Raw genomic sequence first — 56,897 nt, 5'->3', positions numbered from 1 at the left:
CGTTTTTAAAAGCACAGATATAATCGGAATAGAAAGAGGCATAATTAATTTCATGAAGCACCAAAATCACGGTTTTTCCCAGTTCATCACTTAATTTTCGCACCATTTTCATCATGTTGGTAGCATGATAAATATCCAGATTGTTGGTGGGCTCATCTAAAAGCACATACTGGGTATCCTGGGCAATAACCATGGCAATATAGGCTCTCTGCCGCTGTCCGCCGGAAAGTTCGTCCAGAAAACGGTCTTCAAATTCTTTTAATTCCATATAATCGATAGCCTGGTCGATGATTTCCCTGTCCTTCGGGGTAAGTCTTCCGCCTGTATGAGGAAAGCGTCCGAAGGCAACCAGCTCTTTCACCGTCAGTTTCATCTGGATATGGTTGCTCTGTGTGAGAATCGCAAGATGTTTGGACAGTTCCCTGCTTTTCCAGTTCTCCAGACTTTTTTCCTCTAATTCTATCAGCCCTTCATCCTTTGCAATCAGCCGGGAAATCATACTCATAACCGTAGACTTTCCTGCCCCATTAGGTCCAATCAGGGCTGTCACCTTTCCCTTATGAATCTCAAAGGATACGGAATCCACCACGGTTTTCCCGTCATATTCTTTCTTCAGTTCCTGAATTTTCACTGTCTGACACCTCCTCTTCTCAGCAGAAGATACAGGAAATAAATTCCTCCTCCTACTGTAATAAATACGCTGACCGGAACTGCGTATACAAATACCTGTTCCACAATCATCTGCCCGCCTACCAGTACAATCATGCCAAAGAGGGCAGACCCCAGAATCAGCTGGGAATGTCGGTAAGTCCGCATAAGCTGCCGGGATAAATTGGCAATAATCAGTCCCAGGAAGGAAATCGGTCCTACCATAGCTGTGGCTACGGCAATACAAAGGGCTACTCCCAGCAGAAGTTTGCGGATGGCACGGTCATAGTCCACTCCCAGATTAATGGCCTGGTCCCGCCCCAGTGTCAGCACATCCAGAAGCGCCAGTTCCCTGCGAAGCCAGAATATAATCATTCCCAGAAGCACCAGAGAGAACAGAATAATCTCCGAATTTACATTACTGAAGCTGACCACCAACGTTGCCAGAAGGCTGTCGTATTCATTGGGATCCATCACCCGGATAAGCGTGCTCTGAATACTTCCGAAAAAGGATGTCAGCACGGTTCCGATAAGCAGAACATACAGAATGTTGTTCTTGGTTTTCTTAAAAAGATAACTGTAAATCACCGTAGCCGCTATGCCCATCAGTGTCAAATCTACGGCAAAGGAAACATTGGCGTTTACCACCAGAAAGCTTCCTGAGCCTGCCACAAAGACCACAGCCGTATGAATCAGCGTATACAGGGAATTCATACCCAAAAGGCAGGGTGTTACAATGGTATTGTTGATAATGGACTGAAAGACAATAGACGCGCCCCCGATTGCAAAGGCTGTAATCAGCATGACAATCAGCTTGGGAATCCGGATTTTCATGGCGTAGCGAAACAGCCTTTCATTGGAAAAAGAAACATCCACAGTCAGATAGGCTGCTGCCGCCACTGCAACCAACAGCAGCATAAGGAACAGCTTTCTTTTATTTGCTTTATGCACCGCACTGCCCATGTCCAGTCCCTCCTTTTCCCAGCCGAATAGCTTTTCTTCCGTTTTTCAGACGGTATAACAGCAGTAAAATAAACAATATGCTGCCCAGACTTCCCACAATCAGTTCTATAGGAAGTTCGTAAGGCATAATCACCACTCTTCCGATGATGTCGCACACCAGAACAAACAAAGCTCCGAAAAGCGCAGTATCGATTAAAGTCCCCCGAATCTTGTCCCCCTTAAACATGGCTACAATGTTTGGAACAATCAGACCGATATAGGAAATCGAACCTACCACAACCACCACAGACGCCGTAATCATAGCCGCAATGGTAATTCCCATAAAGAGCACAAGATTATAGGGAATTCCCAGGTTTTTAGAAAAATCTCTTCCCAGCCCCACAATGTTAAAATGATTGGCAAAGACAAAAGCCAGAATCACCAGAGGCACGGTCATGTACACAATTTCATACCGTCCTCTGAGCACCATGGAAAAATGCCCTACCAGCCAGGTAGATAACGCCTGGGTCATTTCATACTTGTATGCCAGAAAATTCGTAAGTCCTCCAATGACGTTTCCGAACATAATTCCCACAAGCGGAACCAGAACCACATCTTTAAATTGTATTCGCTGGATAAACCAGACAAAAATCCAGGTTCCCAGAATTGCTGCTGTAAAGGCAAAAAACGCTCTTCCCCACAATGTGGAATTGGGAAGAAACACCAGGGCCAGCAAAATTCCAAACTGCGCAGAGGAAATCGTAGCCCCCGTAGATGGGGATACAAATTTATTCATACACAGCTGCTGCATAATCAACCCTGCGGTGCTCATACCGATTCCGGTACACAAAATCGCCAAAAGCCGCGGTATTCTGGAAATCAGAAATACTTTCCATACTTCCGGTTCTCCTGTAAGCAGAGAGGATAAATCTGTATCAATGACACCGATGAACAAAGATACCACAGCCAGCACTGCCAGAACCGAAAATAAGAGAATCGTTGATAAATGTTTTCTTATCATGACACCTCCCGTTGTTTTCATCCGCGCTTTTGTTAGCTGAGGCTAACCCAGGCTCAAAAAAATTTTGCCCGGTTACGCGGTTCGTGGATAACTATACACAATCCGGCCCCTCCGTGCAATACCTTACTTTCTGGTAAGTATCTTCCTGTATCGGTTCTCCGTTTTTGTCGGCATGCCGTTTCGCCAGCTTACAGATGGCACATAAGATTTCTTTTATTTCCATATATTCTTCATTAAGATGATAAAACACAATGGCCGGCTTTTGCTCCTTCACCACCTCTTTATGCAAAATTCCCTCTTCCTCCAGTTCCCGGAGATTGGTATAAAGCACCTTTTCCGAAATTTCCGGTATACACTTTTTCAGAATTCCAAACCGGTTCTCTCCGTGAATAATATGCCACAGAATTCTCATTTTCCACTTCCCGCCTATGATACGGTTAGCAAAAATCAGAGGGCAGACAACTTCTGTTTTTCTATTTGACATGCATGTCTCCTTTCACATTTTTTGCAAAATCACTTCTGCATTTTATAGTATCACGGGAAATTTTGCAAGGAATTTCTCTTTCCATATATCCACCGGATTTTCCTCTGCTTTTCCCGATATCTGTTTTTTTGTTTGAACTCCCAAACAAAATATGCTATCCTGTTAATAGTATATTTTACGGAAGGAGCAACAACATGGAAATACATGAATCCGCCGAAAACTACCTGGAGACCATTCTGGTTATCGGAAAACGAAAACCTCAGGTGCGTTCCATAGATATTGCCAACGAGCTTTCTTTTTCTAAACCCAGCGTCAGCGTTGCTATGAAAAATCTCCGTGTAAACGGATACATCAACGTGGACCGGGAGGGCTTTATCACACTGACAGAAGCCGGACGCGCTATTGCGGAAAAAATATATGAGCGTCATGAGCTTTTAAGCGCCTGGCTGGTACATCTGGGCGTGGACCCCCAGGTTGCCGCCGAAGACGCCTGCCGTATTGAGCATGTTATCAGCACAGAAAGTTTTCAGGCTATTAAACGGCATACGGAATCCCAGAAAAAATAATACCTGGGAAATTTTAAACACCAAAATCCATGAAAGGCAGTCAGGTAAGGATGCGCACCTGACTGCCTTTCACAATTTTACTTTTTTCTATATCCCTTATTTTTCTGTTTTGAAACTCTTTATGCCAGGCCTTTCGCTTCCAGCCACTCATCCAGGGTATGCTTCTTCGCTCTGATTTTCTTTGTTCTTATCTGGAATTCCAAAATAGTCAGCGCTGTGAACACTACGAAAATCACTGCCAGGAACACTATGGCTCCCTGTATGCTCTCTCCGCCGGAAATCGTGCTTCGGAACGCTTCTACCGTATAGGTAAACGGTACCCAGTCATGGAGATACGGCACAAAGGAACCGGACAGTTCCAACGGATAGGTTCCCACCGAACCAGCCAGCTGAATGACCATAAATACCAACATCAGGAAGCTTCCCACCTTGCCAAAGGTGTTGGTAAAGAAATACATGACAGACATAAAGGCCAGGGATGCCACACATGCTACTGCAAGCGTTTTGCCCATTTCCACAGGCTCAAATCCATCACACACATGGAGCATAAAGACCATAACGATTGCCTGCAAAATGGCAATCAGATAAAGTACAGAGGCCTTGCTTGCCCACCAGGCAGTACCGGAGGTAAGTTTGCCTGAATATTTTGTCAGCGGATACATAAGGCTGAATGCGATGCAGCCAACCCACAAAGCCACAGACATCATATAAGGCGCCATAGCGTGACCGTTGTTTTCCACAGTGGTAATCTGTGTCTCGTGAATATCCACCGGAGCAGCAAACATGTCAACGGTGTCCTCTCCCATTTTGGTATCTTTCACTGTTTCAGCGCCATCTGCCAGGCTCTCTTCCAGAGTCTGACTGCCTTCTTCTATCTGTTTCATGCCATTTCCAAGAGTCTGACTGCCTTCATAAAGAAGATTTGCACCATCACTGATTTGCTTAGCACCGTCTCCCAACTGGCTGCTGCCGCTTAACAAAGTGCTGTTGTTCGCAGTCAGCTGGTCTGTGCCCTGTACCAGGGAAGCAGTGCCGTCCTTTAACTGAGAAGAACCGTCTGCAAGCTGGCTCACACCTCCGGTCAGTGTAGGAACGCTTCCTGCCAGGGTCTGTACGCCATAATCCAAATCCCGGCTTCCCTTCTGCAGCGCAGCCAATCCATCGTCTAAAGCTGCCGCACCGGACTTCAATGCCTCCGTTCCCTGAGTCTTCAACTGCTGTCCTCCTGCTGCCGCCGACTGAATACCTTCCGTCAGTTCACCCGAAGAAGCTGCCAGAGCAGAAGTCCCTGCCTTAACAGCCGAAGTACCCTGGTTTAAGCTTCCGGCTCCTGCTGTCAGCTTGGCAATACCCGGCTGAATCTGCTGGGTTACACCTTCTTTCAGCTGACCCAGACCATAGCTTACACCAGCATTCAACTGAGCCTCTGCTGCATTGGTGCCGTCAATAATCTGCTGCAGTCCTGCTGACATCTCCTGGAGCTGGCTCTGCAAAGCGCCTGTTCCTGCTGTATTGGTCTCCGCTGCCCTTCCCAGCGTTTCTCCTGCCTGCGTAAGCGCCGCGCTGCTGTTATTCAGCGCTTCGCCTGCTGCCGCAAGACGGTTTGACGCATCATCCGCTGCCTCTTTATTGCTCTGGGCTGCCGCGATGGCCTCGTTTGCAATAGCAGCCACCGCATCCATATCCTGGGCTTCTACCGCCTGATTCAGAGAATCATACAAATAAGAAACATCTGCAGCGCCTGCCCCGCCGGTATCTGCTGCTGCCTGAGCTGCTGCCGCCGCACCGGCATCTGCGCTGTCTTTTCCTCCTGCAATCTCATGCAGTTCATTCTGAATTCCGGACACATCCGCAGTCTGCACCGTACCTGTAGTCTGACCGCCGCCCATGGCTCCCAGAAATGCGTCCACCTTATCCTTCATGCTCTGTGCGCCTGCACGGATTTGAGCAAGCGCCTGTGTATTGCCTGCCTGAAGCTGGCTGCTGACTGTATCTGTACTCTGCGCCAGTTGTTCCACACCACTTTGCAGGTCCTGCAGTCCTGCCTGCAGGCTTTCCGTACCCGCCTGCACGCTTCCCACGCCCTCATCCAGCTGTGCTGTCTGCGCCGGCAGATTTGCAGTAGCAGCCTGGAGGGTAGAAAGTCCGGCATTTAAGGTTTGCAGATTGTCATCCACCTGCTCTGTACCGCTTTTCAAAGCAGCACTTCCCTGCTTTGCAGTTTCCGCTCCCTGGGCAAGCTGTGTCGTTCCGTCAGAAAGTGCGGCAACACCGCTTGTCAAAGTGGGAAGCTGGCCATTTAACTGGTCCAGGCCGTCTTTTAAGGAAGCGGCGCCGCTGTCCAGCTCTTTTGCCCCGCTGTTTACTGTGCTCACGCCATCTACATAGGTTTTCAGCCCTTCTGTCAGGGTTTTGCTGCCGTCCCGGAACGTCAGGGAACTGTCTGCCAGGGTTTTCAGATTGTCCGTAATGGTCTGATTGCCTTCTGCCAGTTCTATGGCACCATCCTTTAATTTTCCGGAACCATCGGCCGCCTCCTGCATACCGTCTCCCGCTTCCGAAATCTGGTCAAAAACTGCCTCCGTATATGTCTTTGTCACTTCTTCCCGAATACTGCTTTCGATTTTTTCCATGGCTGTTGCACTCATCTTGGAAGCAATATAGTTTGTACCCGGATTGGTGTCATAACTCAATTCCATTTTCTGCGGTTTGTCGTCTGTCAGCGTTGCCGCATTGGCAGAAAAATTCTCTGGAATGGTAATAACCATATAATAAGTACCGTCTTCCAGCCCTTCTCTGGCCGTATCTGCATCTGTAAAATGGAAATCCAGGGAACCGTCTTCCTTTAAATTGTCCACCATCTGTTTTCCTACGTCCAGAGTTTCTCCTTCATAAGTCACCGGCTGGTCTTCATTCACCACCGCCACCGGCAGCTTATCCACGTTACCGTAGGGGTCCCACATAGAGCCCAGAAAAAGCGTTGTGTAAATAGTAGGAATTGCAATAATGGCAAGGACGACTATGAGCATCATCTTATTGCTTAAAAGCTTTTTCCATTCTCGCCTGAGCATTGTTTTATCTCCTTTCTCATTATAGACTCAACATAGTTTAATAGATATTGTGTTGATTATTTTTTCAAGTTGCATTATACTAAAGGAGATAGGAAGTGGCAACCGTTAATAGCTCTATACTTTGTCTATTACTAGACACTTAGTATCTTTGTGTCTATATTTTATATTTTTTTAAGATTCTACAGAAGAAGGGGGATTTACCATGGCAGAGAAAACTGACCGCCGTGTAAGAAAAACAAAAAATCAGCTGAAACTGGGGCTGGCAAAGCTCATGCAGCAAAAAAGCATCAAAGAGATTACTGTAAAAGAACTGGTAAACGAAGTGGATATTAACCGCTCTACCTTTTATCTGCACTATACAGACATCTACGATTTGCTCCATTCCATTGAAGACGAACTGACCATAGAAATCCGGGACTCCATTCACGCCCACCCGGTAAGCCCTTTTACTGAAGACAGCCTGCCCTTTGTAGAAGATATCTTTCGGATTCTGGCTGAAAACAAGGACATCTGCAATGCTCTTTTCGGCACAAACGGAGATATTGCCTTTATCCACAGAATGGAAAATCTGATTTCCGTACACAGCCTTGATGTGCTGAAGACAACTTTCCCGGATAATATCCAAACCCTGAAATATTCCTACGCCTTCTGCCTTACCGGCTGTGTTGGTTTAATCAAAGCCTGGCTCAATTCCGATACTGGTGAATCCCCTCAGGAAATGGCCCGGATTGCTTTCCAACTCATTATGCATACAATCGAAGCCTTCACTTCCCAGACTCCGGCTGAGTAAAGGCTGCTTCAAACATCATGAAAAAACAGAACTGCCGCATGAAGGTCGCCTTTGCCTTTCATGCCACAGTTCTGCTTTTTTATTTTGCTTCTTCTTTTTCTCCGGTCATCTTCGCCGCCAGTTTTTTCTTAATACTGTTCATCCCCTGATAAGTATCTGCCAGACTTTGCTGCGTTTTATTGATTGCATTCACATACTCTGCAATCTTATACTGCACTTCGGAAACTGCATTGTGAACCGCTTCATAATCTGCCTGAGAACCAATCTGGCGCTCTGCTTCCTTCCATTTTTCCCGCAGGGTCTGATTTTCACCCCGCAGACGGAGAATTTCTCTTGCCAGTTTATCCTTTAATAGGCATTTCTCATTATCCGTGCGGACATATTCTTCGTAAGCGCTCTTCCACTTGGCTTCCATCTTGTCCAGGTCTTCCTGCAGCCTCTGATTCTCCCCTTCCAGTCTCTGCAGCTTCCGGCTCTGTTCCTCTGCCAACTGAGAACTGTTGGTCTCCTCCTGCCGTAAAAGCGCCTCCAGTTCCTGGATTCTCGCCTGATAACCTGCGGCCTCCTCTTCCCTCTCTTTTTTCATGCGGAAAATTTCCTCATTTGTATTTTCCACATATTCAATCACATCATCTTTTTTGTAGCCTCCTACAGAGCTACGAAAATTCACTTCCTGTTCCATGTCGTTCTCCCCTTTATCCTTCATTCTCTAAATTATAAATTCTCCCCCTGCATTCCCTGTCCATCACCCGGATTCTGCCTTTGCAGCCATGCATTTCGCAATACTGCATAAAGTTCTGCTTCCGTTGCATAGTAATACGGAATAGACCAGAAAATCCCCACAATTCCGCAAGTGAAAACCGCCAGCAATTCCCATCCGATAAAAGAAAGGTGCAGCACAAAAGCATCAAATTTCTGATTCATCATCAACTGTCTGGAAATCGCAAAGGCGTCTGCCTGGTCAATATCCGGCTGCTCTGCCAGAATGTAGGGAACCATCATATATTCATAGGTCTTGATAATTCCCGGAATGATAAACAGCAGCGTCCAGAGAACAATCTTCAGACCCATGAGAAACATCACCCATACCACATTTCCGTAATGGCCTCCCTGGAAACCAAACAAAACCTTTGACACCGGAGCGTTATAATCCCTGTTTTCTACAAAGAAACGGCAGCCGCCCACCATGAAAACATTCAACACCAGAATTTCCACCAGCAGGGCAATCAAACCGATACTGATTACTACACCCCATTCGATATAATATTGGTCTGTCTGCCTCTTCTGTACTATACTTACAGCCCCTGAAAGCAGCGACAAAATCACACCTGCAAGAACACATGAGCCATAATTTCTCCGAAAGACTTCTTTTGCGCTTGTTTTCAACTGCACCCTGCTCCAATTCGGTCCATATTCCATGCTCGCTCCTCCTTCTCCCATTTTCTCACCTTAAATGCACTTACAAATTTGCCTTAATGTCAGAAAATTTCTGCTTTCTACTTTTTTATTATTATAGTACTACAGATTCTATAAAATTTCCACAATATTTGCCTCGAAAAAAAATAAATATTTTTCGAAAAAAGTGTTGACATTTCATTATTCTTCCCTTATAATAATTTTTGTTGCTGAGGAAAACAGTTAACAAATGTGCGTTTAGCTCAGCTGGATAGAGCGTTTGGCTACGGACCAAAAGGTCGGGGGTTCGAATCCTCTAACGCACGTAAAACCTTATGTCTTAGGACATAAGGTTTTTTTGTTATACAGCAGAGTATTCTACCGCGAAAGGAGTTTTTATATGTTTACTTCGTCTCAGTTAAAGCAGCAGCTTTCGTCTATCAACCGAAAAAGCTATCCTGCTTACAAAACCCTGAAGGGTGTTTATGATTTCAGAGATTATCAGCTTTCCATTGACCATGTGCAGGGCGATCCATTCGCTTCCCCTTCCCACATCAGTATCCGCATTCCCCAAAGCCGCGCCGGATTTCCGGACTTCTGCTTTGCCTCTGCAGAAACCCGCACTGCTCTCCAGGATTATCTTCTCCGCAAGTTCGAGGAGCAAATTGCCGGCTATAGCTTTAAAGCCAAAGGCTCGGGAAAAAGCGGTCTGATTTCCACCACCCACTGCGGACAGGAAATCTTAGACCGCACAGCCTGCCAGATTTCCCAAAAAGAACTGGTTGTCCGCTTTACAGTAGGTTTTCCTGCCAATGGAAGAACCATCAACGCCTTTGAACTGGAAAAAATCTTCTTTGAGTTTCTTCCGGTATGTGTACAGAAATCCCTGTATTACAAAAATCTGAACAAAAAAGCCGTAGAAGAAGTAATTTTTCTGGCAGAGGACCAGAGTTTTATCCGCAAAGAACTGGCAAAACAGAATCTTGTGGCCTTTGTTGCCAATGGAGCCGTGCTCCCGAGACAAAGCGGCGTTTCTCAGAAACCCATGAAAAACAGCGTTCCCTTTGTCTCCCCCCTCTCTCTGCAGGTAGAAATGCACCTTCCCCATAAAGGAACTCTGGCAGGTATGGGGATTCCCAAAGGTATTACGCTCATTGCCGGAGGCGGATACCACGGGAAATCCACTTTGCTGGACGCCCTGGAAACAGGAGTCTACAATCACATTGCCGGAGATGGCAGAGAGTACGTTATCACTGATGACACAGCTCTGAAACTTCGTTCTGAAGACGGACGGTTTATCAAAGATGTGGACATTTCCCTTTTTATCAACGACCTGCCGAACAAAAAGGACACCCACTGCTTCTCCACCTTAGATGCCAGCGGCAGCACCTCCCAGGCGGCAGGTATTGTGGAAGGCATGGAAGCCGGTACAAAACTGCTGCTTCTGGATGAGGATACCTCTGCCACCAACTTTATGGTACGGGATACCTTTATGCAGCAGGTTATCAGCCGGGAAAAAGAGCCTATTACGCCGTTTCTGGAACGGGCCCGGGATTTATACGGAGAATGCGGTATCTCCACCATTCTGGTGGCCGGAAGTTCCGGGGCTTTCTTCCACATTGCGGATACCATTATCCAGATGGACAGCTACCAGGTTTTGGACATCACCAAAAAAGTCAAAGACCTGTGTGCAGACTATCCTCTTCCTCCTGCTTCCGTCCCGGTCTTTTCCATGCCGGATTTCAAAAGAGTAATGACTGCCCCTGCAGTCAAAAGAGATTCTTATAAAGAGTTGAAGCTGAAAACACATGGAAGGGATTCCTTTTCTATAGGAAAAGAAACGGTAGATTTGCGCTATATCGAGCAGCTTGCAGATTCTGAACAGACTGCTGCACTGGCACAACTGCTGAAATACGCCAGAGAACATCTCATTGACAACAAGAAAACCGTTTCCCAGGTTATCCGCCTTTTGGAGGACAAACTGGAGAAAGAAGGTCTGGCAGGAATTTGCAGCAGTTCCTATACCCCCTGCGGACTGGCCATGCCCAGACGGCAGGAAATCTTCTCCTGCTTTAACCGGTATCGGAGATAACCTTCCAATAGATGAAGCTCACAAAGAAAGCAGGCAAAAAGTGGTGGTTTCAGCACAACCTTTTGCCTGCTCAAAAAATATTTCTGACTCAATTTTCCCTCTTACATTTCTTTAAAATCCCCACGCCCAGCGGATACGGCCCCGTATGTACGCCAATGGTGGCTCCAATCTGTATTTCTTCCCAGGACTCCATTTTGCAGCCGTGTTCCCAAAGGGCTGATTTCAGTTCGTCCTTAAATATCTGGTATTCCTCAACAGCCAGCCCCTCCCCGGTTATCAGATTATAGTCCTCCAGGGAAATTTTGTTGCTTTCCACATAGGCAAGAAATTTTTCTATAATTTTATGCAGAGATTTTTTCCTCCCTCTGCAAAGCTCTGTAGAACCCAGTTCTGCATCACAGAAATGGAGAATAGGCTTAATATTCAGCATACTTCCCGCCAGACATGCCGCTTTTCCGATTCTGCCGCCATGCTCCAGATATTTCAGGTCTTTTGTCGTAAAAAAGATATGCCCTGTACTACGGATTTCCTTTAATTTCTCTAAGGCCTCGTCCAACTCCGCCTCTGCATTTCTAAGACCCACGGCCTCTTTTACCAAAAGTCCCTGAAGTCCAGTCACAAGCTGGGAATCCAATATCTCAATTCTGGCTTCCGGAAATTCCTCTTCCAACTCTGCTTTTGCATTGACTGCCGCCTGCATAGAACCGCTGAATGTCTGCGTCAGACAAATGCACAGCACAGGAAGTCCCTGCTCTGCAAACGGGCGGAAAACCTCCATATAATCTTGCACAGAAGGCATGGAGGTTTTAGGATAGCAGTCCGGATTATCGGCCATCTTCTGATAAAAATCTGTAATCTTTGCTTCTTTTCCTTCTTTCAAATAATGCTCCCCGTCAAAGGATACATAAAAAGGCACAATTGAGACCTTTTCTTCTTCTGTATAACGCTCCACCAAATCACAGGAGCTGTCGCTGACAATTCCAAATTTCATTTTCTCCAGCCTTTCTTGCTTTCTTCGCAAATTTTTGTTATTCTTTCTATAAGATAATGTTACGATTGTAACACTAAATCTCTTCTAAAACAACATGCAGCCTTTAAACTGTTACAAAAAGGAGTTTTTGTTCATGAAAACCACATCTGCCTCGAAGGAATTTACCAAAAACTGCATTATGGACGCACTGCTCCAGCTTATGCAGACCCAGGATTACAACTCTATCAGCATTACAGACCTGACCAGCCGCGCCGGGGTATCCCGCATGTCCTACTATCGCCATTACAAATGCAAGGACGACATCCTCATGGACTACATGTACCGTATTGTCAAAGAATATGCCGAGGAACTGCAGGGTCCTTCCTTTCTCTCTGATTTTCAAAGTTATGAACATATCCTATACAGCCTCAAATATCTGCAGAAATACAAGGACTATGTCCTCTGTCTGAAAAAAGCCAATCGAGCTGAGATTCTGCTGAAAGGACTGGATTTATACATGATTTCCGTTACCGCCGCCCAGCAAAGCACCTCTTTGGACAAATACCGGCTTTATTACTATTCCGGCGCACTCTATAACCTTTTTATGCATTGGATAGAAGACGGTATGGAAGAAAGGCCGGAAACCATTGCCTCCCTTGTTTATGACCAGGTGAAAAACCACCGCTTTCCTGACAAAAAATCTTAAAAAATACTTGCATTTTCATTGATGTGTGATATAATTTGAAATGGTCAAAGACAATATGACATGGGCGATTTCCCGAGTGGCCAAAGGGGACAGACTGTAAATCTGCTGGCAACGCCTTCGGTGGTTCGAATCCACCATCGCCCATTGTGTTTCAAAAAGACACAAAATGCCGCAGTGGCGGAACAGGCAGACGCACAGGACTTAAAATCCTGCGGGACTTATACTCCCGTACCAGTTCGATTCTGGTCTGCGGCACTTTGATGATGTGCTTCAAAATCTTGTACAAAGTTGTACATCCTGTCATGGAAACGTACTACTGCTTCCCATAAAAATCTTCGTACAATTCATTTCCTTTTTCAATGATTTCACTCATTTTTTCTTCTGAAACACCCAGTTCCTCTCCCAACTTCTTCGCATCCGCAAAATCACTTTCTGTAAATCCGGATGTGCTTCCTACTACTTTATTATCTTTTTTTGTAATGGCCGAAGCAGAAAACTCATGACTGTCTCTCCACATAATTTCCACATAAGTATCTTCAAGTTCCATATCGCAATACAAATTGCTCAGATGAAAGTTCAAAGTAAAATCCAACAGTCCTGGCATAGATTGATTGGGAACACTATACACCACTCCATCCGCATAATTCATAGAATAGTATCCGTCTCTGTTTTTATAGAAGTCATTTTCCTGTAACTGTTCCGCGAAATTCCCCTCCAATTTACTTTTTGTATGGAAATACACGCATGAATAAATCACAAAACTTCCAACCAGCAATGCAAAAGCACTCGCTATTATCGTCAGCGCCTTTGCATATTTTCTGGTACTCTTTACTTCGCTATCAAATGTTTTTACCATAACCAAATCCTCCTTCAATAAAATATCCAAGGAAATGTGAAAACTATCACTAATCTTTACTATGGTTTCCAAATCCGGATAACTTTTTGAATTCTCCTAATTCGAGATGGTCTGCCTTGAGACGTGAAGCATCTCTGCAAAACTTTCCTGGGACAGATGTGCCTCCTTTCTTATTTTTTGAATATTCTTTCCAAGTGTCATGATAGTTCGCCTCCCTTTACGGAAATTCTATTGAAGAAAATGAATCGTGTCTATCAAAGGCCTTTTACATTGCAAAAATTCCTGTGCAAATATTCTTTGCAGCCCCTGATTTCAAAGGTTTTTCGTCCTATTTTCCAATTTTCTACTCCAGCACACACTTCACCAGGATAGCCCCATGTGCCGGCACCTCGAGATGCAGCACACCGGCCCTGCACTCGTGAATTTTTTTCACCGAACTGTACCCAAAGTCTCCGGTTACCATAAGCTGTCGGAATTTCACCGTTCTGGTTCTCGGAATCCCCAACTCCCATACGGTCAGTTCCACCATTTTCGTCTCACTGGTGTTATTCAGCGTAACCACCATTTTTTCCTTTTCTGTAAATCTTCCGTAGCTTAACTGCTGATAATCATTTGCCAGAAACCGCAGGGATCCTGTAATCAATTCCCGGTTTTCCTTGTGAATCTTTATCATTTCTTTGTGATAAGCAATCAGTTCCTTATCCTCCCGGCCCCAGGGATACGTTCTCCTGTTATCCGGGTCTGTAAAGCCGCACAAGCCCGCCTCGTCGCCGTAATAAATGGTGGGTGCTCCCGGCCAGGTCATCTGGATGGCAACTGCTTCCCGGAAAACCGCTTTATTCACGCCTGTTTCCGCCGCCTCACTTCCCAGAGTTCCCACGCGTCCTACTTTAAAGTTGGTTCTGGTCAGAAATCTGGAATGGTCATGATTGGAAAGCTCATTCATAGCTGTCATGAGAGACGGCCCATAGAAGCTGGCCATATGATACTTCATTGCCCCGATAAAGCTGTCACTGTTTCCATACATGCCCTCATTGTATTCGTCGCTGTGCTTCTCCATTCCGGTGAGGAACCAGGTCACCGGCTCCATAAAGGCGTCATAATTCATGACGGTATCCCACTGGTCTCCTTCCAGCCAGGGCCTTGCATCTCCGTAATGCTCTGCCAGAATAATGGCATTGGGATTTGCTTCCTTTACATTTTTTCGGAAATCCCGCCAGAACTGATGATTGTACGCGTCACTGTGTCCCAAATCAGCCGCCACATCCAGACGCCAGCCATCTGCATTATAAGGCGGGGAAACCCATTTTCTTCCTATATGCATAATGTAATCATACAATTCCTTTGATTCCTCATAATTCAGCTTAGGCAGGGTAGCATGTCCCCACCACCCGTCGTAATCCTGATTATAAGGCCAGCCATTGGGATTGTTGAAGCGGAAAAAGGAGCGGTACGGGCTGTCCGCGGACACATAGGCCCCCTTTTCATACCCCTGCTGGTTTTCGTAAATCCGCTCTCTGTCCAGCCACTTATTAAAGGAACCACAGTGATTGAACACACCGTCTAAAATTACCTTCATTCCTCTTTTATGAATTTCTTCCACCACTTCTGCGAAGAAGGCATTGCTGGCTTCCAGATTATCCTTTCCGGTCACACGGCAGATATAACGGGAAGCATGGGAATTGTCCTTATCCCAGTCTGCCAGCACCTCACCTCCATCATGGACAATTTTCCCATAATGAGGGTCAATGTAGTCATAATCCTGAATGTCATATTTGTGATTGGAGGGGGATACAAACAGCGGGTTGAAATAAATAACCTCCACGCCCAAATCCTGGAGATAGTCCAGTTTATCCATGACCCCCTGCAAATCCCCTCCATAAAAGTCCCTGACGTCCATAGCCTGGGGCGGACGGTTCCAGTCTTCTATCTTCTGTACTTTTTCATTAATATAACAATACTCTCCGGTTACCACATCATTGGACGGATCGCCGTTACAGAACCGGTCTGTAAAAATCTGATACATGACGGCTCCCTTGGCCCAGTCCGGCGTTTGAAATCCCGGCACAATCCCGAAGGAATAATGCTCATCTATCTCCCTGGTAATCCCTGCCTGGTTATAATAGCAGTGGATTTTTCCGGAAATAATCTCAAAAAAATAACGGATTGATTCGTTCTGCAGTTCTACGTCTGTTCCGTAATAATCAAAACCGTCTTTTGTATTTATCAGCTTCATCTGCTGTTTTTTTTCTCCTGATACCAGATAAACGGCATCTACGTTCTTCTCCTTTGTCCGGATACGGATATTCACCGTATCTCCCGGTTCCGGTTCTGCCGGCGTCCGGTAATTTTCCGTTTCATCGCTGAACACGGCACGTTTATGAAAAGCCGAGCGCATATTTGCCACATATTCCTGAATCCTTTTTGTTTCTGCCAGATTATTGTAATCCATACTGAATCCTCTCTATTCTCGCGCAAAGCACAGAAATATTTCCTGATTTGCCGAATTTCTGTCATGCTTTTATTTTATCCCACCCAATCTGCATATACAACTACTTTTTCCCGAAAACATCATCTTTTCACAACTTTTCCGGATAAAGTAAAAACGCCAATCTTTCGACTGGCGTTTTTGGAGAAGGTATTTCTTCTTATGGGGTGTAGCAAAAACTATATAATGTATTGGGGGGTTTTTACAGTTATTATAATACCATGGAGGCCTGAAAAAGTCTGCACAATCTTCTATTTTTTTGAAAGTTTTTTTTGACCAATTTCAACATAACCGGTTCTTTTCATTTTTTATTTTTCCCAGTATCCTGCACAAAACCCGTCTAAAACAAGGCTTCAAACTCTTCCCTGCCGATTTTTTCCTTCTCGATTAAAAGTTCTGCACACTTATGCAATACATCTTCATGCTCCTGCAGAATCTTCTTTGCCTTTGCATAAGATTCGTCAATAATACGTTTCACTTCACTGTCAATGAGAGAAGCTGTTTCCTCCGCATAATTTCTGGTGTGTGCCAAATCTCTTCCAATGAAAACTTCATCTTCATCACTTCCATAGTGGATCATGCCCACTTTCTCGGACATCCCGTACTGTGTCACCATGGCTCTGGCCATCTGGCTGGCCTGCTTAATGTCCTGTGAAGCCCCGGTTGTGATGTCACCGAAAATCAACTCTTCTGCAATTCGTCCGCCCAGAGATACCACAATATTCTCCAGCATTTTATTTTTGCTGTTAAACATTTCATCTTTTCCCGGCAGCGGCATGGTATAACCGGCAGCTCCCATGCCTGTAGGAATAATGGAAATGGTATGCACCGGCTCCATTTCCGGCAGCACATGGAATAAAATGGCATGACCTGCCTCATGGTAAGCAGTAATCTTCTTTTCTTTCTCGGAAATAACCCGGCTCTTTTTCTCCGCACCGATTCCGGTCTTGATAAAAGCCTGGCGAATATCGTTCTGATTAATAAAATATCTGCCGTCCTTTGCCGTGAGAATCGCTGCCTCATTCATCAGGTTCTCCAAATCCGCACCTGTATAACCGGCTGTGGTTCTCGCCACTTCTTCCAGGTCTACGTCTTCCCCTAAAGGTTTCTTGGCAGCATGCACCTTGAGAATTTCTTCTCTTCCCTTGATATCCGGTCTGCCTACCCCTACCTTACGGTCAAAACGGCCCGGACGCAGAATCGCAGGGTCTAAAATATCCACACGGTTGGTCGCTGACATGACAATAATACCTTCATTGACTCCAAATCCATCCATTTCTACCAAAAGCTGGTTTAAAGTCTGTTCTCTCTCGTCATGTCCGCCTCCCATACCTGTACCTCTTCGTCTGGCCACAGCGTCAATTTCGTCAATAAAAATAATACAGGGAGCATTTTTCTTGGCTTCTTCAAATAAGTCCCGGACTCTGGAAGCGCCCACACCAACGAACATTTCCACAAAGTCAGAACCGGAAATTGAGAAAAACGGTACCCCGGCTTCTCCTGCCACGGCTTTTGCCAGAAGGGTTTTACCGGTTCCCGGAGGGCCCACCAGAAGTACGCCTTTGGGAATTCTGGCTCCTACCTTCACATATTTCTGGGGTTCTTTTAAGAAATCTACGATTTCTTCCAGCTCCTCTTTTTCTTCCTGCAGTCCTGCCACGTCTTTAAAGGTTACCTTCTTATCCTCATCCGTAGACATTCTGGCACGGCTTTTTCCGAAATTCATCATCTTGGCATTGCTTCCGCCTCCGGACATCTGCCGGTTCATCATGCCAAAGAGGAAGAACAGCATCACGCCTGTAAGTCCAAGGGACAAAATAGACGTCAGAAGGGTATTGTCTCCAGGTACATCTCCCACCTTCACAGAAATATCCTCCCCGGACTTTTCCACCATTTCCTGTATTTCTTTTACATCCAGCGCCGTAAATTCTTTTTCCTCTCCTGTTTTCAGGCGCACCAGTATTTTACCTGTGGGCACCTCTCTGTTGGGCCGTATATAAACCTCTGTCACCTGATTCTTTTCCATCGCCTGGTTTAATTCCTCCAGAGAATAATCATTTCTCTGGGTAAACCGGCTGATAAGGCCTCCGCCGATACACAGGAGCAGGGTCAAAAACACCACAGGCATTATCCAGCTTCTTGACTGTCTCTCCACCTTGTTGTTCTCCTTTCTGAAAGCTTACAGTTCTACCACTCCGATGTAAGGCAGGTTTCTGTATTTCTGTGCATAATCCAGTCCATATCCTACCACAAATTCATCCGGGATATTGAAGCACACATAATCCACCTTCACATCTTTTACTCTGCGTTCCGGCTTATCCAGAAGGGTACACAGACGCAGGCTCTTGGGATTTCTCTGTTTGAGAATTTCTATGAGATGGCTAAGCGTACGTCCGGAGTCAATAATGTCCTCCACAATCAGCACATCTTTTCCTTCAATGGTTTCATCCAAATCCTTTACAATGCGGACCACACCGCTGGAACTGGTATCGTCTCCATAGCTGGACACAGACATAAAATCCATGCTTACCGGCACTGTAATTCTCTTGGCCAGTTCACATGTAAAGAATACGCCTCCCTTTAACACACAAATCAGATGTACGCATTTTCCTTCGTAATCTTTGCTGATTTGCTCTCCGATTTCACGGATTTTACGGTCTACTTCCTCTTCGCTTAATAACTGACGAATTTTTTCACTCATCTTCGTTTACTCCTTTTACCTGTACTTTTAATACTTGTTTTGTCTGACTGGTAACTTTATAATATTCGCTTATGCGGTATCCCACAATCCACAGAATATGGGAACCGTCTGCCAGAAGAGTGAGTTCTTCTCTCTTCTCTCTTGGAATCTTACAGTCAATAAAATAGTCCTTCAGCTTTTTTCTTCCCCCCTGCGCATTTACAGTAAGAAAATCACCGGTTTTCCGGTGTCTGATTTCCAGACTACTCCTTATTCTATCATAATCAAACCATTTCGTATATGTTTTTTCCTCAATTTGCCCCTTTTCCCAGGGCAGTATCTGAAATTCCATTTCACAGAGCGTTTTTTCCCTCTCGTTCCCATAAATGATATGAACATCTCCGTAGACCTGACGGGCCAAAAGCCCGCCGGGCAGAGACAGGGAAGTACCGGTGCGCCCCTTGGCCAAATCCAGCACCTCCTGAATATGTGTGGACGTAAGATTCTTTCTTCCCCCCGCAGCCCGGGACAATACTTCCCTCACCACATAAGACTGCATCAATTCTTTTTCCCCGAAAAGTTCTTTGCGGATACCATATCCGTTCTTTTCCGGTTCTACATGGGCTTTATACAGTATGTGCGCCTGGCTTTGCAGATATTCTTCTATCTGCAGCATAGTCCCGGCTGTATGCCCGATATGCTGCACCGCTGCCGGATTCATGCTCTCCAGCACCGGAATCACCTGATGGCGAAGTTTATTTCGGGTATATTCCGTTTCCAAATTGGTACTGTCTGTCATCCAGGTAATCTGCTGTGCTCTTAAAAATTCTTCAATTTCATTTCTGGAAACCTCCAGAAGAGGTCGGATATACCACAGGCTCCCCTGCTCTGTATCCGTGTCCCATACGGGGCGGATTCCCCCAAGCCCCGCTGCACCTGTGCCGCGTATCAGATTGTGAAGCACGGTTTCCGCATTGTCATTTTCATGGTGTGCCAGAGCAATCTGTACCTTTTTTCCTCCGCTCCCCCCTTGCGGCTTCCCGTATTCCCCTGCCAATTTCTCAAATGCTGTTCTTCTGGCCTCTCTTCCCGCTTCTTCTAAGGACAGCTTCTTTTCGGCAGCCATACGGGGTACATCTGCAGCATATACCCGGAAAGGTACCTGGAGTTCTTCGCAGATTTTTTCTGAGAAGTTCTGGTCCCGCAGGGCTTCCCCTCCCCGAATTCCATGATTGACATGCAGGGCACAAAGGGAAAATTCCCGTCTTTTCTGATACTTCTTTAATAAAAACAACAGGCATACCGAATCCGCACCACCGGAAATTCCGACTATGACCTGGCTGCCCGTTTCTATCATGTTGTATTTCTCTATATAGGAAAACACCTTTTCTTCCATGTTCATTTTATTCTTACTTCCTCCATAGTCCTGCCGTAAGAACCGTCATATCGTCTGTAGCTCTGTATTCGCTGTATGTAAGCACCCGTTCCAGAATCCCTCTGCCCAGTTCCTGCGCTGCACTTGCACGAGTCTGGAGAATAATTTCTTTCATCAGTTCCTCCGGTTCTTCCGGCGGCAGCGCATCCAGCACTCCGTCTGTCACCATAATCAGAAAATCCCCCTCATACAGCTTCTTGGCCGAGGATTCAAAGTCTGCCTGCTGCACCAGCCCCAGAGCCAGACTGGTAGAGGAAATGGCTTCTACCCAGTGGTCCCGCTTAATAAATGTGGTTGCCGCTCCTGCTTTGAGAAAATGGCACACACCGGAATACAAATCCACCATGGAAATATCCACAGTAGAAAATCTGCCGTTGCGGCTTTTCAGATTCAGTACTGAATTTACCATTTTTGCCGCCGTCTCTCCGGAAAATCCCGCTTCTACCAACTGCTCCAGAGTATCCACAATACTCTCACTCTCCCGGCACGCCTCAATCCCGGAACCCATACCGTCAGAAAGACACATGAAAAACTGCCCGTTCTCCTCCGTGGCACAGGTATAATTGTCTCCGGAAATGGTTTCTTTTTCCTTGGTTATCTTCACAGCCCCGTAGAGCATTTTGAAATTGACTTCCTCTGCAAATCCCATAATGGCAAAGTCCCTGTTAATGAGGGTTTTCCCCTCCGCCCTGGCAACCATGCGGCTGCCGCACATGCCGGAGAGAACGGCCGCCGCCTCTCCTGATGAAATGCAGCCGCCTTTTGTCTTTAATTCCGCATAGTACCGAACTTTTCCGTCCGGCAGGTCCAGGCTCCACACGTTCCGCACCAGAATATGTTTCTTCTTCAGTCTTCTGGCAAATTCTTCCCGAAACTGCACGTCCACCTCTGCCACATCAAATAAATCTCTGGAAAGGCTCTTCATCAGCTGCGCCATCTCAGAAAGCTGCTCTGCCACAGCCACACGGTTCTCCAGAAGCTTGTTATTCCAGATAAGATTCTGCCTCTCCCGTTCTACCATTCTCTGCAGTTCCTGCACCAGTTTTCCCTGGCTGATACAGACCTCCATCAAATCCGCCTTGGCCTTTCGGAACTCTTCCTCGTCATTTTCTTCCAGGACGCGAATCAGATGATAAACGCTCTGATAGGACTGGACAGAATGTTGAATCCAGCAAGTCTGGTGCAGATGACACCTGCGGCACAGCCCTTCCTGTACCTCTGTCACCATGGCGTCGACCTCTGAACTGGAGAGATAATCTTTCCGGTAAGGCAGACCATAGAAGCTGTCCGCCAGCTTTTGAAAAGAATCTGCATAGCGCTGCATTTTTTCTTTTTGCGGGTGCTGGTCATAAGCCAGAGTTGCCGCACTTTTCTTCATCTCTGAAAAAATAGTTTTTGCCATGTCCCGTAATATAAGCAGTACGCTGATTACGAGCATGGCAATTATCCATTCCTGCATCTCGTTCCCTCCCTGCATAAGCAACCGCTATCCATGGAGTATTATAGATGCTTTTGTTTTCAAACTTTGTCAAAAACCGTCTTCCCGTCCGGAAAACTTTCAGACAAAATCCGTCTTTTGTTTTCTACTTTTCCTCTTCTTTAAATACAATTTCGTTGTCTTTCACAAGACCCAGCTTTTCTCTGGCTACCTCTGCCACATACTCATCCGTGTCCATACGCTCTTTTGTCTCATCAATTTCCTTTGTACGCTCGTTTTCCTCGTCAATCTGGCTCTGCACTTCTTTCATTTCTGTCTTACAGTCCGAAATCTGCTGCTGCAGATTCAGGCTCATGGTCATCATGGCAATAAACAGGACACCGACTACAAAAGTAATACTAAGCATCGCGATTCCGTTCTGGTTCATTCTTTTTTTTCTTTTTTTCATTTTTCCATTTCCTGATTTTCTGCATAACTTTTGCTTCATATAGAGAGATTTTAACTCTATCCCATAAAAATTTCAACCTTTTTCTCCACTTTCTCAAGGGGTTTATAAGAACTCCCAGAAAATGAAAAATCTTTCGGAGCACTTTTGGCAGCCAGGTCACCAGAACGCTTCCGGGACCTGCATGGAAGACAAAGCCGCCAAGGAACACGGCCAGAAGGGCATACGTCCGAATCACACCGTCATTTTCCCTGTAAATCATACCAAAAAGATAAATCCCGGCACAGCACCAGTACAAAATGTCCTCCGCACCGGTCAAAAAGGGGCTGTGGGACACCAGCCTGCGAAAAATACGAAGGAGGTCATAGCCTGCAGCCAGGCAGGCTCCGGCCCAGAAAGCCCGGCAGAAGAAAAGCAGTTCCTCATGCATATAGGCGCTCACGGTTTATCCCAGAAGCCTTTTCAGCATACCTTCTCCGCCCTTCATCTTTGCAGTGCCCTGGCTGTACAGCAGACTGTCCACCCGGCCTGCAAGGTCTACCTCCTGTTTTTCCAAATCCAGCCTGGTCACATGGAGGTCTTCACCTTTCACAGTAAGTACTCCTGCCTCGGTTACCAGACTGATTTCCTTTTCGTCAAAAGAATTTACATCCTTCACCCCTGTGACACTCCCTGTATTTCTGTCTGTAAGCTGGATTTTATGAACTGCTTTTCGCTGTTTTTCTTCCAAAACCGACTTCCCCCATACACTTCTTCCTGAACCATTATATGGGAAAAGCAAGACAGATATACCTGCCCTCTCTTAGAGATATTGAAACAACTCTGCAGCAGCCTCTTTCTTCACTGTTTCCTGTACGTCCAGCACTTCTACCCGGACGTTTTTGCTTCCAAAGCGGATTTCCAGAATATCTCCTGCCTTTACCTGAGCCGACGCCTTGGCAGGTTTGTCGTTAATCAGTACCCTTCCCGCGTCGCAGGCCTCGTTGGCTACGGTTCTGCGCTTAATCAGACGGGATACTTTCAAATATTTGTCAAGTCTCATACTCTCACTCCTTTACCAAGAGCCTTCTTTTCATTTCCTGTACGCAAATGAAAAGAAGCTGTCACATCCTGAAATGCAACAGCTTTCCTTGCCTAAAATAAATAAGTTGCTTATGCGTTTACTAAATCTTTTAAAGCTTTTCCTGCTTTGAACTTTGGAGATTTAGATGCTGCAATTGTCATTGTTTCACCTGTCTGAGGATTTCTTCCTTCTCTTGCTGCTCTTTCAGAAACTTCAAAAGTACCGAATCCAACTAACTGGATTTTTTCACCTTTCTGCATTTCTTCTGATACAACATCAATGAAAGCCTTTAAAGCTGATTCTGCATCTTTTTTAGATAACTGTGATTTTTCTGCCATAGCAGCAACTAATTCTGTTCTGTTCATGAGTATTTCCTCCTAAATAATTTAGCCTTGCAGAAAAAGCCTGCCGTGGCGGCCTATCCTGCTTCTGATAATCTCTTATAGTTACCGCCTATTCGCGCGGTCTACAGATATTTATACCTTGTTTCTACAGGTTTGTCAAGCATATTACCGTGTTCTTCACAGGACATTTACGGTATTTACATCATTTTGTCAATCAGTTCTTTCACTTCGTTTCCAAGTGCTGCGGATTTTGCATCTGCATCCTCTAAAGAAGTGCCTTTGATACCGTAATAAATCTTAATTTTCGGTTCCGTACCGGAAGGACGAACGCAAACCCAGGCATCATCATTTAAGTCATAATACAGCACATTGGAGTTTGGAAGACCGGTTGCCTTCACTTCCTTTGTTTCCATATCCACAATAGTGTCTGCCTTGTAATCTCTTGCGGAAAGCACCTTGTAATCACCAATCTCTGCCGGCGGGTTCTTTCTCAGGTTTTCCAGGATGGTCTGAATCTTTTCCAGTCCTTCGATGCCTTTTAAGGTAATGGACTGAATGTCGTCTTTATAGTAACCGTATTTTTCATACATTTCAATCATGGCGTCCCAAAGAGTCATGTTTTTGGTTTTATAGTAAGCGGCTGCTTCGCACAAAGCCATAGTAGCCACAATAGCGTCTTTATCTCTTGCATGGGTACCGATAAGGCAGCCGTAGCTTTCCTCAAAGCCAAACAGGTAAGTCCCCTCCCCTTTGGTCTCAAAGCCCAGAATCTGCTGTCCGATGTACTTAAATCCGGTCAGTACTTCGATAAATTTCACGCCGTAATGTTTTGCAATGGCAGCGGCCATATTGGTGGTAACAATGGTGGAAATCATTGCGCCGTCAGCCGGAAGTGTGCCGTTTACCGCTTTTCTCTGTCCGATTTCATAATCGGCCAGCAGACAGCCGGACATATTTCCGGTCAGGGTGTGGTATTCCCCTGTCTTGCTGTCTTTTACACGGACACCCAGACGGTCTGCGTCAGGATCGGTTGCCAGTACCAGGTCTGCGTCCACTTCTTTGGCCAGTTTCAGACCCAGGTCAAAGGCTTCGTCTGCTTCCGGGTTGGGATAGCTGACAGTAGGGAATTCTCCGTCAGGCAGTTCCTGCTCTTTTACCACATAGACATGTTCAAATCCCAGCTCTTTTAATACACGTCTTGCAGGAATATTTCCTGTGCCGTGCAGAGGGCTGTACACAATTTTCAGTTCTTTTGCCATGGCTTTGATAGCGTCCATATGAATCACCTGGCTCTTTAACTCTTCCATGTAAGCATCGTCAATTTCCTGTCCGATGACTACGAAAAGTCCTGCTGCCTTTGCAGCTTCTTCGTCCATGGTTTTCACGGTATTATAATCTGTTACTTTCTGCACTTCTCCCATAATACCGGAGTCATGAGGCGGTGTAATCTGTGCGCCGTCTTCCCAGTATACTTTATAGCCGTTGTATTCCGGCGGGTTATGGCTTGCAGTGATGTTAATACCTGCAATACATCCTAATTTGCGCACAGCAAAAGACAGTTCCGGTGTGGGTCTTAACGAATCAAAAATATAAGCTTTCACGCCATTGGCTGCCAGGCAGAGGGCTGCTTCTTTTGCAAACTCCGGTGACATACGGCGGGAATCATGGGCAATGGCAACGCCCTTGGCCTGTCCGCCCACGGCTGCAATATAATTTGCCAGTCCCTGTGTTGTCTTTCTCACCGTGTAAATATTCATACGGTTTGTACCTGCACCAATGACACCGCGCAAACCGGCTGTACCAAACTCCAGATCTTTATAAAAACGTTCTTTAATCTCATTTTCATCCTTTTCAATGGCTTTCAGTTCTGCTTTTGTATTTTCGTCAAAATACGGATTGGCAAGCCACTCTTCATAAAGTTTTTTGTAGTCCATCTCTATTACCTCCCTGTGCAGCTTTCTTTTGCCGCGCAATTCTTTTTGTGGTTATTATACACTATCATAGGTCAAAATTCAAATACTGCACAGGCATTTGTCACATTTACATCCCTGTTTTTTCTGAAAAATTTCGCCATTTGTCGTGTTGTGACGTGATTTTCTTTAATTTTTCCACATTTTTTTCCGAAATCCACGCCTTATTGTGCGTGTAATAATAATTAGCCAATTTCCAGTATTTCTCCGGATAGGAAAAACGAATGGACAGATATTCTCTCTCCTCTTTAGAAAGCGGGCGGATTTCTTCATACGTCTCCAGAAGCTTTTCCCCCAGTTTTCTGTCCCAGTCATATTTTTCCATAATTTTCCTCATAAACTGATATAAGTCTGCTACCTGTACATCGAAGCTCCATTTATCAAAATTCGTCACTGCCGCATGTTCATGGTCTTTTAAAATCCAGACGTTATGCTGATTATATTCCCCGTGGCAGACCGTACCCTCCCCCAAAGCATGCTCACGCAGTTTCTCATATCCGGAGGACTCCAGCCTGTCAAGGGCTGTCTCTCCATGCTGCAGAAAGCACTGGATACTGTCCAGAAACTGCAGTTCAAAATCATTCTTTTTTTTCTTGGCGGACACAAATTTTCTGATTTTGCGAAGTTCCGCATTGTGCCTTCTGTATTCCTGGGACAGGGATTCCCGGACATAATGCTCCTGCACCGGCATTTTCATTACTTTATGTAAACTTGCCAGAGCAGCCGCCCCGGTACAGATGTCCTCTTCACATCTGGTATCACACTCTCTCCCCTCATACCACCGCTTCACAATATACGGCACATTCTCCTTGTCCAAAGACATATAGCCGCCTTCCAGATTGGGCAGAATTTCGTCTGTCAGCACCTGGCTTTTCCCGGAAATATCGGACAAAAGAAGAGCCTGGCATTCCAATTTTCTGGGTGTACCGCCAAACTCTTTTATCAGCACTCTTCCCTGTCCTGTTTCACAGACAAGGGCTCCTCTTGTGCGGTACACGGCATTGGACTCCAGGCCGTATTGCTCTAAGACACTTAATCCACGGTCATACACTCGCTTCTCCCCCTTTTATTCTTGCTTCGCGCTCTTTTCATTCTATGCACGAAACCTGGGGGTTAGAAGCCGTGTTCACAAGGATTCTCTTACCTTTGAGAGCAGATATTCTTTTGTATTTTTCTCCGGGTCTTCCAGAACCAGTTCCAGAAAGGCATTTAAGGTATCTCCTATTTCTTTTCCCGGCTTCATGCCTGCGGCAATCAGGTCTTTTCCGGACACTGCCAACATCTTTACGGAAATGCACTCCTGCTTTCTCTGGATTTCTTCATAGAGCCTGCGGCTCTCTTCCAGTCTTTCCAGCTTTTCCTCTCTGCGGTATTCGCTCTGAGCCAGCACATCCGCCCTGCGGATTTTCAAAAGTACGGGAAACAGCTCTGCATCCATTTTGCTCAAAGCCCGTCTAAGAGACCTTGGCGTACACTCCCATGGACATTCATGCCAGGATACCAGCTCCGTCACCTTTCGAATGGTATCATTGTCGAACCGCAGCCTGCGCAGGATTTTTCTCGCCAGTTCTGCGCTTACTTTGGGATGTCCATGGAAATGGTCAAGACCCTGCTCGTCTGTGGTCCGCATGGCCGGTTTTCCCATATCGTGAAACAGTACAGCCAGCCGCTGCACCTTGTCCGCTTCTGTGTATTCCAGCGCCTTTAAGGTATGTTCCCCTACGCTGTAACAGTGGTGCGGTGTATTCTGAGGGGTTTCCATCATGGCATCAAACTCCGGCAGCACAATTTGGGTGATTCCCAGTTCCCACGCAGTTTTCAGATACTGGGGATGAGCGGAGACCAAAAGCTTCACCAGTTCTGTCTGTATCCGTTCCGCACTGATTTTCTCCAGGGTAGGTGCAAGCGCCTTTGCCCAATATGCAGTATCTTTTTCTATGGCAAATCCAAGCTGTGCAGAAAACCGTACGGCTCTTAAAATCCGCAGGGCGTCTTCTGTAAATCTCTCCCGTGGATTTCCCACACACCGGACAATTTGGCTCTCCAGATCCCGGATTCCGCCAAACACATCCACCAGACCCGTTTCATCATTGTACGCCATAGCGTTGATGGTAAAATCTCTGCGTTTTAAATCCTCTTCCAGATTTCCCGTGAAAATCACTTCCTTGGGGTGGCGGCTGTCTTCATACTCCCCGTCAATCCGGTAAGTGGTAACCTCAAAGCCTTCCTTTTCCATAAGCACGGTTACAGTTCCATGCTGCAGGCCCGTGTCCACGGTTCTTTTGAAAATTTCCTTTACTTCCATAGGCTTTGCAGAAGTGGTAATATCCCAATCTGCGGGAGAACGGTCAAGGAGGCTGTCACGAACACAGCCTCCTACCGCATAAGCATCATATCCCTGTTCCTGCAAAGTCCTGATAATCCTCTGTACCTTTTTCGGAACTTCAAGCTTCATAATTAATATGCACGCCCCCAGTAAACCATTTTTTTGGCCGGTTTTCCGCAGACAACACACTTATCAGACAGATTTTCCTGCTCAAAAGGAATACATCTGGAGGTTGCCTGTACGTCTTCTTTAATCTTATCCTCACATTCTCTGCAGCCGCACCACATCGCTTTCACAAAGCCCGGTTTTTCTTCCACGGTCTTCTGAAAGCTTTCGTAATCTGTCGCTTCATAAGTGTGCGCTTCTCTGTGTGTTCTGGCTCTCTCCAGCATGTCCTTCTGCATGGTATCCAGAATCTGCTGTACGCTTTCTGCCAGATTATCAAGAGAAACCGTAATCTTTTCTCTGGTATCTCTTCTTACTACAACGGCCTGATTGGCTTCCATATCTTTAGGACCACATTCGATACGAACCGGAATACCTCTCATTTCCTGCTCTGCGAACTTGAATCCCGGACTCTTGTCTGTCACGTCTGTCTTCACGCGGATACCTGCTGCCTTTAACTGTGTCTCCAGCTTCCGGGCATTTTCCAGCACGCCTTCTTTTCTCTGCTGAATCGGAATGATAACTGCCTGCACGGGAGCAATTCTCGGCGGCAGTACCAGACCGCTGTTGTCCCCGTGTACCATGATAATTGCGCCAATCATACGGGTTGTCATACCCCAGGAAGTCTGGTGTACATACTGCAGTTTATTTTCCTTATCTGTATACTGAATACCGAAAGCCTTTGCAAAGCCGTCGCCGAAATTGTGGCTGGTACCGGACTGCAGCGCCTTTCCGTCATGCATAAGGGATTCAATGGTATAAGTAGCCTCTGCACCTGCAAATTTCTCTTTGTCTGTTTTCTTTCCCTTGATAACCGGAATCGCCAGCACTTCTTCGCAGAAATCTGCATAAATGTTCAGCATCTGTATCGTTCTTGCCTCTGCCTCTTCTGCAGTTGCATGTGCGGTATGTCCTTCCTGCCACAGAAATTCTCTGGAACGAAGGAACGGTCTTGTGGTTTTTTCCCAGCGCACAACCGAACACCACTGGTTATACACCTTTGGCAAATCTCTGTGGGATTGAATTTCTTTTGCATAGAAATCGCAGAACAGAGTTTCTGAAGTAGGACGCACACAAAGTCTTTCCTGCAATGGTTCCAGACCTCCGTGTGTTACCCATGCCACTTCCGGCGCAAAACCTTCTACATGGTCTTTTTCCTTCTGTAAGAGACTTTCCGGAATAAACATAGGCAGATATACGTTCTCCACCCCTGTTTCCTTAAATCTTCTGTCCAGTTCGTGCTGAATGTTTTCCCAGATTGCGTAGCCTGCCGGTTTGATAACCATACAGCCTTTTACACTGGTGTAATCAATCAAGTCCGCTTTCTTTACTACGTCTGTGTACCATTGCGCAAAATCTTCTTCCATAGAGGTAATGGCCTCTACCAGCTTTTTGTTGTTTGCCATAACATTTCTCCTTTTTTCTTATTTGCTTCTTTGTAAGTGTGTCTCCGGCGCAGCGTGTGCTTTCTTAAATAAAAATAAAAAAAGACACGCTCAGCCCTGTTATCAGGGACCGATATGTCTTCGTCTCGGCGGTACCACCCTTCTTAGCCGTCCTGTCTTTCTCTTCTATATCTAAAATCCGGACTGCTCACTTCCTTTGCTCTTTTAACGCCAAAGCCCGCGTTCTGCTTTTCGCAGACAGCTCCAAGGCAGGTTCTGTATACTTCCCACAAAAGCCTTTCACCGGACGGCTTTCTCTCTTTGGAGTTCCGTGTACATACTATTCCTCTTCTTCGCCTCTTTGATATTTTATCCAATTCAAGGGCAGAGGTGTTTCTGAATCTATATGAAAAACCTTCTGCTATTTTGAATTTTATTGGAATTTGAAGCGTTTGTCAAGAGGCGGCACATATTTGTTGACAAATCTTTGAAAACCCGTTATACTGTAAACTACCGTGCAGCCGGGGAGATAGCGGTGCCCTGTACCTGCAATCCGCTACAGCAGGGGTGTTGCCAAACCGAGGGATTTCTTCTTGTGAAGCTGCCCTCTATAAGTGGCGTTGACGTTTGGGTCTTACGCAACAGGAATCTGTGAACCGTGTCAGGGCAGGAATGCAGCAGCACTAAGCAGAAGCTCTTGTGTGCCGTGAGGGTGCCTGGGCCGAGTTAACTGTAGAGGTAACGTTCATGAGAGAATTTCGAAGGGCGGCGCACGGTGAAAAAATTTGAATTACGTTCTGATAACACATTTCCAGTGGCAGATAATCCTGCTTATATTTCCACTTTCTATTGCATAAACTGAAAAAAAGAGGTTCTTTTGGTCTATGAATCACTGGATACTCCAACTCATGGGTACATATGGCTATGTGGGAATTGCGTTTCTGATTATGATAGAAAATATCTTTCCCCCCATTCCATCTGAAGCCATCCTCACCTTCGCCGGATTTCTCACCACTTACACCACTCTGCACATACCGGGCGCTATACTTTCCGCGACTTTTGGCAGTCTGCTGGGAGCTATTTTTCTGTACGCGCTTGGAAAACTGCTTTCCCCTTCCAAAATGGATTCCCTGATTTCCGGACCCGTGGGAAAAGCTCTTCGTTTGAAAAAAGAAGACATTCAAAAAGCCATGGCCTGGTTCGACAGCAAAGGAAACTATACGGTCTTCCTCTGCCGCTTCATTCCCATTGTCAGAAGCCTGATTTCCATTCCCGCAGGTATGGCAAATATGAATTTTCCACGTTTTCTGTGGCTCACTGTCTGGGGCAGTCTGCTGTGGAATACCATTCTCATTTCCCTGGGAGCCTGGGCCGGCGCTTCCTGGCAAAAAGCAGCCCGGTATTTTGGAAATTATACCAGGGCTGCCAAAATCGTTCTCCTTATTTTCCTGTTTACAGGTCTGTTGCTCTTTCTCCGAAGACAATGGGCAAAAAAACCTTCCGACTAACGCTGTCTTCCCAAGGCTTCCTTCACCTGTCGGATATATTCCGGAGTTGTTCCACAGCACCCGCCTACAATATTCGCACCGATTTCTGTCATGCGCTTCATATGTCCGGCAAACTCCTCTGCTCCCATGGAGTATACCGGACAGCCGTTTTCATCTATCACCGGCATACCGGCATTGGGTTTCACAATCAATGGAATCTGCACTCTTTTTCTCATATTTTCTACCACGGAAAACAACTGATCCGGTCCGGTAGAACAGTTGATTCCCACAGCAGCGGCTCCCATTTCCTCCAAGGTCTCCACTGCTTCATAAATATTTCCGCCGAAAAACAGACTGCCGTCCGATTCCACGGTCAGCGTGCACATAACCGGAAGTTCCCCTGCCGCTGCATCCAGCACAGCCATAGGCTCTGTCACTCCCAGCATGGTTTCTGCCACCAGCAGGTCTGCTCCTGCTTCCATCAGCGCCTCGATCTGCTCCCTGTATGCGCCCAGGAGTTCTTCATAAGGCAGTTCCTGTTTTCCCGTGGTAGTCAGGTCTCCGGCAATGAGGCAGGAATCCCCCACAGCCTGTCTGGAAATGTCCACCAGACGCAAATTCAAGTCCCGGACATGTTTTTCCAGACCGTGATTTTGCAGGCTTATGGCATTGGCCGAAAAGGTAGGGGCATAAACAATCTGAGACCCTGCCTCTTGATAGGCCTTCTGCAGCCTGGTAATAGCCTCCGGGTTATCGCAAATCCACTGTTCTGTGCAGACGCCTCTCGGCATACCGGCTTTCATCAGATTGGAACCTGTAGCCCCATCTAAAATTACAATGTCCTGTTTCACCAGATTTTGAAATTCCTGTTTTGTCATAATCCCAGCTCCTTTTCTTCCTGTTTTTTCTTTGCCTTTTCCTCTCTCAATTCTTTAAAGAATCCAGTCAACATACTGCTGCACTCCTCTTCCAGAACCCCTTTTGTCACTTGTGCCTTATGATTAAAGCCATCCATTTCCAGCAGATTCAGCACCGAACCCGCACATCCTGCTTTGGGATTCATGCTGCCTATGACCACCCGGTCGATTCTGGCCTGGATAATGGCTCCTGCACACATCTGACAGGGTTCCAGAGTCACATAAAGGGTACAGCCCTCCAGTCTCCAGTCCCCCAGTTTCTTGCTGGCCTTCCGGATTGCGTTGATTTCCGCATGGGACACAGTATTTTTATCTGTATTTCTCCGGTTATATCCTCTGGCAATGATCTTCCCTTCATATGCAATGACACAGCCAATGGGAACTTCTTTCAATGCATACGCTTTCATAGCCTGCTTCTTTGCTTCTTTCATAAACTTTTCATCTTCTGTCATACTCTGTCCCCTTTCACGGAACTATCCTGTTATACAAAAGGAGCATCGCTTGACATGCGTGAAAAGCGACACTCCCCATTTTCCAAGCGGAGACAGTGGGATTCGAACCCACGTGCCCTTGCGGACAACCGCATTTCGAGTGCGGCTCGTTATGACCACTTCGATATGTCTCCGAACAGCTTTTATTATATATCGCACTCCCTGGCGGGTCAAGTAGAAATATTGCTGTTTTGCCCGGCGGCTGCCAGAACCATGTTGTTTGCTGCAGCCACCGGCCCTCTTTATTCCATCCCCTGGGGTCTGTCTATCATGCGGTACCAGTATCCGAAATACCGGGAATGTCCGTTGGCTCCTCCTGTTTCCTTGAAATAAGGAAACCCGAACATTCCCGCCATCAAAGCTTCCTGGCTCTCGTAAACCCCCGGAACACCCAGAATGTACCTGCCGTCTTCTTCCCGTTTTCCTATAAGCAGGTGTCCGTACCTGGAAAATCCATGCCTGAGAAAACGATTCGTCAGCAATCCTCTGTCTCTTCTGTTTAAAATTCCCAAATCCCCGGGAGTAATTTTCCGGCACTGGGTAATTCCATTATCACAGAAAGAAGGCAGTTCCGTCTCTCGTTTCAATATTTCATCTGCACGTTCAACTTCTTCCGGTTCTGCGTCAAAATCTTCCTCCTCCATCTCTTCTCTATACTCTGCTGTCCCATTCTCTTCTGCATTTTCAGGTTCTCTTTCCATATCTTTTCCCGGATTCTGCATCGGCTCTTTTACCGGCTCTCTTACAAGCGTTTCTTCCTCCGCCTCTTCCTGCAGATTTTCCTCCCTGTCCTCCTTTTCCGAAAAACGGCTATCGTTCTCCTCTTCTCCCTCTATGTATTCCTCCGTCTGCGCAGCCTGCACTTCTCTGCTCTCCTTCTCTATTTCCCGCTGCTGTGCCTTTGGAATCTTTATTTCCTGCAGGTTTACCGGCAGTTCATCCCAACCGCTTCCATACAGTTCTCCGGAATCCGCCAGCAATATCAGGCCGCATAAATCCCCAAGCCCATATCGGCTCTCTCCCATATGTTCTTCGGGTGTCTCCAGTTCAAATTCTACCCGTTCTCCTGCCAGATTGCAGTCTCCCAGAAAAATGCCCGTACACCCGCCTTCCTCCCGCACATATCCATATACTTTCGCCGGTGCTGTTTCCTTTTCATAAATCCCTGTGAGTTTACAGCGCATACGGCAGGTGCCATTACGGGCTTCCACTTTGATAAAACCTCTGCCCTCCCCCTTTCTTCCTTCTCGGTATTCATACACATATGCTATAAATCTGCGATAACCGGACATATATCCTCTCTTCTGAAACTTTATCCTTAAAATATATGTATTCCCATCCTGCCTTAGAACCCGAAGGATTTTCTCAAATTTTTTTCATATTTTTGTTGACATTTCCAATTTTCTTATATATAATATCATTTGTTGAACACACATTGACATCGAAGCGTGGCTCAGTTTGGTAGAGCGCTGCGTTCGGGACGCAGAGGTCGCGTGTTCGAATCACGTCGCTTCGATTCGTTATGAAAGGTGCCGGGAAGTCTTGTTTTATAGACTTTCCGGCGTTTTTTCTTTTTCACAGCTCCACTTGAACCCCCTCTTTTTAAGGAGTTACACAGAATCCTCTCAAAAAACGCATTGTGCAAACTATTACTTTGCACTTCTTTCACTTTTTTCTGGATTTCCTGCTTAAGTAGTTTTATAATAGTAACCAATAGTAACTCTGGGGTTACAGTAAGGAGCGTATATGAAATGTCAAAAGCAGATGAATTCAAAAAAAAATTAATGTTAGATGAAATTGTATTTTACAGCATTTGCGGAGAAGATGACCGCAAGAAAATATTAAATGAAATGAATATGTCCTTTGATGATTTTCGCCGTCTGTCTCTTCTGACAGATTATCTGGAATTAAATGCCCTGCATAAATTTATTCAGGACATGTATGAGTACAAATTCCTGGACGAAATCGAAGAACTGTGGCAGAAATGCCAGAACAATCCTGAGCTCTTATCTTCTATGATTCTGGATACAGGCACATGGCTGGACAATTTCTGGAAACAGGCCCCTAACGACACTGTGTCCTATCTTCTGCATGAAATTTTTGAAGCCGGGCTTTCCAAAGAGAAAGATACCACGTTCGATGATTTGAATTTGAATGAATATAGCTGGACATAAAACGATTTATATTTATTTAAGAAAGGAATCTGTAATGGAACAACTGCCATCCTCATTTTTATCCCGCATGGAACAAATGCTGCAGGAGGAATACCCTGCTTTTTATAAAAGTTATGAAGCACCGCGTAAATTCGGTCTGCGCGTAAACACCAACAAGATTTCCGTGGAGAAATTTCTGGAAATCTCTCCCTTTTCTCTGACCCCCATTCCCTGGGTGTCCAATGGTTTCTTTTACGGCGAAGAGGAACGGCCTTCCAGACACCCCTACTATGCCGCCGGGCTGTACTATCTTCAGGAACCAAGTGCCATGACCCCTGCAGAACGGCTGGAAATCACACCGGGGGAATATGTGCTGGACCTATGCGCCGCACCGGGGGGAAAAGCCACGGCCCTGGGCGCCAAACTGCAGGGAAAAGGCTTTCTCGTGGCTAATGATATCAGTAATTCCCGTGCAAAGGCCCTGCTGAGAAACCTGGAGCTTTTCGGCATCCGCAACTCCATGGTCACCAACGAAACACCCGGACGTCTCGCCGGATATTTCCCGGAATTTTTTGATAAAATTCTGGTAGATGCTCCTTGTTCCGGGGAAGGTATGTTCCGCAAAGACCCCGATGTTGCCAAGACCTGGGACGAAACCCGTCCGGAATTTTTCGGAAAAATCCAGAAAGACATTATTGCCAACGCCATTTCCATGCTGAAACCCGGCGGCAGGCTGCTGTACTCCACCTGTACCTTTTCCCCCGTGGAAAATGAAGGTCTGATTTCCTATGTTCTGGAACACTTTCCTGAGATGAAACTGTTGGATATTGCCCCTTATGAAGGCTTTGCCCCCGGCTATCCTTCTCTTGGAAACAACGATGAACGACTGGCAAAATGTGTCCGCATTTTCCCTCACCGCATGGATGGAGAAGGCCATTTTCTGGCTCTTATGGAAAAAGAAGGAACCCTGACTCCCTCTTCTGACAGACCAAGAACCAAACTGGACAAGATTTCCCAAAAACTTCTGGAAGATTTTTTCCAAAATGTATCCGCGCCCTATGATTTTCAGAAAATGGAAGTCCGGGGCAGCAATGTATATTATCTGCCGGATAAAGACACCTGCAGCTTAAAAGGTATTAAATTCCTGCGGAACGGACTGTTTTTAGGCGAATTAAAGAAAAATCGCTTTGAACCTTCCCAGCCCTTCGCCATGGCTCTTTCGGGAGAGGACTATGCGCACGTGATAAACCTATCTTCCTCTGATGAAAGAATCGCCCGCTATTTAAAAGGAGAAACTCTGCTTCTTTCCGAAGCAGAAACCCCGGCCCAAAACGGTTGGCAGCTGGTATGTACTGACGGTTTCCCTCTTGGATGGGGAAAGGCTGTGGGCAGCACTCTGAAAAACAAATATCCATCCGGCTGGCGTCAGATGGGATAATTCCTCTTTTCGCACGTAAAAAAAGCCCCAGACCATTTCCGGTCCCAGGGCTTTTTTGCGTTTTCCTTATTCTTCTGCTGCTTCCTCTAAAGGTTCTTCTGCAAGTACCTGTTCATATTTTTCCAGAATAATATTCTGTATTCTTTCACGTGTTGCTGAATTAATCGGATGTGCAATATCCCGATATTCTCCATCTGTGGCTTTACGGCTTGGCATAGCAATAAACAGGCCCTTCTCTCCCTCAATGACTTTAATGTCATGTACTACAAATTCCTCGTCAATGGTAATGGATACCACCGCCTTCATTTTGCCTTCCTTTGCTACGCGTCTTACTCTTACGTCTGTGATATTCATACAACCTTCCCCTTTCCTAGCCGCCTTATGCAGTCGTGCTTTTTGTCTTTTTAAAGAACATATCGTTCGTTCTTTTCTATCACTACCTTGATGCCTTCTTCCGCACTGTAATAAGAATTGGCCCGAATCGTGCCCCTGCTTTCCACAATGCAGTTTTCAATGTGTGTGTTATCGCCCAGATATACATCGTTTAAAATAATAGAGTTTTTAATCACACAGTTATTTCCTACAAAAACCTTTTTAAAGAGTACCGAATTCTCCACCTGTCCGTTGATAATACATCCGCTGGATATCAGACTATTTTTCACAGAAGCTCCCGGATTGTATTTTGCAGGAGGCAAATCGTCAATCTTGGACTGTACTCCCGGATACTGACGGAAAAAATACTCCCGGATTTCCGGCTTCAGGAAATCCATATTGGTGCGGTAATAAGATTCTACTGTAGAAATATTACTCCAGTAATTGTGAATCTTATATCCGTAAATCCTCTTAAGATTTTTATAGCGAATCAAAATATCGTTTACAAAATCGTGGCGGTCTTCCTGTCCGCATTTTTCAATCAGTTCAATGAGCTGTCTTCTGCGAATAACGTAAATACCGGTAGAAATAGTATTGGACTGTGCCACCATCGGTTTTTCGTCAAATTCTTCAATTCTGCAGTCCTCATTCATCTTCACACAGCCAAATCTTGTGGCATCATCTCCGTGCACATCGGTGCATACCACAGTAATGTCTGCTCTCTTGGCAATGTGATATTCCAGAACTTTGTTGTAATCCAGCTTGTACACGCAATCTCCGGATGCGATGACAACATAAGGTTCATGACTGTTTTTCAGAAAATCCAGATTCTGATAAATAGCATCTGCAGTCCCCTGATACCAGAAGCTATTGTCCGGTGTAATAGTCGGAGTAAAGGTGTAAAGTCCCCCCTGCTTTCTTCCAAAGTCCCACCATTTGGAAGAACTTAAATGTTCATTCAAAGACCTTGCATTGTACTGTGTCAGCACAGCTACTTTCTGAATATGGGAATTGGACATATTGCTGAGAGCAAAGTCAATGCTGCGGTAGCTGCCCGCGATAGGCATAGCCGCAATGGCTCTCTTCTGTGATAATTCTTTCATTCTGTGATTATTGCCGCCGGCAAGAATAATACCTATCGCTCTCATTCTGTCTCACCTTCCTTATTCAATGTTTCACCGCTTTCCAGAATACCTTCCGGATAATCTTCAGCAGAAGTCTTTCCTACAATCGCTGTATTTTTTCCAATTTTCACGTTGGAAGGAATGATTGTATTTTCTCCTACCGTTACCAAACCAAAAGAATACACGTTAGGTTTCAGCTTATTGGGCACTTCTTCTCCCACGCCCATAACCACATGGTCCCCTACTGTAACATTTTCGGCAATAATGGCTTTATCAATCACATTGTTTTCGCCGATAGTGGTCTGCTTCATAATAATGGAGTCCCGAATAACAGCCCCTTTCTTAATGGTGACGCCGGCGCCGATAACCGAATTATGTACCTCCCCGTAAATTTCTGTCCCCTCTCCGATGATGCTTCTTTCTACAACAGCATCTGCGGCAATATACTGTGGAGGAATAATATCACCTTTCGTATAAATTTTCCAGAACTCTTCGTACAGATTAAATTCCGGGATAATATCAATGAGTTCCATATTGGCTTCCCAGTAAGAACCGAGAGTTCCTACGTCCTTCCAATATCCATTGTATTCGTAAGCGAAAAGCCTCTGTCCTTTTTCCTTGCAGTACGGAAGAATGTGTTTTCCGAAATCGCAGCCGGACTGGTCTTTTAAAGCAATCAGCGCCTCTTTCAGCACCGGCCAGCTAAAGATGTAAATCCCCATAGAAGCCAGGTTGCTCTTGGGCTCTGCAGGTTTTTCCTCAAACTCTGTAATTCTTCCGGTTTCATCAGTAATAGCCAGTCCAAAGCGAGATGCTTCTTCCCATGGCACCGGCATACAGGCTACGGTAACATCTGCTTTATTTGCCTTGTGGAAATCCAGCATCACCTCGTAGTCCATCTTATAAATATGGTCGCCGCCCAGAATCAGCACATAATCCGGATTAAAATTTTCCATGTATGCCAGGTTCTGGTAAATAGCATTGGCCGTACCGGTATACCACTCGGTATTTGTTTTCTTCTCATATGGGGGCAGAATGGAAACCCCTCCCACATTTCTGTCCAAATCCCAGGGAATTCCAATTCCGATATGGGTATTCAGACGCAGCGGCTGATACTGTGTCAGCACACCTACGGTATCCACTCCTGAATTAATGCAATTACTGAGTGGAAAATCTATAATCCTATACTTTCCACCAAATGTCACGGCCGGTTTGGCAACTTTTGCAGTCAAAACGCCTAATCTGCTGCCTTGTCCGCCTGCCAGCAACATTGCAATCATCTCTTTCTTTATCATGCAATCACCTCTTGTATATTCTATGGTTCTTTCATTATAACATACCCCCTGGCAAAAGTGAACAATTTTAACAATTTTTTTTCGACATTTTACTTCTTTTTGTAACATTTTACCTGCTTTTAACCATACAAAAGAAAGGGGTTTCCAACTTGGGGAAAAGTGGGTATAATTTACTATAACTATAATAATAGAAAAAGAAGGGATTCTGTATTATGTATCAGATTGATTTTCATAAACCCATTCATATTCACTTTATCGGTATCGGCGGTATCAGTATGAGCGGACTGGCGGAAATACTTCTGGGTGAAGATTTCCCAATTTCCGGTTCCGATTCCAAAGAATCCGATTTGACAAAACACCTGGAAGCCAAAGGCGCCAGAGTTTATATTGGGCAGAGAGCTTCTAATATTAAGGAAGATGTGGACCTGGTGGTTTACACTGCGGCCATTCACCCGGACAATCCGGAATTTGCCTGCGCAAAAGAAAAAAACATTCCCATGCTCACCCGTGCAGACCTGCTTGGACAGATTATGAAAAACTATGAACTCCCCATTGCGGTTTCCGGAACCCATGGCAAAACCACCACAACTTCCATGATTTCCCACGTTCTTCTGGAAGCGGACGCTGACCCTACCATTTCCGTAGGCGGTATTTTACCTGCTATCCACGGCAACATCCGGGTAGGCGAATCCGAAACCTTTATTACGGAAGCCTGTGAGTATACCAACAGCTTTTTAAGCTTTTTCCCAAAAATCAGCATCATTCTGAATATTGATGCGGATCATCTGGACTTTTTCAAGGATTTAGATGACATCCGCCATTCTTTCCGTCTCTTTGCAGAAAAACTCCCTGCAGACGGAACACTGATTATCAACGGCGATATTCCGGATTTTGAAGAAATCACCAGAGGGCTTCCCTGCGAAATCATTACTTATGGACTAAATGCTCCCGCAGAATACAAAGCAGAGAATATCGTCTTTGACGAGTTTGCCCATCCGTCCTTTGACTGCACCAGAAACGGACAGTTCATCGGACATTTCACCCTGGCTGTGCCGGGTATTCACAATGTATCCAACGCACTCTCTGCCATTGCGCTTGGTATCAAGACCGGCATGGATACTGAAACCATTCAGAAAGGTCTGCTGCACTTTACGGGCACAGACCGCCGTTTCCAGTACAAGGGAAAAGTAGGCGGTGTCACTGTAATCGATGACTATGCCCACCACCCCACGGAGATTGCCGCCACACTGAAAACTGCCGCAAAATATCCGCACAAAACTACCTGGTGCGTATTTCAGCCTCATACCTACACCCGTACCAAAGCCCTGCTGCCGGAATTTGCCGAAGCTCTGGCTCTGGCAGATAAAGTTGTCCTGGCAGACATCTATGCGGCGAGAGAAACGGATACCCTGGGAATTTCCTCCAGGGATTTGCGGGATTTGATTGCCGAAAAAGGAGTGGATGCTTATTATTTTTCCACTTTTGATGAAATCGAAGAATTTTTATTAAAAAATTGTATCCACGGCGATGTGTTGATAACTATGGGGGCCGGAGATGTGTATAAAATAGGCGAAAACCTCCTTGGTATGTAAACTTATCCACATTATCCACCAATTCATCCACATGTTCTTATCCACGAACATGTGGATTTTTTTGTGCATTCTATAGTTGACATAATCCGACGACATTTGTGTTAAAAATATGTTAAAATCCCTATAATTTCGACAATTTCAGGTTTCCCATAAAAAACCATCCACTTTTTTATCCACATTATCCACATTTCCCACATACTTCTCCAAAATACGTGGTTTTTCGATGTCGCAAAAAAACCTTGTTCTCTTTTTAAAAATTGTGTGCTATACTGAAACTGATTCATTATGAACAAAATTCTGATGTAAAGGAAGTTCGACATGGGACAGTTTGAAGTTTACACCCCCTTTCCCGGGGACTATACGTTTATATCCAACGTTTTTCTGGATTTCTACATGCCTTCAGCCAACGGCGAATTTGTAAAAATCTACCTTTATCTGCTGAGACACGCATCCCAGACCAAAACACTTCTGGATTTTACGTCTGTTGCAGACGCTTTAAACTGTACAGAAGCTGACATTCAAAGAGCGCTGCGGTACTGGGAAAAAGCCGGGGTTCTGGACCTTGCCAAAGACAGCCGGGGAAATCTGACGGGTATTGTCTTTGTTCCTCTTAAAGCCGCTGCCCCGCAGATGCAGGAAGCCGCAGTTTCTGCCGCTTCATCTGATTCGGGAAATCTTTCTCTGGACAAAATACAGGAATTAAAAAACAAAGATGAAGTACGGCAAATCCTGTTCATTGCAGAACAGTATCTTGGGAAAACGCTTTCCCCCACAGATATGGAAACCCTTTTATATCTTTATGACGAAGTACATCTTTGTGCCGACCTGATGGAATACCTTCTGGAATACTGTGTATCCAAGGGCAGCACCAGCATGGCGTACATAAAGAAGGTGGGACTGGCCTGGGCGGAACAGGGCATCACTACGGTAAATCAGGCCAAAGAAGAAACGAACCTTTACAATCGAAATTATTTTACTATATTGAGAGCTTTCGGCATTAAAAACCGCAATCCCCTGGATAAGGAAATTCAGTACATGAATCTGTGGCTGAACCAGTACGGTTTTACCCTGGAAATTATTTCCGAAGCCTGCAGCCGCACGGTTCTGGCTACGGGAAAAGCCAGCTTCTCCTACGCAGACAGCATTCTGGAAAGCTGGCTTAAGCAGGGCGTACATCATTTATCAGACATTGATTCCCTGGATTTGAATTTTCAGCAGAAAAAATCCGCCAAAGCAAAAGCGGCTGCACCAAAGCCCAAAGCTCCCGCTTCCAAAAACAGATTCAACAATTTCCAGCAGAGAAATTACAACAACATGGCAGAACTGGAAACACAGCTTCTGGGCAAATAAGCACCAGGTAAGGAGATTTTACTGTGTCACTGAAAAATTTTCAATACGACGCGCTCATGCGTAATTACAACCAAAAACAGCTTCTGCAGAAACACCAACAGGATGAGAGAATCCGCCGGGCAGAAGAACAGCTTCCCCGCCTTAGGGAAATCCGCAGGGAAATTGCCGGACTTGGACTTTTAAAGGCACGTCTTCTTCTGGGTGCCCAAAAAGGGGACGACTTTGACCTGGCAGAAAAAATACAGGCTCTTTCTCTGGAAAAAGCAGAAATTCTCCGGGCAAATGGATATCCTGCCGATTATCTGGATTTGCATTATGACTGTCCTCTGTGTAAAGATACCGGCTATATCGGGAACGAAAAGTGTACCTGTTTCCGGAAAGCCGCTGTGGATTTGCTGTATACCCAGTCCAATATCCGGGACATACTGGATACTGAGAACTTTGCCCATTTTTCTTTTGATTACTACTCTTCCGAAATCACAGACCCTGCAACCGGCATTACCTCACTGGAATCTGCCCGGAATGCCTATGACAAAGCCTGGGACTTGATTGAAAAGTTCCGGGAAGAGGCAGGAAACCTGTTTATATATGGAGAAACCGGGGTAGGAAAAACTTATCTCACACACTGTATTGCCAAAGAATTGCTGGACAGGTCTTTCTTTGTGCTGTACTTTACTTCTTTTGATTTATTTGATTTACTGTCCAAAAATGCCTTTGAAAAGGATTCTGAATCCGCAGATATGGCAGCCTTTGTCTACGACTGTGATTTGCTCATCATTGATGATCTGGGTACAGAACTCACAAACAGCTTTGTTTCTTCCCAATTGTTCTGCTGCATCAATGAGCGAATTATGAATAAAAAATCAACTATCATCTCCACCAACCTGACTCTGGCCGATTTTATGGAAGCCTATTCCGAAAGAACCTTTTCCAGAGTTACCAGCAATTACACCATGCTGAAATTAGTTGGAAATGATATACGAATCCAAAAAAAACTTTTAGGAGGAAAATGAACATGTCACCAAAAACTGCAACACCTTTAGATTCCCTTCCCGTAGGACGCCTGGGTATTATCCCTTTAAAAAGCTGTGAAAAGCTGGGGAACAAAGTCAATGACTACATCGTAAAATGGCGAAAAGACCGGGACCATCAGGAAAAAAATAACCTGACTTTTGAAGGTTATGAGAGGGATTCCTACCTCATCAGCGCCAAGGCTCCCCGCTTCGGCTCCGGCGAGGCAAAAGGAGTTCTGCAGGAATCTGTCCGCGGTGATGACCTGTATCTCATGGTGGATGTGTGCAACTACTCTCTCACTTATTCTCTGTGCGGAGAAGTTAACCATATGTCCCCGGATGACCATTTCCAGGATTTAAAGAGAATCATCGCTGCTGTAGGAGGCAAGGCCCGCAGAGTGAACGTAATTATGCCGTTTCTCTATGAAAGCCGCCAGCACAAGAGAACAGGAAGAGAATCCCTGGACTGTGCCCTGGCTCTGCAGGAACTGACGGACATGGGTGTGGACAACATCATTACATTTGACGCTCACGACCCCCGTGTACAGAATGCCATTCCGCTTCAAGGATTTGAAACTGTTCAGCCGGCTTATCAATTTGTCAAAGGACTGTTCCGTGCAGAACCGGATTTGCAGGTAGACAGCGACCATTTAATGATTATCAGCCCGGACGCAGGAGGTACCGGACGCGCCATTTATCTGGCCAATGTACTTGGTGTGGATATGGGTATGTTCTACAAACGCCGTGACTATTCCACCATTATTGACGGAAGAAACCCCATTGTAGCTCACGAATTTCTGGGAGCCGATGTTTCCGGCAAAGATATGATTATCATTGACGACATGATTTCTTCCGGTGACAGTATGCTGGAGGTTGCCGCCCTTTTAAAGGAAAAAGGTGCAGGCAAAATCTTCATGTGTTCCACCTTTGGCTTATTCACTAACGGTCTCGAGCGTTTTGACAAAGCATATGAAAATGGTGTATTTGACCGCCTGCTCACTACCAACCTGGTATATCAGACAGAGGAACTGCTGCAGAAACCATATTATGTAAACTGCGATATGAGTAAATACATTGCTCTCATCATTGATACCCTGAACCATGACGGTTCCATCAGCAAACTTTTAAATCCTGTAGAACGTATCAATAAACTGCTTCAGAAGCACAACCGTGCACAGGGAAAAGAATAATTTACCAGTTTTTTCTTCGTTTTTTTTGATTCTCTATGCAGCATTTGTTTACCAAACCACTTTCGACATCACGCTGGTAACCATTATAGTGCTGATTGCATGTTTGGTGCCATTCCTGCCTGTCCTGTGGAATTATATCAAAATTAAACTTGAGGAATACGAAGAGCAGCATTCCCATCCTTATCACAGAGGTTAAGCATAATCAATGGATACACAATCACGACCACCGGCTTAGCCGGTGGTTTGCACTGCCCCTATAAGGGGCTATTACCCGCTTGCGCCCGGAAGACGCACCGAAAGCCTGCCAGCCGCACCACATTCACAGCTGGTGCTGTCTCTTTAACGATTAGTAAATCGTGAAGCGGAAACTTCCTTTTTCTTGATTTTTTCTATATAGTTGCTCTGTTTCTACTGAAATGGCAGCTTTTTCGTAAAAAATCCATACTTTATTAATACAGTCCAAAAGCGGAGTTTTAAAAAATTTTGGATTTTCTAAATTTATGCACTCTTCAAAGGAAATAAATGTGTTCCTGTTTTCCCTTTTTGTATCTTGTTATGAAGTTTGTTTACATTTTTTGCCATTTCAAGCAAAACACTTTTGGAAAGAACATTCGATGTGCCACGACTCAAATATCTGCGAAACTGCATATCCTGTTTCATCTCACCAAAAGCTTCCTCTTCCTGGATGCTTCTGTTGATTCTGAGAAGACTTTGTTTCGTTCTTCTATTGGTATTTTACAGTTGTTCCCTTTGATACATTCTTTCTTGTAAGGGCAATCTTTACATTCCTCACATTGATAAATATTTTTTTCACTGACATATCCGGTTTTAGATTTAGAATGAATTGGAAGAACCTTAACAAAACCTTAAAATACTGCCTTATATATATCAAGTACCTGTTCCTCTGTGAGAGGAATATAGTTATTCTTCAGAAGACGCTGCTGGGTTTTGATTACGCCGCTGGCGAATCCCGGAAGGTCACTTTCTTTGACACCGAAGTTTTTAAGGGGTTCACTCTTTAAGACTTCGTCCATAAGTTCATATAATACCTCAAGAGCCTCATCTGCATTACAGCCGAGGGTTTCGGCTATTATTGCTTCAAGATCATTAATTCTGCCTACTGGCTGGAGTTCTTTGTATTTCTTCATTACAGGTGCAAACATTAACTGGTTTGACTGTCCATGTGGAATATGGTATACGGAGCCTAATGGGTATGCACATGCATGGACTGCTGCACAGCCTGCATAACCGAAACCAAGTCCCGCCCAGTTAGAGGCTTTAAGGAAATCCGCCGCAAACTCTTTCCATGCTTCACCTCCGCCATTATCTACAGCCTTTTTCCAGCATGAAATAATAGTCTTTAATGCCTCTGTTGAAAATATTCTTGATATACTGCATCCGTTAGGACTTAAAAATGATTCAACACTGTGTACCATTGCATCAATTGATGATGTCGCAAATATCTTATATGGCAATGAATCAAGCATATTCGTTATCATAACTGCTTTATCTGGAAGCATTGCATCAATGGCCAGTCCCATCTTGACACCTTTACTTACACGGTTAACAACGGAAATATTCGTTACTTCACTGCCAGTACCACATGTTGTAGGTATTGCCACAAGCTGATGATGCTTTTTAAGCTCTGCCGCATTATCATACAGATCATCCACATTATATTCAGGTTTAGCCACAGCAATTAATTTCGCAATATCAATAACAGTTCCGCCACCTATAGCAATAATTCTTCCAAATTTCTTATTCCTGCACACATCAAGAATAGCATCAACTTCACTGTCAACAGGTTCACCCTTGCTGTATCTGTCCCTGAACAGTGTCTGCACCTCAACTCCTAATGGCTTCACATAATCATTATATGTATGCTCACCACAAAACACTAAATCATCCGATCCTAACCCGGCCTCTTTCACGAACTGTTCAAATGTATCAAATTCCTCAACTTCTGTTTTAATAAAAAAGCCTTTCATCGTATATTAAGCCTCCTTCCTGACTTCATCATCACTAATAGCATATTTGCGCTCTACAAGGTCTATAATGAAATCTGCTGTCTGTCTCCATCCAAGAAGGCTGCTGTTAAGAAGGATATCCCTTGTATGCCTGTCGCCACGCTTCTTGCCTGTAATATATTCGTGCCTTGCGTGCTGTGCCTTTTCAACAGACTCCCATTCTTCTCTTGCCTTACGTTCATTAATACCTTTCTCTTTCATAACTGCAGCTATCTCATCTTCTTCTGGTGCATATAGGAATACATTTAATACATCATTTCTGTCTCTGAGAATGTAGTCACTGCTTCGGCCGACAATAACACATGATGACTTCTCGGCAAAATCATGAATTGTCTGGAACTGTGCATCAATTACACGGTTTGAAAGGTTGGCATAACGTACACCATAAGATGTATCAAATCCATATCTGACACCAATCTTTGTATCAGCTTCCTCAACAAGTCCCTTGTCAACGCCAATCTGCTCTACGACCTTATCTACAAGGTCCCTGTTATAATACTCTATTCCAAAATAATCTGCAACCATCTTGGCAATCTCCGGTCCACCACTTCCGTACTCACAACCAACTGTGACAACAAAATGCTTTCCTTCGTATTTCTTATTAATCGCAGCTATATGAGAAGCTTCATTCTCTGTCACATCGCTCTTATCTTCATCAACTATGAAGATGTCACGTCCAAATTCTGCGCCATATTTTCTCTTAGAATAGAAGTAGAAGAACACTCCTAACACAAGCCATGTTCCTACAACTACCCATTCCTGCCATATAAGTGCTGCTGAAAATGATGCCGGAATAATGTATAAGAGTGTCATAAATCCAGCCATGGCAACCGCCATAACACCTACAAATTTACCAGCCTTTACCTTGTATGGACGCTCCATATCCGGTTTTCTCTTTCTCAATATACAGAATGATATTGAGACAAACATATATGCAATAACACATCCAAATGAAGCTGCATCAACAAGCCATACAAGAACACCTCTTCCGAAGAATGGAGCTATACAGCATGCAATACCGCAAAGGATAATGGCTGCTTCTGGTGTCTTATTCTTTCCAAGTTTACCAAATACCTTAGGTATCATCAGAGATTCACCCATTGAATATAAAGCCCTGCTTCCACCCATAAGGAACGAATTCCATGATGTTATAATTCCGCATAAACCGCCAATGATAAGCACCTTACCCATTAACGGAGAATGGAAAGCTATCTCAATGGCCTGAACTGATACAAGCCCATTCTGTGATGACATTTCCTGTACAATTGCACTCTGTGGCATAATGTAGCAGACTGCAAATATTATGAGAAGATACCATGCAACAGCAAGGAATATGGATAACAGCATGATTTTGCCAATTTTTTTATAAGGTACAGTAATCTCTTCTGCTGCCTGTGGTATAACATCAAATCCTATGAATAAGAATGGTGTCATGCAGGCAACCTTAAACACGCTTCCAAGTGTGCTTCCAGTTGAAGACTCCCACATCTGTCCTGTTATATTAGAGCCGTCACCATTAACAGCAGAACCAACTACAAGAAGTATTCCTGCAATTGCAATAATTGCTGTAAGTATTGTCTGCAGCATGGCTGCTGTCTTAGCACCTTTGATATTGATAATTGTGATAAGAATGGCAACACCAACACCTAATATAATAGTTGTGAGATATATGTCTTTGCCTGCTATTGAATACAGGTAAACCTGATTAAAATCAGGAAACAGATATGTGATTACTGTAGGAAGTGCTGTTGCTTCAAATGCTGATGTAGCAACATATCCTAATATAATCATCCATGTACATATAAATGAGCCTGTAGGTCCCATTGCCCTGTAGCTGAACACATGCTCACCGCCACACTGAGGCATTGCAGATGTAAGCTCTGCATATGTAAGACCTACGAAGAACACCATTACTCCACCTATAAGCATCGCAATAATCGAACCCATAAAACCGGCTGTTGTAATCCAGTCTCCTGAGTTAATGACCCAGCCCCAGCCAATCATTGCGCCAAATGCGATAACGAGTATGTCCCACGCACCCATTACCTTATCAAACTTTGATTTCTGTTCCATAGACATCTCCTCCAATTATAGTTATTTTAAAGAATGTCAGGATAGACGGATATCGGTTATCCATCTGCCCTGACACCTTTGTCTTTATATATTCATCTAAGCTTCAAGTGCTTCTTTAACAGCCTCCTCGAATATCTCAAGGCCTCTCTCCATCTGCTCATCTGTCATTGTAAGCGGAGCTAAGAAGCGGATTGTGTTGCTTGCTGTACCGCAGCTCTCAAGGAGAAGACCTTTCTGCATAGCAGTTTTAACAATACTGGCAACAAGCTTAGTTGCTGGCTCTTTAGTCTCTGGATCTGTTACGAACTCTATACCAATCATGGCACCAAGACCTCTTATATCGCCAATAACCGGATACTTCTTCTGGAGTTCCTTATATCTTGCTGTGACAACCTCGCCGATATGTCTTGCCTTAGCTGCATAATCATCTCTTTGCATTACATCCATAATTGCTAACGCAGAAGCACAAGCAAGTGGGTTACCACAGAATGTACCACCGATTGTTCCGGCTGGAGCTGCATCCATAACCTCTGCTCTTGCTGTGATTGCTGATATTGGAAGACCACCGCCAAGAGACTTTGCTGTTGTGATGATATCAGGAGCTGCACCTGCTTCTTTCCAGTACTCAGAAGCATAATACTTACCAGTTCTGCAGTTACCACACTGAACCTCATCTGCTATCATAAGAATGCCATTGTCATCACAGATTTTACGAACTGCCTTAACCCATTCAATTGGTGCTGGAATAAATCCGCCCTCGCCCTGAAGTGGCTCTAAAATCATGCAGGCAATCTCACTTGCCGGAGCACCCTCATCAAATACTCTGTTCAACTCATCAATATAGTACTGAATTGCCTCAGTTTCTGTATATCCCTTAGGCGCTCTGTAAAGGTATGGATAAGGAGCACGATAAATTCCTGCTGGAAATGGTCCCATGCCTACTGCATATATCTTCTTGGCTGTAAGTGCCATTGTAAGATTAGTTCTTCCGTGGAATGCACCTGTGAAGCAGATAACACCATTTCTCTTAGTGTAAGCCTTTGCAATCTTGATTGCGTTCTCATCACACTCAGCACCTGAGTTAGCGAAATATGTTTTCTTAACATCACCTTTACATGGAATAATCTTATTTAATCTCTCTGCAAGTGTTACATAGCCATCATGTACATATACATTGAAGATTGTGTGGAAATATTTCTCAGCCTGTTCCTTAACTGCCTCTATAACCTCTGGATTAGAATAACCTATGTTAAGAACACCTACGCCGCCGACCCAGTCAAGAATCTTGTTGCCATCAAGATCCTCAAACATTGCGCCTACGCCCTGCTTAATACATATTGGATATGTCTTGCCACATAATGCCTGTGGAATTGCTGCATCTCTTCTGTCAAGAAGTGCTTTTGACTTTGGTCCTGGAACCTGCTTAGTTATAATCTCTGGTAATGCATTTGCTAAATCCTTTGTTGTCATAAATTTGTCCTCCTTAAATTACAAAAAGGCGCCGGATTTAAGTATTTCAAAATACTTAATTCGACGCCTTTGTCTTTGCTTTATTTGATTGTGTCTAAATTATAACAGTCCAGTTTTATATTGCAATGTCCACGGTGTACTAAATCTTTCGTGCGCCATGCACAAATCTATATTTCACGGCGCATTTTACGGTAATTTCTTATCATAAATGCAAGTTTTAAAGTCAGACAGCTTTCTATATCATCAAATTCCCTGCCTAAGATTTCCTGAATCTTGTTCAGGCGGTAATTCAAGGTGTTGCGGTGAATATACATTGATTCTGCTGTATATTTCACATTGCAGTTGTGGTTGAGATAATTTTCAAGTGTATCGCACAGATTGCCATCATTGACCTCATCTGCGTGAATAAGCTTTCCTATATTTTTCTCAACGAATTCATCTAAGAATTTATCATCTGCAATCTTTGATATTAATGTATACAAGCCCTGGTCTTTGTAAAAATATATGTGTTCATCCGCTTTAGAAATATTCGCGACTTTAATTGCAGCAGATGCTTCATTACGGCTGAGCTTCACATCCTCAAGATAGCCTGTGCTGTTACCAACTCCTACATAGAGGTTAGTGTGATACTCACGGCCCGCAATATCTACTATATTGCCAAGAATTTCTCTTAACTGTTCATCGCTTATCCTGCCAGATGGAACTAATGCAAGAACTGTACCAGTCTGTAACCGTACAAGAATATTCTTAGACAGATGATATGAAAATTCTGTGCTGATAATCCTGCTTATTGACTGACCGACTGTAAGTGAATCATCACGATGCATTCCCCCATCGGGTCTGCCAGTCTCATATCCGCCTTCATCATAATTATTCTTATCTTTATAGTAAGCAAATTCTATAACACGGAATTCTCCTGACAAATCAACATTTAAAAATCTTGCCTGTGCAAATACATTTTCTCTGTTAAGATGCTCAGCATCCAGAATAGATGTAAATAACTGCTCGGCTGAATTCTTATTATTCTGCTCAAGGACAAGCCGCTGGCACATTATCTGGCTCAAATCCACAAGCGGGAATTTCTCTGTCAGCTCAAACAATGGAAGACTGTGTTCATTACAATAGTCTGTAAGTTCGTCCGATATCTGCCCTTCATTGATTCCCAGTGCAGCTATGTCATATTCCTGCATTTTGCTGATTAATTCTCTTAGTCTTGTGCTGTCATCTGTGAGGCTCCTGTTAGTAAGCACCACGAATTCACTGCCATGTATATAATCCTCAACACGATACTCATTCTTAACGCACTGAAGGCAGTCAGCAAAATATATCCATCTTATCGGATGAAGCATCCCCTCTGCCCCGGCTTTCAAGTTCAATACGCCTTTTAATTCAGGTATCTTAACCATATCTTCGCAATTCATCTGTTCCTCACCTTTGCATCTATATCGCAACCGATATATCACAATAATCCTTTCAGTATTTTTCGTTATTTTATAATAGCATATTGGTCAAGACCTTGCCGCATCTGCGGTGCGCAGTAGTCTTTACCAATGTCCCAGAGGAAATTATAATTCGGTATGCACAAAAGCGGATCTAAAAAGTGATTTTCATATCACCGGACAGCTGATGGAAAACCATCCGGAATAATCATTCAAAAATATCAAGGTACTCGCTATTTTGCGTTTACGGCAAAATGCACAAAAAGGCCTATAATTTTGGAATGTGGTACACTTCTGGTACACTTAGGCAAAACAAAAGCCCGGATTCCCTTTATTTACAAGGGTTTCCAGGCTTTTGTTTATTATTCAATGTGGATAACTTTTGGAAATTTGAAATAAAAGTGTAAACAGGCAAATCTGTTAGATTGGCAGGCTATAAAATTAATTTACCTTTCAAAAGTGTATTTTTTATGAAAAGTTGTAAAGTGGTGATGTTATTATATAATTTGGCATATTGTTTTTGTGTTCCGCTAAAGCTGATTTTATTATTCCGTTTAGCATAATTAAGAAGGTTTTCCTCCTGAAAAATATACTCTACTATTCCCTCTATAAAAGAATCTGTATCCTTAAAATCAGCATACACAAACGAATGCCCCGCTGCCATGAAATATACATCAAAGCAATCAAATTCTTTCTTTTGAATAACCATCTCTTCTCTCATACAATATCACCTACAACTTTTACACCATGATTGATTTCTTACATTTCCATCTCCCATATTTCTGCATCCAAATTCACTAAGTGGATTTTCCTTTCTGCAATTCGGGCATATACATATGGGTTCACTTCCATTATAGCCACTCGCTTGAATAATGGGTTTTTTATCATTTTTATTGTTTCCAAACATAATCGTCTCTCCTTCCATACACTTGTCGTCAAATATTCTTTATACAAATACCTTTTCCATTACCCTATTCTCCATATCATCAATACTATAAATCGTATCCATGACTTCGAATGTCTCTCTCAGATTACCTCTTGCACTCTTCCATCTGATGACCACCACGATTCTTGCGACCATTAGAATCCAATCCAGTTTCAATACCGAGAGCGTAATCAACAAGATTATTTACCAGATGATTAGCAATCATATCAAACAATCCGGTCTTACGCATGAATACTTTGTACTGCTCCACGCTATAATTCATCTTCTTGAAATTATACAAGAATGCACCATCTTCATCCTGCGCATATATTTCATAACCTCTTACCGCAAGAAGTGACGGAACACATCGCAATGTTTCCGGATACTTTGTCGCTATTCTCTCAAAGTCTTCCTCTATGTTTTTTGAACCTATCAAGGAGTTCAAAATATTCAATTCCACCTTGATTTCTTCTACATTTCTTACAACTTTTTCAAAGTCGATATAGTAATCATAACTTGATATACTCGGTCTAAACTTGCTCAACCATTCATCAAAATCTCTATTTATCATTTGCTGCCTTCTCCAATCTTTTCCTTGATATTTCCAAGTATTCTTCACTTATATCTATTCCAATAAACTTCCGCCCAAATCGCACAGCCTCTACTCCGGTAGTTCCGGAACCACAAAAAGGATCCAGTATCACTTGTCCTTCCTCCGTAGATGACAATACAATTTTTTCAAGCAGATATTCCGGCTTTTGTGTAGGGTGCTTTCCCTCTGTTTTCTCTGAAGGTTTGGTTAACGTACCAGTCCACACATCCTTCATCTGCTTACCATCATTCATTTCTTTCATTTTTTGATAATTAAAAAAATGCCGAGACTTCTTTTCATTCTTCTTTGCCCATAAAATGGTTTCCGTAGAATGTGTGAAGCATCGACATGCTAAGTTTGGTGGTGGATTTGTTTTCTGCCATGTTATGTTGTTGATTATCTTGAAGCCTTCCTGCTCCAATGCCATACCAATCGAATATATATTGTGTAATGTTCCCGATATCCAAATCGTGCCGTTCGGCTTTAGTACTTTCTTACATAACTTAATCCACTTTCTGTTAAACTTGTGTTTCTCTTCGACACTGGTTCCACTTTCTGAAAGCTTATCCCATGAGCCTTTATTTACTGAAACCATTTTCCCGCCCTGACAGGTGATGCCATCATTACTTAAAAAGTATGGTGGGTCCGCAAATATCATATCCACAGATTCCGGTTCCATTTTTGTTAGAATTTTAAAGGAATCACCTAATATCAATTGTGATTCTTCTGTCTCGAAGTATAATAGCACTTTTTTTGTAAACAAGTTTTCCATTATCCCGACCCCTTTAATAATTGCATATAATTACTTCTTCACCAACTCTGTTGGATGCATCCGAATTAATCATACGCTTAACACTTACAACATCTATTCTGTAGCCTTTGTTACCATACAGTTCATTTATCAAGTCTGTATTATGGTTTGTGAGCATACAGTAGCAACCTCTGGCTGTTAATTCATCAAATAACTTCGCAAGTCGTTTATGACTTTCTATATCAAATCCCTCTTTCGTATATGATTCAAACGAAGTTGGGTTCAACGGTGCATACGGACTGTCTATAAATACAAAATCGCCCTTCTTGGCATCCTTACAGGCAACTTCAAAATCTCCATCAATAATATTTACCCCCTGAAGATATTTTGAAATCTCCATGATGGCATTTTCATCCACGGAAGCTCTACGACTATTGTTGTACGGAACATTGAAAAGTCCCTTGCCATTTACACGATACAAGCCATTAAAACAGTGCTTATTGATAAATACAAACAATGCAGCCAACTCAACATCAAACTCCGCTTTCATTAGCTTATCATTGTAATGCTCCCTAAGAGAATAGTAATACTCTTTTCCATCTTCACACATTTCCTCATCCAGCTTCTTTACAGCCTTTAGAAATGCCTCCGGTGCATTACATATCTGCTTATAGGCATTTATCAATGCTTTGTTGATATCGTTTATCAGAGCATTTGCAGGTAGCAATTCGAATATCACCGCGCCACCACCTACAAACGGCTCAAAATAATTATTATATTTTTCAGGCATTCTCTCCTTTATCTGTGGAAGCAACTGACGCTTTCCGCCAGCCCATTTCACAAATGGAGCGACTCTCGAATTACTCATTCTGATTCCTCTTCTCTATGTCCGCAAAAGGACAATCTTCTACATATCTATTATACTTGCAAACATACAAAATAACAACCAGAACTTTCACTCTTTGTGAATTAATTTACTTTTGAAACACAAATATGTACTCATGTGCCAGTAGGAGAAAACTATTGTTCTGTTTCTCCCAATAATCTGTAGAGCGGCAATTATGTTGCTCCTTAATAATAATCTCTTTATTCGTAAATCCTGCCCGTAAAAAACATTCCATCATACGAAATCCTAACGGAATAATCTTCCCATATTTTCTTACATCCCCTATCATCACAGCACACATTTTACCCTTTTTCAGTACGCGATAAGATTCTTCAGCCACCTTACACATTTCAGCCAAAAACTCATCTACACCCAGCAAAGAAATATCCCCTTCTATTCCTTTACTATACTTGATGATATTGGCATAAGGCGGATGCGTACAGATAAAATCGATATGACTATCTTTGATAAAATGTAACTCAGTAGCATTACCATTTCGTGTAAAAATTTTTGAATTTGTTTCACATTGGAATTGTAAATTTGTTTCAGAGATTGAAACAGATTGCGGATTGATGTCAACACCTACCGCATTGCGATTAAGTAGTTTTGCCTCAACTAAGGTTGTTCCACTACCCATAAACTGATCTAAGACCCACTCACCAGGATTAGAATAGCGAAGTATCAAATTTCTTGGCACATATGGTGACCAATTCCCTCGATACTTTCCTGAATGCGTTGCCCAACTGCCTCTGTCCGGAAACGACCAGACCGTCGTTGGTTCTATCTTAAAATTATTTGGTTGTAAACTAATAAGACATTCCTCCTCTTCTTATTTCATTCTATTAATATGTTCCATAACACCAGCCAATCCACGTGCAGCAAGTACCTTTTCCAATTCATTTATTACTCTTGCCTTATTTGCTTCTGATAACTTATCAAAATCCTTTTGCGTCTCCTGAGCCTTATGAGCTAATTCAACCATAAATTTCTCATATTCAAATTTTTCCTCTTGAATTGCCTTCATTACTTGCACCTCTTTTTCTGATGATAGAAATAAGTTTACACCAACTTTTCTATAAAATCTACCTCTATTTCGTTTCACAATAAGTGAATTTATATAAAACCGCTCTCATGAGATAATATTCACAAATAGTGAAAGAGGTGTTTGTATGCATTTCAACAACGATACTGACCTATACCGTGTTATAGGTGCGAATATAAAGTATTACAGAGAACAAAGAAAATTAACACAGGTACAACTCGCAGAGCAAGCTCAAATCAGCATCAGCTATCTTTCCAAAATCGAAGCTGCCGGATGCAATAAAAGCTTGTCCATATCTGTTTTAAATCAGATTGCTAATGTACTTAATGTTGAGATTAGCGAATTTTTCAAGGAGGTGTCTGAATCATGAAACTTATTGAAGCGCAAACAAGAATAGAGAAACTTGCTTATATTCCGTTCAAAGAATATTTGTCACCCGACCAAGTCCAAGATGCTATGATGAAAATCAATAAAGGGAAAACTGGGCAACTTTTAGAACTGACCATTGGATTAAACCTTTCTAATACAACCCTTGATTTTGAGGACGGAGAACTAAAAACCAACAAATGCGACCGAACCGGCAAACCTTTAGAGACAATGTTTATCACGCAAACCGCCTCTATTATCGACGAGTTATTATCCAAGCGCAGATTTCAAGAAACAAAATTATATAAGAAATTCCAGCGTTTATTATATGTGCCCATCAACAAGGACGGAAATCCAGCAGATTGGATGTACCTAGCTCCAATTCAGATAGACCTATCTCTACCTAAATATCAAGCTCTTGCCCAGCAACTTGAAGCAGACTATTACAACATCTGCGACCAGTTAAATCAACAATTATCTGAATCCAGCAGAGCAACTTTACATACCGCAAGCGGTGAATTTATCCAAATTCGTACAAAGGATTCAAAGCCATATCATCCTATATATTCCAATATTTATGGCCGGGAAATATCTGATAAAAACAGGGCATTTTACTTTAAAAAGGAATTTATGAAATATATTACATCCCTTGAAGATTAATAAGGTGGAGCCACGGCTCCACCTTATCTTCCTCTCCCCACATCTCTAACCTTCTCGCCAATCCATTCCTTAAACTTCTCCAACAAATTCATCCCACCAATCACAAACTGTTTCATAAACTCATACGCCTTTTCCAGCTTATCCTTAAGCGTCTTATTTTCCTCTTCCAACACATGATTCTGATACCGCAATTCTATTACCTGCTCCTTTCGGTACGAATCGCCATCCACAACTCCCAGCAACTCCTTTTTAAGCCGTTCTGCCTCTGCCAGTTCAAACTGCGCGTATTCCATTTCCGCCTTGGCAACACTAGCCACCTCACGCCACTTATCAGCCTCTTTTGCAGCAATCTCAATTTCATTCTTTTTATCCGTCAGCTTATCTATCGCCTCATCATACGAACTCGGGTGCGGATAGGATAATCCGGTTAATTTCCGGTACACATTTGTGTTGTTTTCTATTCTTATTCTCTGAATTTTATCTAGTACAGCGAATACTAAGTTTCTGCTATATTGACGTAGAATAATTGTTCCATATGCAAGGCGGAGGAATGAGGCGTAGCGGTGGCTACGCTGATTGACGACAACGATGTAGATGGACAATTAGGCAAGTCAATATGGTGGTTACTTAGTATTCGCTGTACTAGTATTCTTCTCGCGTCAAATTATTAGAGCCAAAATAGAGCCAGCAGAAACTATTTTTCCCGCTTTAATTTCTCCAATATTGATAGCACATCCGGTTGTGTAGGCAGGAACTTCACACCATGCTTTAACATTCCCAACACTTTTCTTGCTTTCTGCTCAATTACCTTTGCCGTATGTTCACTAGTGCGTTGGCACGTATACATTTAGCATTACTGCCACTTACACGGAAGTGGCAGTAAATTTGGGATATAGCGAATTCAATTTGATTCGTGCATCAGCAGTTTTAAATTGCCAATCCACCTTTGCCGCCCTTGTATTAC

The 56,897-nt window shown here is 44.1% G+C and carries 56 protein-coding genes, 5 tRNA genes, 1 other RNA gene, 2 pseudogenes and 1 other annotated feature (1 of these 65 running past the window's edge); of the genes and pseudogenes, 19 read left to right on the top strand and 45 right to left on the bottom strand.

Annotation, left to right across the window (positions count from 1 at the left end):
* The 4 genes from WBS51_RS12850 to WBS51_RS12835 form a co-directional block, all read right to left on the bottom strand.
* On the bottom strand, positions 1-631 hold the 5' portion of the coding sequence (locus tag WBS51_RS12850; RefSeq protein WP_173748139.1) for an iron ABC transporter ATP-binding protein. 122 nt of this gene lie to the left of the window's left edge; the window shows 631 of its 753 coding nt (coding positions 1-631); the start codon lies at positions 629-631; its stop codon lies off the left edge, out of view.
* A complete protein-coding gene (locus WBS51_RS12845) occupies positions 628-1,611 on the bottom strand; it encodes an iron chelate uptake ABC transporter family permease subunit (RefSeq protein WP_294460684.1) in 984 nt (327 codons plus the stop codon). The genes WBS51_RS12850 and WBS51_RS12845 overlap by 4 nt, the downstream gene beginning before the upstream one ends.
* A complete protein-coding gene (locus WBS51_RS12840) occupies positions 1,592-2,611 on the bottom strand; it encodes an ABC transporter permease (protein WP_173748130.1) in 1,020 nt (339 codons plus the stop codon). The genes WBS51_RS12845 and WBS51_RS12840 overlap by 20 nt, the downstream gene beginning before the upstream one ends.
* Before the next feature lie 91 nt (positions 2,612-2,702).
* The gene (locus WBS51_RS12835; RefSeq protein ID WP_291682516.1) at positions 2,703-3,095 is read right to left on the bottom strand and encodes a winged helix-turn-helix transcriptional regulator; all 393 of its coding nucleotides are present in this window, start codon (positions 3,093-3,095) and stop codon (positions 2,703-2,705) included.
* A 194-nt stretch (positions 3,096-3,289) separates the two neighbouring features.
* Here WBS51_RS12835 and WBS51_RS12830 point away from each other — a divergent pair, with 194 nt between their 5' ends.
* Entirely contained in the window at positions 3,290-3,661 is a 372-nt protein-coding gene (locus WBS51_RS12830) for a metal-dependent transcriptional regulator (protein ID WP_173748126.1), read from the top strand.
* Between the two features lie 119 nt (positions 3,662-3,780).
* Here WBS51_RS12830 and WBS51_RS12825 read toward each other — a convergent pair whose 3' ends face one another.
* Positions 3,781-6,732, bottom strand: coding sequence for a YhgE/Pip domain-containing protein (locus WBS51_RS12825; RefSeq protein WP_294460693.1), 2,952 nt, complete (start codon positions 6,730-6,732; stop codon positions 3,781-3,783).
* 202 nt (positions 6,733-6,934) lie between these two features.
* Between WBS51_RS12825 and WBS51_RS12820 the strand changes: the two genes are divergently transcribed.
* Positions 6,935-7,522 (top strand): TetR/AcrR family transcriptional regulator, encoded by a 588-nt coding sequence (locus WBS51_RS12820; protein ID WP_173748122.1) that lies wholly within the window; start codon positions 6,935-6,937, stop codon positions 7,520-7,522.
* 79 nt (positions 7,523-7,601) lie between these two features.
* Here WBS51_RS12820 and WBS51_RS12815 read toward each other — a convergent pair whose 3' ends face one another.
* Both WBS51_RS12815 and WBS51_RS12810 read right to left on the bottom strand, forming a co-directional pair.
* On the bottom strand, positions 7,602-8,228 hold the full coding sequence (locus WBS51_RS12815; protein WP_342694096.1) for a hypothetical protein: 627 nt from the start codon (positions 8,226-8,228) through the stop codon (positions 7,602-7,604).
* An 8-nt stretch (positions 8,229-8,236) separates the two neighbouring features.
* The gene (locus WBS51_RS12810) at positions 8,237-8,941 is read right to left on the bottom strand and encodes a DUF975 family protein (RefSeq protein ID WP_291682509.1); all 705 of its coding nucleotides are present in this window, start codon (positions 8,939-8,941) and stop codon (positions 8,237-8,239) included.
* A gap of 228 nt (positions 8,942-9,169) precedes the next feature.
* On the opposite strand from WBS51_RS12810, the gene WBS51_RS12805 reads away from it, so the two are divergent.
* Positions 9,170-9,243: transfer RNA gene (locus WBS51_RS12805), tRNA-Arg, on the top strand.
* Positions 9,244-9,317: 74 nt separating this feature from the next.
* Positions 9,318-11,009, top strand: coding sequence for an ABC-ATPase domain-containing protein (locus tag WBS51_RS12800; RefSeq protein WP_291682507.1), 1,692 nt, complete (start codon positions 9,318-9,320; stop codon positions 11,007-11,009).
* A gap of 88 nt (positions 11,010-11,097) precedes the next feature.
* Here the strand turns inward: WBS51_RS12800 and WBS51_RS12795 are convergent, their stop codons facing one another.
* Positions 11,098-12,000 carry a DegV family protein gene (locus WBS51_RS12795; RefSeq protein ID WP_173748114.1) on the bottom strand — a complete coding sequence of 301 codons (903 nt, stop codon included), beginning with the start codon at positions 11,998-12,000 and terminating at the stop codon, positions 11,098-11,100.
* Between the two features lie 133 nt (positions 12,001-12,133).
* Here WBS51_RS12795 and WBS51_RS12790 point away from each other — a divergent pair, with 133 nt between their 5' ends.
* The 3 genes from WBS51_RS12790 to WBS51_RS12780 all read left to right on the top strand — a co-directional run bounded on the left by WBS51_RS12790 (position 12,134) and on the right by WBS51_RS12780 (position 12,940).
* Positions 12,134-12,685 carry a TetR/AcrR family transcriptional regulator gene (locus tag WBS51_RS12790; RefSeq protein WP_173748112.1) on the top strand — a complete coding sequence of 184 codons (552 nt, stop codon included), beginning with the start codon at positions 12,134-12,136 and terminating at the stop codon, positions 12,683-12,685.
* Positions 12,686-12,747: 62 nt separating this feature from the next.
* Positions 12,748-12,829, top strand: a tRNA-Tyr gene (locus WBS51_RS12785).
* Between the two features lie 24 nt (positions 12,830-12,853).
* Positions 12,854-12,940: transfer RNA gene (locus WBS51_RS12780), tRNA-Leu, on the top strand.
* A gap of 58 nt (positions 12,941-12,998) precedes the next feature.
* Here WBS51_RS12780 and WBS51_RS12775 read toward each other — a convergent pair.
* From WBS51_RS12775 to proS, 16 genes are all read right to left on the bottom strand, one after another.
* Positions 12,999-13,541, bottom strand: a complete 543-nt coding sequence (locus WBS51_RS12775; protein ID WP_294463342.1) for a hypothetical protein — start codon at positions 13,539-13,541, stop codon at positions 12,999-13,001.
* Positions 13,542-13,637: 96 nt separating this feature from the next.
* Complete coding sequence (locus WBS51_RS12770; protein WP_294463340.1) at positions 13,638-13,742, bottom strand: helix-turn-helix transcriptional regulator; 105 nt, start codon at positions 13,740-13,742, stop codon at positions 13,638-13,640.
* Between the two features lie 142 nt (positions 13,743-13,884).
* Entirely contained in the window at positions 13,885-15,993 is a 2,109-nt protein-coding gene (locus WBS51_RS12765; RefSeq protein ID WP_173748108.1) for a glycoside hydrolase family 13 protein, read from the bottom strand.
* Between the two features lie 376 nt (positions 15,994-16,369).
* Complete coding sequence (gene ftsH / locus WBS51_RS12760) at positions 16,370-18,184, bottom strand: ATP-dependent zinc metalloprotease FtsH (protein WP_226853501.1); 1,815 nt, start codon at positions 18,182-18,184, stop codon at positions 16,370-16,372.
* Between the two features lie 24 nt (positions 18,185-18,208).
* Positions 18,209-18,730 carry a hypoxanthine phosphoribosyltransferase gene (gene hpt, locus WBS51_RS12755; RefSeq protein WP_173748106.1) on the bottom strand — a complete coding sequence of 174 codons (522 nt, stop codon included), beginning with the start codon at positions 18,728-18,730 and terminating at the stop codon, positions 18,209-18,211.
* Positions 18,723-20,111, bottom strand: a complete 1,389-nt coding sequence (gene tilS / locus WBS51_RS12750) for a tRNA lysidine(34) synthetase TilS (RefSeq protein WP_173748104.1) — start codon at positions 20,109-20,111, stop codon at positions 18,723-18,725. The genes hpt and tilS overlap by 8 nt, the downstream gene beginning before the upstream one ends.
* Before the next feature lie 7 nt (positions 20,112-20,118).
* On the bottom strand, positions 20,119-21,603 hold the full coding sequence (locus tag WBS51_RS12745; protein ID WP_173748089.1) for a SpoIIE family protein phosphatase: 1,485 nt from the start codon (positions 21,601-21,603) through the stop codon (positions 20,119-20,121).
* Positions 21,604-21,727: 124 nt separating this feature from the next.
* A complete protein-coding gene (locus WBS51_RS12740) occupies positions 21,728-21,988 on the bottom strand; it encodes an FtsB family cell division protein (RefSeq protein WP_173748486.1) in 261 nt (86 codons plus the stop codon).
* Positions 21,981-22,469 (bottom strand): spore cortex biosynthesis protein YabQ, encoded by a 489-nt coding sequence (gene yabQ, locus WBS51_RS12735; protein ID WP_173748087.1) that lies wholly within the window; start codon positions 22,467-22,469, stop codon positions 21,981-21,983. Before yabQ ends, WBS51_RS12740 begins: the two co-directional genes overlap by 8 nt.
* A gap of 3 nt (positions 22,470-22,472) precedes the next feature.
* Positions 22,473-22,757, bottom strand: a complete 285-nt coding sequence (gene yabP / locus WBS51_RS12730; protein WP_173748085.1) for a sporulation protein YabP — start codon at positions 22,755-22,757, stop codon at positions 22,473-22,475.
* A 72-nt stretch (positions 22,758-22,829) separates the two neighbouring features.
* Entirely contained in the window at positions 22,830-23,069 is a 240-nt protein-coding gene (locus WBS51_RS12725; RefSeq protein WP_173748083.1) for an RNA-binding S4 domain-containing protein, read from the bottom strand.
* Between the two features lie 110 nt (positions 23,070-23,179).
* Complete coding sequence (locus tag WBS51_RS12720) at positions 23,180-23,455, bottom strand: HU family DNA-binding protein (RefSeq protein WP_111920462.1); 276 nt, start codon at positions 23,453-23,455, stop codon at positions 23,180-23,182.
* A gap of 176 nt (positions 23,456-23,631) precedes the next feature.
* Entirely contained in the window at positions 23,632-25,368 is a 1,737-nt protein-coding gene (locus tag WBS51_RS12715) for a phospho-sugar mutase (protein ID WP_173748081.1), read from the bottom strand.
* A 106-nt stretch (positions 25,369-25,474) separates the two neighbouring features.
* Positions 25,475-26,455, bottom strand: coding sequence for a CotS family spore coat protein (locus tag WBS51_RS12710; protein WP_173748079.1), 981 nt, complete (start codon positions 26,453-26,455; stop codon positions 25,475-25,477).
* A 75-nt stretch (positions 26,456-26,530) separates the two neighbouring features.
* Positions 26,531-27,859, bottom strand: a complete 1,329-nt coding sequence (locus WBS51_RS12705) for a CCA tRNA nucleotidyltransferase (protein ID WP_173748077.1) — start codon at positions 27,857-27,859, stop codon at positions 26,531-26,533.
* Positions 27,860-27,861: 2 nt separating this feature from the next.
* Positions 27,862-29,301 (bottom strand): proline--tRNA ligase, encoded by a 1,440-nt coding sequence (gene proS / locus WBS51_RS12700; RefSeq protein ID WP_173748075.1) that lies wholly within the window; start codon positions 29,299-29,301, stop codon positions 27,862-27,864.
* 101 nt (positions 29,302-29,402) lie between these two features.
* Positions 29,403-29,643: a binding site (T-box leader), on the bottom strand.
* 150 nt (positions 29,644-29,793) lie between these two features.
* Between proS and ffs the strand changes: the two genes are divergently transcribed.
* An RNA gene (gene ffs, locus WBS51_RS12695) (signal recognition particle sRNA large type) lies at positions 29,794-30,056 on the top strand.
* A gap of 108 nt (positions 30,057-30,164) precedes the next feature.
* A complete protein-coding gene (locus WBS51_RS12690; protein WP_173748073.1) occupies positions 30,165-30,788 on the top strand; it encodes a DedA family protein in 624 nt (207 codons plus the stop codon).
* Here the strand turns inward: WBS51_RS12690 and WBS51_RS12685 are convergent.
* The 4 genes from WBS51_RS12685 to WBS51_RS12670 form a co-directional block, all read right to left on the bottom strand.
* Entirely contained in the window at positions 30,785-31,645 is an 861-nt protein-coding gene (locus tag WBS51_RS12685) for a homocysteine S-methyltransferase family protein (protein ID WP_291683457.1), read from the bottom strand. The genes WBS51_RS12690 and WBS51_RS12685 overlap by 4 nt on opposite strands.
* Positions 31,642-32,136, bottom strand: a complete 495-nt coding sequence (tadA, locus tag WBS51_RS12680) for a tRNA adenosine(34) deaminase TadA (protein ID WP_173748069.1) — start codon at positions 32,134-32,136, stop codon at positions 31,642-31,644. The genes WBS51_RS12685 and tadA overlap by 4 nt, the downstream gene beginning before the upstream one ends.
* Before the next feature lie 87 nt (positions 32,137-32,223).
* Positions 32,224-32,309: transfer RNA gene (locus WBS51_RS12675), tRNA-Ser, on the bottom strand.
* A gap of 108 nt (positions 32,310-32,417) precedes the next feature.
* Positions 32,418-33,467 carry a DUF6128 domain-containing protein gene (locus tag WBS51_RS12670; protein WP_173748067.1) on the bottom strand — a complete coding sequence of 350 codons (1,050 nt, stop codon included), beginning with the start codon at positions 33,465-33,467 and terminating at the stop codon, positions 32,418-32,420.
* A gap of 150 nt (positions 33,468-33,617) precedes the next feature.
* Here WBS51_RS12670 and WBS51_RS12665 point away from each other — a divergent pair.
* The 3 genes from WBS51_RS12665 (at position 33,618) to WBS51_RS12655 (ending at position 35,766) form a co-directional block, all read left to right on the top strand.
* Positions 33,618-33,691 (top strand) — tRNA-Pro (locus WBS51_RS12665).
* Positions 33,692-33,926: 235 nt separating this feature from the next.
* Complete coding sequence (locus WBS51_RS12660; protein ID WP_173748065.1) at positions 33,927-34,349, top strand: hypothetical protein; 423 nt, start codon at positions 33,927-33,929, stop codon at positions 34,347-34,349.
* Positions 34,350-34,383: 34 nt separating this feature from the next.
* Entirely contained in the window at positions 34,384-35,766 is a 1,383-nt protein-coding gene (locus WBS51_RS12655) for an RsmF rRNA methyltransferase first C-terminal domain-containing protein (protein ID WP_173748063.1), read from the top strand.
* 66 nt (positions 35,767-35,832) lie between these two features.
* On the opposite strand, the gene spoVG is transcribed toward WBS51_RS12655, so the two are convergent.
* The 3 genes from spoVG to WBS51_RS12640 are packed head-to-tail and all read right to left on the bottom strand — an operon-like array spanning position 35,833 to position 38,557.
* On the bottom strand, positions 35,833-36,120 hold the full coding sequence (spoVG, locus tag WBS51_RS12650) for a septation regulator SpoVG (RefSeq protein ID WP_173748061.1): 288 nt from the start codon (positions 36,118-36,120) through the stop codon (positions 35,833-35,835).
* Between the two features lie 50 nt (positions 36,121-36,170).
* Entirely contained in the window at positions 36,171-37,286 is a 1,116-nt protein-coding gene (glgD, locus tag WBS51_RS12645) for a glucose-1-phosphate adenylyltransferase subunit GlgD (protein WP_173748059.1), read from the bottom strand.
* Positions 37,283-38,557, bottom strand: coding sequence for a glucose-1-phosphate adenylyltransferase (locus WBS51_RS12640; protein ID WP_173748057.1), 1,275 nt, complete (start codon positions 38,555-38,557; stop codon positions 37,283-37,285). Before WBS51_RS12640 ends, glgD begins: the two co-directional genes overlap by 4 nt.
* Positions 38,558-38,769: 212 nt before the next feature.
* Here WBS51_RS12640 and murC point away from each other — a divergent pair, with 212 nt between their 5' ends.
* From murC to WBS51_RS12615, 5 genes are all read left to right on the top strand, one after another.
* Positions 38,770-40,149: a UDP-N-acetylmuramate--L-alanine ligase gene (murC, locus tag WBS51_RS12635; protein ID WP_173748055.1), complete on the top strand. Its 1,380-nt coding sequence runs from the start codon at positions 38,770-38,772 to the stop codon at positions 40,147-40,149.
* Positions 40,150-40,467: 318 nt separating this feature from the next.
* Complete coding sequence (locus WBS51_RS12630; protein WP_294461839.1) at positions 40,468-41,499, top strand: DnaD domain protein; 1,032 nt, start codon at positions 40,468-40,470, stop codon at positions 41,497-41,499.
* Between the two features lie 23 nt (positions 41,500-41,522).
* Complete coding sequence (locus tag WBS51_RS12625) at positions 41,523-42,512, top strand: ATP-binding protein (RefSeq protein ID WP_173748051.1); 990 nt, start codon at positions 41,523-41,525, stop codon at positions 42,510-42,512.
* Positions 42,513-42,514: 2 nt separating this feature from the next.
* The gene (locus tag WBS51_RS12620) at positions 42,515-43,702 is read left to right on the top strand and encodes a ribose-phosphate pyrophosphokinase (RefSeq protein ID WP_173748049.1); all 1,188 of its coding nucleotides are present in this window, start codon (positions 42,515-42,517) and stop codon (positions 43,700-43,702) included.
* 25 nt (positions 43,703-43,727) lie between these two features.
* Positions 43,728-43,898, top strand: a complete 171-nt coding sequence (locus WBS51_RS12615) for an intracellular septation protein (RefSeq protein ID WP_342694095.1) — start codon at positions 43,728-43,730, stop codon at positions 43,896-43,898.
* Positions 43,899-44,200: 302 nt separating this feature from the next.
* On the opposite strand, the pseudogene WBS51_RS12610 reads toward WBS51_RS12615, so the two are convergent.
* The 13 genes and pseudogenes from WBS51_RS12610 to WBS51_RS12555 all read right to left on the bottom strand — a co-directional run.
* A pseudogene (locus WBS51_RS12610) lies at positions 44,201-44,541 on the bottom strand (transposase); the annotation flags it as partial.
* 27 nt (positions 44,542-44,568) lie between these two features.
* Positions 44,569-45,690, bottom strand: a complete 1,122-nt coding sequence (locus WBS51_RS12605; RefSeq protein WP_173748047.1) for an iron-containing alcohol dehydrogenase — start codon at positions 45,688-45,690, stop codon at positions 44,569-44,571.
* Between the two features lie 6 nt (positions 45,691-45,696).
* The gene (locus WBS51_RS12600) at positions 45,697-47,802 is read right to left on the bottom strand and encodes an amino acid permease (protein WP_180211089.1); all 2,106 of its coding nucleotides are present in this window, start codon (positions 47,800-47,802) and stop codon (positions 45,697-45,699) included.
* 96 nt (positions 47,803-47,898) lie between these two features.
* Complete coding sequence (locus WBS51_RS12595; protein ID WP_173748045.1) at positions 47,899-49,272, bottom strand: aspartate aminotransferase family protein; 1,374 nt, start codon at positions 49,270-49,272, stop codon at positions 47,899-47,901.
* A 167-nt stretch (positions 49,273-49,439) separates the two neighbouring features.
* Complete coding sequence (locus WBS51_RS12590; RefSeq protein ID WP_173748043.1) at positions 49,440-50,693, bottom strand: PucR family transcriptional regulator; 1,254 nt, start codon at positions 50,691-50,693, stop codon at positions 49,440-49,442.
* 451 nt (positions 50,694-51,144) lie between these two features.
* Positions 51,145-51,432, bottom strand: coding sequence for a hypothetical protein (locus WBS51_RS12585; RefSeq protein WP_173748040.1), 288 nt, complete (start codon positions 51,430-51,432; stop codon positions 51,145-51,147).
* 6 nt (positions 51,433-51,438) lie between these two features.
* The gene (locus WBS51_RS12580) at positions 51,439-51,618 is read right to left on the bottom strand and encodes a hypothetical protein (protein ID WP_173748038.1); all 180 of its coding nucleotides are present in this window, start codon (positions 51,616-51,618) and stop codon (positions 51,439-51,441) included.
* A 39-nt stretch (positions 51,619-51,657) separates the two neighbouring features.
* The gene (locus tag WBS51_RS15265) at positions 51,658-51,720 is read right to left on the bottom strand and encodes a hypothetical protein (RefSeq protein WP_244092024.1); all 63 of its coding nucleotides are present in this window, start codon (positions 51,718-51,720) and stop codon (positions 51,658-51,660) included.
* A gap of 34 nt (positions 51,721-51,754) precedes the next feature.
* Positions 51,755-52,207, bottom strand: a pseudogene (locus WBS51_RS12575) (DpnII family type II restriction endonuclease); the annotation flags it as partial.
* Entirely contained in the window at positions 52,197-53,000 is an 804-nt protein-coding gene (locus tag WBS51_RS12570; protein WP_173748036.1) for a DNA-methyltransferase, read from the bottom strand. The gene WBS51_RS12570 and the pseudogene WBS51_RS12575, both read right to left, overlap by 11 nt.
* 13 nt (positions 53,001-53,013) lie before the next feature.
* Positions 53,014-53,847 carry a DNA adenine methylase gene (locus tag WBS51_RS12565; RefSeq protein WP_173748034.1) on the bottom strand — a complete coding sequence of 278 codons (834 nt, stop codon included), beginning with the start codon at positions 53,845-53,847 and terminating at the stop codon, positions 53,014-53,016.
* A gap of 106 nt (positions 53,848-53,953) precedes the next feature.
* Positions 53,954-54,649 carry a TRM11 family SAM-dependent methyltransferase gene (locus tag WBS51_RS12560; RefSeq protein ID WP_330489624.1) on the bottom strand — a complete coding sequence of 232 codons (696 nt, stop codon included), beginning with the start codon at positions 54,647-54,649 and terminating at the stop codon, positions 53,954-53,956.
* 45 nt (positions 54,650-54,694) lie between these two features.
* A complete protein-coding gene (locus WBS51_RS12555; RefSeq protein ID WP_173748032.1) occupies positions 54,695-54,889 on the bottom strand; it encodes a hypothetical protein in 195 nt (64 codons plus the stop codon).
* A gap of 145 nt (positions 54,890-55,034) precedes the next feature.
* Between WBS51_RS12555 and WBS51_RS12550 the strand changes: the two genes are divergently transcribed.
* Together WBS51_RS12550 and WBS51_RS12545 are read left to right on the top strand one after the other, a co-directional pair.
* A complete protein-coding gene (locus tag WBS51_RS12550) occupies positions 55,035-55,277 on the top strand; it encodes a helix-turn-helix domain-containing protein (protein WP_173748030.1) in 243 nt (80 codons plus the stop codon).
* On the top strand, positions 55,274-55,933 hold the full coding sequence (locus WBS51_RS12545) for a MutH/Sau3AI family endonuclease (RefSeq protein ID WP_173748028.1): 660 nt from the start codon (positions 55,274-55,276) through the stop codon (positions 55,931-55,933). Before WBS51_RS12550 ends, WBS51_RS12545 begins: the two co-directional genes overlap by 4 nt.
* Positions 55,934-55,956: 23 nt before the next feature.
* Here the strand turns inward: WBS51_RS12545 and WBS51_RS12540 are convergent, their stop codons facing one another.
* Positions 55,957-56,376 carry a hypothetical protein gene (locus WBS51_RS12540; RefSeq protein ID WP_173748026.1) on the bottom strand — a complete coding sequence of 140 codons (420 nt, stop codon included), beginning with the start codon at positions 56,374-56,376 and terminating at the stop codon, positions 55,957-55,959.
* Between the last annotated feature and the right edge of the window lie 521 nt (positions 56,377-56,897).

Source organism: Blautia acetica, from assembly GCF_038739805.1.
Classification (GTDB): domain Bacteria; phylum Bacillota; class Clostridia; order Lachnospirales; family Lachnospiraceae; genus Blautia.
The sequence above is the reverse complement of the archived record's forward strand: the minus strand, read 5'-3'. Positions and strand labels throughout refer to the sequence as shown.

Excerpts from the sequence above, each read along its gene's own strand:
- WBS51_RS12595 (WP_173748045.1), bottom strand. The coding sequence starts at position 49,272 with ATGACAACAAAGGATTTAGCAAATGCATTACCAGAGATTATAACTAAG.
- WBS51_RS12715 (WP_173748081.1), bottom strand. The coding sequence starts at position 25,368 with ATGGACTACAAAAAACTTTATGAAGAGTGGCTTGCCAATCCGTATTTT.
- WBS51_RS12775 (WP_294463342.1), bottom strand. The coding sequence starts at position 13,541 with ATGGTAAAAACATTTGATAGCGAAGTAAAGAGTACCAGAAAATATGCA.
- WBS51_RS12705 (WP_173748077.1), bottom strand. The coding sequence starts at position 27,859 with ATGAAGCTTGAAGTTCCGAAAAAGGTACAGAGGATTATCAGGACTTTG.
- WBS51_RS12550 (WP_173748030.1), top strand. The coding sequence starts at position 55,035 with ATGCATTTCAACAACGATACTGACCTATACCGTGTTATAGGTGCGAAT.
- WBS51_RS12555 (WP_173748032.1), bottom strand. The coding sequence starts at position 54,889 with ATGAAGGCAATTCAAGAGGAAAAATTTGAATATGAGAAATTTATGGTT.
- WBS51_RS12840 (WP_173748130.1), bottom strand. The coding sequence starts at position 2,611 with ATGATAAGAAAACATTTATCAACGATTCTCTTATTTTCGGTTCTGGCA.
- WBS51_RS12740 (WP_173748486.1), bottom strand. The coding sequence starts at position 21,988 with ATGCTTAGTATTACTTTTGTAGTCGGTGTCCTGTTTATTGCCATGATG.
- tadA (WP_173748069.1), bottom strand. The coding sequence starts at position 32,136 with ATGACAGAAGATGAAAAGTTTATGAAAGAAGCAAAGAAGCAGGCTATG.
- WBS51_RS12600 (WP_180211089.1), bottom strand. The coding sequence starts at position 47,802 with ATGGAACAGAAATCAAAGTTTGATAAGGTAATGGGTGCGTGGGACATA.
- WBS51_RS12655 (WP_173748063.1), top strand. The coding sequence starts at position 34,384 with ATGGAACAACTGCCATCCTCATTTTTATCCCGCATGGAACAAATGCTG.
- WBS51_RS12580 (WP_173748038.1), bottom strand. The coding sequence starts at position 51,618 with ATGTTTGGAAACAATAAAAATGATAAAAAACCCATTATTCAAGCGAGT.
- WBS51_RS12570 (WP_173748036.1), bottom strand. The coding sequence starts at position 53,000 with ATGGAAAACTTGTTTACAAAAAAAGTGCTATTATACTTCGAGACAGAA.
- murC (WP_173748055.1), top strand. The coding sequence starts at position 38,770 with ATGTATCAGATTGATTTTCATAAACCCATTCATATTCACTTTATCGGT.
- WBS51_RS12845 (WP_294460684.1), bottom strand. The coding sequence starts at position 1,611 with ATGGGCAGTGCGGTGCATAAAGCAAATAAAAGAAAGCTGTTCCTTATG.
- spoVG (WP_173748061.1), bottom strand. The coding sequence starts at position 36,120 with ATGAATATCACAGACGTAAGAGTAAGACGCGTAGCAAAGGAAGGCAAA.
- tilS (WP_173748104.1), bottom strand. The coding sequence starts at position 20,111 with ATGAACATGGAAGAAAAGGTGTTTTCCTATATAGAGAAATACAACATG.
- WBS51_RS12685 (WP_291683457.1), bottom strand. The coding sequence starts at position 31,645 with ATGACAAAACAGGAATTTCAAAATCTGGTGAAACAGGACATTGTAATT.
- WBS51_RS12745 (WP_173748089.1), bottom strand. The coding sequence starts at position 21,603 with ATGCAGGAATGGATAATTGCCATGCTCGTAATCAGCGTACTGCTTATA.
- WBS51_RS12585 (WP_173748040.1), bottom strand. The coding sequence starts at position 51,432 with ATGAGAGAAGAGATGGTTATTCAAAAGAAAGAATTTGATTGCTTTGAT.
- WBS51_RS12725 (WP_173748083.1), bottom strand. The coding sequence starts at position 23,069 with ATGAGACTTGACAAATATTTGAAAGTATCCCGTCTGATTAAGCGCAGA.
- WBS51_RS12765 (WP_173748108.1), bottom strand. The coding sequence starts at position 15,993 with ATGGATTACAATAATCTGGCAGAAACAAAAAGGATTCAGGAATATGTG.
- WBS51_RS12825 (WP_294460693.1), bottom strand. The coding sequence starts at position 6,732 with ATGCTCAGGCGAGAATGGAAAAAGCTTTTAAGCAATAAGATGATGCTC.
- WBS51_RS12660 (WP_173748065.1), top strand. The coding sequence starts at position 33,927 with ATGTCAAAAGCAGATGAATTCAAAAAAAAATTAATGTTAGATGAAATT.
- WBS51_RS12590 (WP_173748043.1), bottom strand. The coding sequence starts at position 50,693 with ATGAATTGCGAAGATATGGTTAAGATACCTGAATTAAAAGGCGTATTG.
- WBS51_RS12835 (WP_291682516.1), bottom strand. The coding sequence starts at position 3,095 with ATGTCAAATAGAAAAACAGAAGTTGTCTGCCCTCTGATTTTTGCTAAC.
- WBS51_RS12720 (WP_111920462.1), bottom strand. The coding sequence starts at position 23,455 with ATGAACAGAACAGAATTAGTTGCTGCTATGGCAGAAAAATCACAGTTA.
- WBS51_RS12630 (WP_294461839.1), top strand. The coding sequence starts at position 40,468 with ATGGGACAGTTTGAAGTTTACACCCCCTTTCCCGGGGACTATACGTTT.
- hpt (WP_173748106.1), bottom strand. The coding sequence starts at position 18,730 with ATGAGTGAAAAAATTCGTCAGTTATTAAGCGAAGAGGAAGTAGACCGT.
- WBS51_RS12545 (WP_173748028.1), top strand. The coding sequence starts at position 55,274 with ATGAAACTTATTGAAGCGCAAACAAGAATAGAGAAACTTGCTTATATT.
- glgD (WP_173748059.1), bottom strand. The coding sequence starts at position 37,286 with ATGAGAGCGATAGGTATTATTCTTGCCGGCGGCAATAATCACAGAATG.
- WBS51_RS12830 (WP_173748126.1), top strand. The coding sequence starts at position 3,290 with ATGGAAATACATGAATCCGCCGAAAACTACCTGGAGACCATTCTGGTT.
- WBS51_RS12810 (WP_291682509.1), bottom strand. The coding sequence starts at position 8,941 with ATGGAATATGGACCGAATTGGAGCAGGGTGCAGTTGAAAACAAGCGCA.
- WBS51_RS12820 (WP_173748122.1), top strand. The coding sequence starts at position 6,935 with ATGGCAGAGAAAACTGACCGCCGTGTAAGAAAAACAAAAAATCAGCTG.
- WBS51_RS12795 (WP_173748114.1), bottom strand. The coding sequence starts at position 12,000 with ATGAAATTTGGAATTGTCAGCGACAGCTCCTGTGATTTGGTGGAGCGT.
- WBS51_RS12565 (WP_173748034.1), bottom strand. The coding sequence starts at position 53,847 with ATGAGTAATTCGAGAGTCGCTCCATTTGTGAAATGGGCTGGCGGAAAG.
- WBS51_RS12690 (WP_173748073.1), top strand. The coding sequence starts at position 30,165 with ATGAATCACTGGATACTCCAACTCATGGGTACATATGGCTATGTGGGA.
- WBS51_RS12670 (WP_173748067.1), bottom strand. The coding sequence starts at position 33,467 with ATGTCCGGTTATCGCAGATTTATAGCATATGTGTATGAATACCGAGAA.
- WBS51_RS12770 (WP_294463340.1), bottom strand. The coding sequence starts at position 13,742 with ATGACACTTGGAAAGAATATTCAAAAAATAAGAAAGGAGGCACATCTG.
- WBS51_RS12605 (WP_173748047.1), bottom strand. The coding sequence starts at position 45,690 with ATGAAAGGCTTTTTTATTAAAACAGAAGTTGAGGAATTTGATACATTT.
- proS (WP_173748075.1), bottom strand. The coding sequence starts at position 29,301 with ATGGCAAACAACAAAAAGCTGGTAGAGGCCATTACCTCTATGGAAGAA.
- WBS51_RS12815 (WP_342694096.1), bottom strand. The coding sequence starts at position 8,228 with ATGAAGGATAAAGGGGAGAACGACATGGAACAGGAAGTGAATTTTCGT.
- WBS51_RS12790 (WP_173748112.1), top strand. The coding sequence starts at position 12,134 with ATGAAAACCACATCTGCCTCGAAGGAATTTACCAAAAACTGCATTATG.
- WBS51_RS12640 (WP_173748057.1), bottom strand. The coding sequence starts at position 38,557 with ATGATAAAGAAAGAGATGATTGCAATGTTGCTGGCAGGCGGACAAGGC.
- WBS51_RS12620 (WP_173748049.1), top strand. The coding sequence starts at position 42,515 with ATGTCACCAAAAACTGCAACACCTTTAGATTCCCTTCCCGTAGGACGC.
- WBS51_RS12800 (WP_291682507.1), top strand. The coding sequence starts at position 9,318 with ATGTTTACTTCGTCTCAGTTAAAGCAGCAGCTTTCGTCTATCAACCGA.